Origin of the sequence: Pelagicoccus albus, from assembly GCF_014230145.1 — a bacterium.
Lineage (GTDB): Bacteria > Verrucomicrobiota > Verrucomicrobiia > Opitutales > Opitutaceae > Pelagicoccus > Pelagicoccus albus.
Genome location: NZ_JACHVC010000013.1, coordinates 230,687 through 288,357, shown reverse-complemented (window position 1 = coordinate 288,357; position 57,671 = coordinate 230,687). Strand labels below are relative to the sequence as shown.

Here is a 57,671-nt window from a genome sequence, read left to right as displayed (position 1 = left end):
AAACTCATGGCGTTGCGGATGCCTATCTTATCTTGGACAAGGCAAGCTGTGGAGGGAAAAGGCATGTCGGGGGTCATGGTGCCGACGATAACCAAATCGATTTCTTCCGGGGTAAGTCCCGCATCTTCGATTGCTCGTTTCCCTGCTTCTGCGCCCATCGAGGAAGATGTCTCTCCCTCTCCCGCAATCCTTCGTTCGCGGATGCCGGTTCTCGTAAAAATCCACTCGTCGGAAGTATCTACGAATTTTGACAGATCGTTGTTGGTAAGCGCTTTTTGCGGTGTGTAGGAACCGGTTCCTTTAATAATTACGGATCTAGGCGCAGTACTCATGCGATTGTCTGAATGGGGGAGCCTCTAGGGTCATGCAACCTGCAAATGCAGGCTCGCCTATTCGGCGTTGTAAATGAGGTTGTTGGCTTTCTCGATGTCCTCGAGAATGTGGCGGTTCAGCTCGTTGCTAACGATTTCGTTGGCGATGCGAATTGCATTCATGATCGCCTCCTTGTTGCTTGAGCCGTGGGCTTTTAGGACATTGCCTTTCAGTCCTAGGAGAGGAGCTCCGCCATACCGTTCGGGGTTGAGTTGGGTTTTTATCGCGTCAAAGGCCCCCTTTGACAGCAAGTAGCCCATCTTGCGAAGTATGTTGGCCTGAATCTCTTCCGTTACGAAGCCTTTCAGTAGCATGAACAGCGACTCGCACGCCTTGAGGAGTATGTTTCCTGTGAAGCCGTCGCAAACGACAACATCCACGCCCTCTTCAAAGGTCTGAAATCCCTCTATCAGTCCAGCGTAGTTAATCTGGTGGCCATCGACCCTTTTCAGGAGGGTGTGGGCTTGGTTTACTAGGTCCGTGCCTTTGCCTTCCTCAGTTCCAATGGTCATCAATCCTACCTTGGGGTCCTTTTTCCCAAGAACCAAACGGCAGTAATCGCTGCCTAGGACTGCATTGTGAACCAGATGCTCCGCCTTGGCGGTTGGGTTTGCCCCCGCGTCAATGAGTACGAAGTGTCCGCGCTTTCGTGGCATTACGGTTGCCAGGGCAGGGCGGTCGACACCGTCGAGGGTGCGAAGTTTGATTGTGCCTGCAGCCATGAGGCTACCGGTGTTACCACAGCTAACTACGCAACTGGCGTCACCGTTTTTAACGAGCTCGATAGCTCGCAGCATACTGGCATCCTTCTTTTTCTTCAGCGCTACCAAGGGCTTGTCATCCATCGTGATGACCTCTGAAGCGTGGAAGACGGATATGTCCGGATGCGAAGAAAGCCCTTCTTTTTCAAGTAAGGGCTTTAAGATTGATTCGTCGCCGACGAGGATAACCCGTCTTAGGTCAGGAACTTTTTCGACCGCCAATTTGGTGGCGGCTACAATTTCTGCCGGCCCCTTGTCGGAGCCCATAGCGTCGATCGCGATGCATGAGCTCTTGGGTTCGAGCATTTTTTGTCTGAAGCCTTAAACGGGCTGTTTGCCTAATTGTTCGGCTTCCCTTAAACGGAAGCGTCGAGAATCTGACGGCCGCGGTACATGCCGTTGTTTGGATTCACGCGGTGTGGGCGGAAAGCTGATCCGTCGATTGGATCCTTTGCGAGCTCGGGAGCCTCGAAACGGTTGGCGCCTCTGCGGAGGCGGCTGCGGCGCTTGGATTGCTTGCGTTTTGGATTAGCCATTGTGGTAAATTGTTAGTCGGTGATTCTTCTGGTTTAAAGAAAAGCTGCGCTTGATACCGCTTGGCTATACCCTCGTCAAGATATTGTTTCAAAATAAAGGCAAAGCGGTCTTTGTTGGAAGATATGCTGGTGAATGCGTAGCTTTTCGGGCCAAGTTTGCGAGGCATTTTGCATTGTTTTACAGCAGCGGGGCGCGTAGATCTTCGTGCTATGGAATTGAAGGAGCTCAGCTCACAGTTGGCGGGAGGGCAGGATTTGTCCATGGACCAAGCTTCCGCGTCTGCGGATTTACTCGCTTCGAGCGAAGTTTCGGCGGAGGACAAGGCCAGCTTCTTGACGGAATTATCCCGCAAAGGGGAATCCGCTGTGGAAGTAGCGGGCATCGCGAGACGTTTTCGCGAGTTGGCTCGCGACCCCGGGCTGCAGAAGTGGGCTCCGGATGGAATCGATGTCTGTGGAACTGGCGGGGACAAAATGGGTAGCTTCAACATCAGTACCACTGTCGTTTTCGCTTTGGCGGCTGCAGGAGTTCCCGTTCTCAAACACGGCAACAAATCGATCACTTCCAAATGTGGCAGCGCCAATTTGCTGGAGGCTCTTGGGGTAAACTTGATGGCTGACGACGAGACCTTGAGTAAATCAATGGAGCAACTCGGCTTTTGCTTCATGTTCGCGCCCGCGTTTCATCCTGCATTCAAGGAGATAATGCCCGTGCGGCAGCAGCTTGCTGCCAAGGGGCAGAGATCGGTTTTCAACATATTGGGACCTCTCATAAACCCAGCGAGACCAGCCTTTCAATTGCTCGGGGTTTATTCTTCCTCAGTTGTGGCAATGTTGGCTGACACGCTTCACGCCTTGGAGTTGAAGGGAGGCTTGGTTGCTCATACTGCCTTGGCTGACGGTCGGGGTATGGACGAGTTGAGCGTGGTTGGGGGCAATGTTGTCAGAGGTTTTGGAGCGCTTAGGGATATCGACGACACCTGGACTGCGGAAGCTCTCGGTCTGGAGCAAGCTCCAGCCGATGACTTGCTAGGTGGTGAACTAGAGGACAATCTCCGGATCTTGGACGATTTGCTTGAGGGCAAGGCGCCGAAGGGGCTGGAAGATACCGTCGCTCTCAATGTAGGAGCAGCCTTACACATCGTGGGAAAGTGCGACTCCATCCAGGAAGGAATTACCTCAGCGAGAGATATAATCCTCGGCGGCGCCCTGAAACGAAAACTAGCCGATACTAAAGCATTTTACGCCTCCGCATGAAGCTACGCTATTTCGGAACCGACGGGATACGTGGGCAGTACGGCAGCGAGAGTCTAAACGACGAAATTGCCTTTCGCGCTGGTAAGGCGGCGATCCGACTGGCTCGAGAGATTTCTGGATGCCAAGAACCTAAAATCGCTGTCGGTCGCGACACGCGCGAATCGGGTGTTAAACTTCTCGAGTCCTTCGCCAGCGGAGTCGAGCAGGCGGGGGGCAAAGTTATGGACCTTGGGGTAGCTCCAACTCCCTGCGTGGCCTATTGCACGAAAACGAGCGATGCCTCACTTGGATGCTCAATTACCGCTTCTCACAATCCGGCGAGTGACAACGGGATCAAATTCTTTGCGGAGACTGGCGTAAAGCCGTCCCAAAAGTTGGAAGAAACGTTGGATCGATATTTGGGAGAGGAGGATTGCGGCGGTTTTCCCGAGAGAATTGAGCCTATTCTCGAAGACGCTTCCTCGCTTAGGCAAAGGTACTGTGAGGCCGTTGTAGCTCATTTCAGCTCTGTCTCGTTGAAAGGACGAGCGGTGGCACTGGATTGCGCGAATGGAGCTATGTTTGAAATAGCTCCCAAGGTCTTCAAGGAATTAGGCGCAGACGTAACTGTAATTGGAAACGTTCCGGACGGGAAAAATATCAATGCCGGCGTCGGTAGTGAACATCCTGAATCCTTGAAGTCGCTCTACCGAAAGGGAAATTTCGACCTTGGGTTCGCATTCGATGGTGATGGAGACCGTCTGCTGATGTTGGACGAAAGCGGCAAGAAAGTGCCGGGAGAAGGGATTCTAGCTGTTTTAGCGACTGCCCAGAAAAAGGCTTCCCAGCTGAAGGGAGGGACTTTGGTAACCACAATTCAGAGTAACCTAGGGCTTGATGCTGCCATGAGTGCCCAGCAAATTGCCGTGGCTCGCACGGATGTTGGTGATAAGCACGTTATCCGACTCATGGAGCAGGAGGGGTATCTCCTGGGCGGGGAGGAGTCGGGACATGTTGTTTGGGGGCGTTTTGCGGTAACTGGCGATGGTCTGGTCGCCGCCTTGGCCCTCTGCTCAGTTTTGTCCGAGGAGGCTAAGCCTATTTCGCAGTTGTCCAGTATCTATCAGCCTTTTCCACAGATCTCGATCGCGTTGCGAGTCGCCTCTAAACCGGAGCTTGGCGACTGTCCGGCGATTAGCGCCTGCATGAAGAGTCTGACTCAAGAATTGGGGGCGGATGGCCGCATTTTGGTGCGCTATTCTGGTACGGAACCTAAAATTCGATTGCTTGTTGAGGCGCGCAGCCAGACCGTGGTGGAGAAGTCTATGGATAGGTTGAGAGAGGCGGTCGGTAACGATCTGGAAGTATTGTAGAAAAGTAGGAGATGCCTGAAATCCCGCTCAAGTCGCTAGATACCCGCATCAAAAAACGGGTTGATAATGCTCGTACTGCATTGGATCGAGGCAACTACGAGTACGCCATCGAGATCTGCTCTTCAATTCTTCTAGATACCCCGGGGTGTCTAGAAATTCGCGAGCTTTTGCGTCAAGCGCAGTCCAGCGTGTTCGCGAAAAACGGTCAGTCCATTTGGAGCAAGTCCAAGGGGTTGTTGACCGCTCAAACCCTAGTTGCCTACGGAAAGCCTTACATCAAAAAGAATCCCAGTTTAGCGATGGGATATGGAGAGCGCGCTTTGCGTTATGACCCGCTTCACAAGGGAGCATTGTCATTAGTCGCTGCGGGTGCGGAGAAGTTGGATTTGCCAGAGACCGCGGTTTTTTGCCTCGAGAAAATTTGCACCAAGGAAACCAAAGACTTCAATCTCCTCCATCGATATTGCGAAGCGTTGATCAGCCTTGGAGATACCAATCGGGCAGTCGCTGTTGCAGAGCGTTTGAAAGCCTTGAAGCCTGAGAGCTCCATTATTCAGGAGCTCGTCAAATCCGCTTCCGTTGCCCACTCCATCAACCGTGGAAATTGGGCGGAAGAAGAGCACGATTTTAGGTCCAAGCTAAAGGAGGAACCATCTTCCGAGGAATCGGAGCAAGGATCCCGTTTTCTGGACCTGCAAGCTGATGGAGCGGTGGGAACCGTTGATTTGATTGATGCAATCCACCGTGATCCTCAAAACTTGGACCTATATAAGAGACTCGTGCGTGCATCCTTGAAAAGCGATGAATACCGGACGGCCCTAAGTTGGTTGGACAAGGCGGCACAGTTACCTCAAGCAGCGTCCGATGTCTCCCTTAAGCAGCTCAGAAACGAGATCATGATTCGAGCCACGGAGCTCGAGCTGCAAAACCTGCAGCGTGATCCTTCGGCCGCCCAAAAGGATCCCAAAGATCGTATCCAGAAGTTGGAGCACGATCTGGAATCCCTTAAGATTGAGGAATCTCGAAAAATCGTAGAGCAGTTTCCAAACGATTACGCCCAAAGGCTTAACCTCGGCGAACTGTTGCTGGGCGCTGGTAAAGTAGACGAGGCGATTCGCGAGTTTCAGATTTCGCAGCGAAGCACAAGTCTCAAGCGGCGTTCCTGTGTTATGTTGGGACGGTGCTTTTTCAGGAAGCGATTGTATGACCTCGCTCTGGAGCAATTTAGCGTGGTAGAGCATGAGAGTCCCTTGATGGACGACTTCAAAAAGGACGTTCTTTACTCAGCTGCAGAGTGTTCGGAAGCCTTGGGCGATGTCGATAGCGCGATCAGGAGATACAAGCTCATTTACTCAAACGACATTGGCTTTCGGGATGTCGCGGCCAAGATCGATAGCTTCTATTCCGAAACAGACTGAGTTGATTCAATCTGTTGTAGCGCTTTTTCGAATATGTATTCGTCATCGACCGTTTGCTCTAACGTCAGCTCGAGGTCGGGAGGAAATCCTTCTGCTTCCAGGCGAAGGCCTTTGGGGGTTAACATTTCCGAGATTGGCACATAGAGCCTAAATCCGTAGGGCAGAGGGAGATGGCGGGCGAGCTGAAGGGCTCCGCTAGTGCGTTGTCCGATCACGGTACCCCTACCACTTTCGGATACAAACGCCGGAAAGATGTCCGCCGCGCTGGCGGAGGTGGAGTCGACCAACACGACGACCTTGCCCTTGTAAGGTCGTGAAAAGGGAAGTGGATGGGTCGACTTCCCGGACTTCGAGCGTTTCGAGCGGTCGTTATAGATCCGAGCGAAGGTTTCTTTTTGCCGACTGATTTTGGAGGCGAGATGCCGTGAGTTTATGGAGAGTCCGCCCCGGTTGTTTCGTAGGTCGATGATGATGGCTTTTGCTTTGCGTGCCTGCCTAAAAAATCGATTCACGCGGTTCGCTTTGTAGAACTTGTAGTGGAAACTCTGTATTTTGATTATGGCTACATCTTCGTTTAGCCAAGTCATTGAAGATTCCTCGAAAAGTGGAAAGGGAGCATAGGTTACTTCGCCGGACATTTTCCTGCTGCCTCTTTTCCAGCCAAGAATTCGTTTTTGTCCGTTCACTCCAGCGAGTTGCCCCAAATCTTTCAGAGCTTCTCCATCTATGGTTTCGATGATGTCACCCTTTTCCAGTCCTGTTCTTTTAGCCGGACTCAAGGGCAGTACGTAGCTAACGAATCCTCCTTCATCGAGGGGATGTATTGTGATTCCTATTCCTGTGCGTAAACCAGCCCGCCGTTCGCGTACGGCGCTAGGGGCGGAAATGCCCAGATGGGAGATCTCGAATTTTCGCAGAGAATGATTCAGGGCTTTGGCCAAGTCCTTCTTGGTTTTGGCTTCGGAAATAAGAGCCTGGTCCTCGGTGGTGAAATCTCTCCAGCGGCTGAAATCAGTATCGAAAGCGAATGCTTTCGAATCGAGCTTTGCTCCGATTTTTTCGATTAATCGTTCCTTCTGACTCGAATCGAGCTCGTCCGCTCCTCGACTCGGGAGGACCACAAGCAAGAAGATGAACAAAATCGGAATTTTAGGCATCGCTTTGCTCGCTGACTCGCTCGGATTTCGGGGTATTGTCGATTGGAGCGAGATTTGAGGCATCTATGGAGCTCATATAGTACTTCAGTTCTGCGATCGATTCGCGTATGTCGTCCAGTGCTCGGTGCGTGTTTTCCTTTTTGAATTCTCTCCCGAGCATTTCTCGGAAGACGATTTTGAAGCTCGAAACGTCGAGCATGCGGTAATGGAGGCGCTGCGAAAATTTCGGAAGGTACGCGTCTATGAATTTGCGATCCTGAGAGATCGAGTTGCCGGCAATGACGCAGGGGTTGGTTTTCTTAAAGTACTTTAGGGTAATTTCGGCGAGCTTGTCATCGAGCTCTCCCTCGGTAATTCCGTCCTGGATACGGTCGAGTAAGCCACTTGCGGCGTGGTGGTGCTTACACCAGTCGTTCATACCATCAAGCACTTCCTGCGGCTGCTTTACGGGAGTCTCCCACTCGAAAACTGGCTCCAGCTGCTTGTTTGTGATGATTACCGCCGCCTCAACGATGCGGTCATGGGCCGGATCAAGTCCGGTCATTTCTAGGTCGATCCAGCAGTAGCGGCGTTTTGACATGATAATATCGGATAAGCTTTGGGGCGAATTATACTGGGAGCGGTGTTGTTTTTGGTTGGCGAAGTCAATCAAACAGGGAAGAACCGAGGAATGTCTAAAGTGATTGAGATCGGATCCATCAAGTGCGGCAACGATTTGCCTTTTACCCTGCTTGCGGGAATGAACGTCCTCGAATCTCGCGACCTCGCTCTTGAGATCGCGGCTGAATACAAGCGAGTGACCGACAAACTTGGCATTCCCTACGTGTTCAAAGCCTCTTTCGACAAGGCCAACCGTTCCTCGGTGACAAGCTATCGCGGCCCGGGAATGGAGAAGGGGTTAGAGATTCTCGCTGAAATTAAGGAAACCTTTGGCGTGCCGGTAATCACTGACGTGCACGAACCTTACCAAGCCGCTCCTGTGGCCGAAGTATGCGATATCATCCAACTTCCCGCGTTCCTATGCCGCCAGACTGATCTAGTCGTCGCCATGGCCAAGACAGGAGCAATCATCAACGTCAAAAAAGCCCAGTTCCTGTCTCCTCGCGAGATGGGTCATATCATCAAGAAGCTAAACGAAGCGGGTAACGACAAGGTGATGTTGTGCGAGCGTGGTTCGAGTTTTGGTTACAACAATCTTGTCGTCGATATGCTTGGCTTTGGCATCATGAAAGACTTCGGATATCCGGTTATTTTCGACGTCACTCACTCATTGCAAATTCCGGGCGGAACGGCGACGGCTGCTGGAGGGCGCAGGCGCCAGGTTTTTGATTTGGCCAAGGCAGGAATGTCGGTTGGTATCGCCGGCCTCTTCCTCGAGGCTCATCCGGATCCGGAAAATGCGAAGTGCGACGGACCTTGCGCTTTGCCATTGAATCGCCTGGAAGGGTTCCTCGAACAAATGAAACAGCTGGACGATTTGGTCAAAAACCAGCCGAGGATCGAAGTAGACTAGCGGGATGTGCAGCCGAGTGGAATCTAAACTCGGCTCAGCAGTCTGCCTCAGCCCTTGTTCTTATCTGAATCAAGGGTTTCCGAATCCACCCAAACAACCGTCCATCCGGATTCTTCGTCCGGAATGATGTAGGTGGTCGCGTTGGGAATGTCGGTCGAAACGAATTCGACTACGTTTGGTTCGAAAGAGGCTTGGGCTTCAGTGTGCAAGCCGAGCCAAGTGGCTGCGCCTAGTGTGACCACAGCTGCTGCGGCTGCCAAGGGGCGAAAGAGTCGGGGGAAATGGAGCAGCTTTGCATTACGTTTGCTTTGCTCGCCTCCGATTGCCTCATGAATGGCGGCGATGGAGGTATCGCGATGAATTGGGACAACGCGTTCTTGGGTGGCGAGATCAAGTGTATCCAGACTTTCAATCCAATCGATTGCTTCTGGATTTCGCTCCAAGTAGCTCTGCAGGATGATCGCATCATTTGGAGATAGCTCGCCATCGTGCAACTGGCTCATCAGCAGTTGGGCTTCGTTGGGAGTTAGCTCTTTTGACGGGATCATTTTTGGTGAGTTATGAGTTGAATTGGTCGAAAAGTGAAGAGTGGAATTTTCGGTTGGTACAGGGAAGGGCAACCTAGAGTCTGGTCTAGGCTGCCCGGATTGGCTAAATCTTAGAATCTGCTGACGACTTGGCCGTTATTCTGGTAGGAGCTTTTTCTGCGCGTGTCGCGATTGTCGTCGCGACGGTCATTGTTGCGACGGTTGTCGTCTCTTCCTCTGTCGTCGTAGCGGCGTTCATCTCTGTAATGTCCATCACCTCGTCTATCGTTCCGGCTATAGTGGTCGTTGTGGCGATAGTTGCTGCCATGGCGGCTGTTTACCCAGACTTTTTTCTTGGTGTAGCTGTAATAGCCAGAGATCCAAATTCTTCTGGAATGGCCGTAACGGTCGCATTCGCGGCGATAGTAGCCGGGGTTCCAATGTTTGACAGTGACCCACTCCCAGTAGCCTCCATGGTCATGTCGGCCACTTCCGATTGAGACTGTGGTGTGATGACTGACGTCGTCGTCAGACAAGGCGGCTCCGATTATGATGCCTCCGATAAGGCCGCCGATGATGGCTTTTTCCTTGTCTCCTGCCATGGCTTGATTGGTTGGGATGGCAATGGCGGCGGCAAGGGCGAGAAACGATAGGGCGCTTAATACTTTCATGTTATTTCCTTTTTTGGGTTAAATTCGTGTGTTCGCGGGTTAGGACGCGAGCGCAGCCGACCTTATTCATCTCTTTCTTCAAAAAAATTTTGGATGCAAAAAAAGCCCCGGACTTGCGTCCGGGGCTTGTCGAAATTTTAGACAGTCGCCTTGGAGGTGACTCTCTGTCTGGCGTCAGGCCTTCTTAGAAAGAGAAGGTGTTGGTGACGTTCCAGGTCATGCCTTCTTGGATGCTGTAGGCGGCGTAAGAACCGTCTGGCTGCACGCTGAGAGGCTTGAGTTCCGGATCTTCCCCGACGTTGCGCAGGTTGACTTGGATGCGCCAGTCAACCTTGTCGTTGAGGGCGATGTCCTTGCCGAGCCAGATATCGAAGTGCTCTTCCGAGTCGCTCCAGTAAGGCTTTTCAACGTCGAGGTTGTCCTGGGCTTCGTTAAGAGCATAGCCGAGGATCTTTCCGTCTTTCCAACGAAAACCTCCTCCGATATTCAGTCCAGAGAACTTGCCGTCTGTGAAGTTGTAGTTTGTGATTATGTTCACGCTCCAAGGCGAGAGCTCTGGAGTTGTTTTCCCGAGCGTTTCGAGCTGGAACTGGTAGGCGGTCCAAATGTTGTTTTGGAAGTACTCGCGGAGCGTCACGTCGCCCCCCCACCACAGACGAAGGTCGCCTGCTGCGGTTTGGTATTTTGTGTAGGTTGATTCCAGGTAGCCTACGAACTCCTCACCCAATGCTGTTTGATAGGCGTCGGTTTTTGAGGCGTTGATGGAAACGCTCCAGTTTTCAGTGAGGTTGCCGACAAGTTCGTATTCCCAGCCTTCTGAGACGTAGTCAACCAATGCTGTTGGATAGTAGCCATTGATCGTGCCGCCGCCGGCAGGCTGGATAAAGCCGATGCCCGTCGTTACGTCCCAACCTTCTACAGCGTTTTGCCAGTCGCCTGCCTTTGCTGCCTCTACGTCAACTGCGAATCCGTAAGCGTCGTACCAAGATTGGTCTTCGATTTGCGATAGCCACGAGTTAATCGCTTCGGTCTGAGCGATGGTGGATGGGTGAGTAAGGTAAGCGTCACTGGTTACATCATTATAATCTTCACTCCAAGCTCCTGGGAGTCCTTCTGCCCCTTCGACGCTATTGCCGTCGACGAGTGCCCAATTCCAGTACCATGACCAACCTTGCACTGCTTTTTCGCTGTCGGTATAGGCATCCGGATTGGCGGAGACTTCGCGCCCTGCTAGGTCGAGAAGAGCTGATCCAGTGCCCCAGGCTTCGAGCATGCGGAGATAGTAGGTGTTGTTGCCCAGCGAGGTGGTTTCCGTCGTGACGGTGGAGATATTAGCGTCCTCTACTATCGTTTCGTAGTGAGTCGCTTTGAAGCGAAGGCGTTCGTTGAACATCGAAGCAGTGAAGCCGTATTCTTCGGTGGTACCGTGCTGGTTTGGTAGAGACCCACCGTCAAAATTATAGCGCGTTTCAACTGCCCAGTTTTCGCCCTCGTTATAAAACGCGGAGAAACTTGAGTCCCAAGGAAGCTTGTCGTTCAAGAATTCTGGCGAGTGGACTACCACGCCCCAGCTGGTGCTGCTTTCCGTTGCGGGATCCGAATAGTCTCCTAGAGTCGGATTGACCTTCGGGATGCCGTCGCTCTCGCTGGCGATCGTAGAGGTGCCGGATCGGCTTTTAAGCGAGTCCTCGCGATAGCCCCAAGTTGGAATGATCAGACCACCGAGAAGTTTACCTTGCCAAGTGATTGCCTTCGATTCAGTCGTCTCGCGCACTCGACCAATTGAAGTGTAGAGCTGATCGATATCGCCTTCGTCTGCGTTGAGGATGGTGAAGTCGGCTGTTGTCCACCCCACGTAGTTCAGAGGATTTTCTGATTGGGTACTATCGGAGCTTCCTGCCGGATCTACGACGGTTGGATTTGTCCAGGCAGCACCGGGATCGACGGAGGAGTTCCATGTTGGATCGAAGTAGGAAATACTGTAAGTTCCTGAAAGCGACTGAGTCGCGGAGATTCCGGACAAGTTCAGGCCGCTGGCGGACGATAGGCCGCGAAGATCGTCGCTGATGTAGGTGATCCAATCTAGGCTGCGATCGCCCGATGTGAGGGTTAGGTCTGTTCCGCCATACGCTTCGACCCAAGAGGAATCGAGAGCGTAACGTACCCAGCTACGGTTCTCGAACTCAAATGTGGTGTCGCTGTACACGCCGTTGAACATGTGTTTTCCAAGAAATTTGGTCAGCTGGCTCTCTCCGAAGATTTCTTGGAGATCGATGTCCGCATAAGCGGTAGCTCGGCGGGTTTCGCGGTCCCTGAAGCTTGCGTTGCTAGTGCCCCGAGTGCTCGAACCGACAAAGGCTCGTCCTGCATTTGGATTCGCCACCACATCGTCTTCGTACGCCCACGGGTATTGCATGATGTTTTCCCGGATATCGACGGAGATGTAAGTCTGGTTAAGGTTGCGAGTTTGCCCGTCATCGTAGCTCTGCTTGTCGAGGACTAGTTCGTATCCGAGGTTGTTGTTCCAGAAGGTTTGCTCAAAGGAGACCTTCGTTGAGTTCCAGTTTTGCCATTCGCGCTTGTTGGGGCCGTCGATCAAATTGTTGTAGAAATCGAAGACTGACGTGTCTGTTAGCGAGGTGTTCTTCCAGAAACCGGCGGCTGAGCCTGGATAGCTGCCGTCTTGTCTGTATGCGTTATAGGCGTATTCGGTGAAACCGCCGATGCCGATGTTGGATCCGAATGGGAAGCCGTCGATACCTCCGTCAATACCACCCTCCGAGTTGATGCCACCGCTGGTGGTGGGAGTCGCTTGAGACCAGCTGCTTGGACTGCTTGCTCCGCTTCCGTCGAAGTTGAACACTGCATTCGATGTCATTTGCAGACCGGGACCGGGATATTGCACAATCCAAGGGTTTTTCGTGGCACCGTCGAAAACCGATCCTGGATATCCGATGATGCCGGCTTCCCACGCGTAGTACGGATCGTAGGTTTCTTGGTTTAGGGCGTCTTCGTCGAAGAAGGCTGAGATGCGATCCTCGGGCGGGAGGATACGCGGGCGATTGGCATCAATCTCGCCGGTTTCATAGCTTGCTTTGATAGTAGAAGAAACAGCGTCCGTGTTGAGGAATTTAGGTGTCCAGCGAATTGCCGCGTAGAGTCGTTGATCGTCCTCGTGTGCTGGCTTTTGGCGGTATTTTTGGTTCTCCTTGAGAACGTTTACGCGTATTGCCAATTCGTCTTCGATCAAAGTCTTGTTGAAGTCGGCGGTGGCGCGGATGGTTCCGAAGCTACCGAAGCCGAGCTCGATTTGGCTTTCGTTGCCGAAGAAGGCTTGGTTGGTGCTCGTATTGATGATTCCTGATGGAGAGCCAAAACCAAATAGGATTGAGTTAGGCCCGCGTTGAAGTTCCACTCGCTCAACGTTGTAGGAGTCCCAAGGGATGTCGGACTTAAAATAGTCTCTCGTGTTGTCGGCAGAAGAAAGTCCGCGGACACGTGTATTGTTATTGGGGCGAAGAAGATTACCCGAGTCGTCGGCGTTTGCTGCGAAGGTAGATCCTACGCCGGCGAAGTTACCGCCTACACCACTTACTTCCGTATTGGTCGTGTAGGTGAGGAGTGATTGGTTGTCAGTGGCCCCGGTATCCTTGAGGAAGTCCTTGGTCACGACACTGATGGAGGACGCGATGTCCTTTAGGTCTGTTTTGATACGGGTACCTGCCAAGGATGAAGTCGCGTTGTATCCAGTGGAGTCATCTGCGGTGACTTCAAATGGAGACAGCACGAAGATATCCTCATCGTCATCCATCTCGGCGTCCTGCGCGGAGCTGATGCCGAATCCTGCCGACAGGGAGCAAGTCAGCAGAAAAAGCCCGGTCAGCCTCTTTCTAGGGTAGTTTGTATATCTATTCATGTGCGATTTGATTGGGTTTGATCGTATTGGGGTGTTCTTGAAAAAGAGTTGGATCGGAAAATGTCAGGTCATTCAGGAATTTGGATTCCTCAATTAAGACCACTAATTTTAAGGGTTAATAAAACGTTAAATCTTTTGTCGGTTAATCTGCTGCTGGGGGAATTCTGTAGCCGACGATTTACCGTAAAGAGGCATCTCACGAGAGGGGGATATCTGCTAAGGGTAGAATCGGGGAGCCACGCCTAATATAGCGTTAAACTAAAGGATTTCGAAACGACCCGACTGTCAACAAATTTGTAGAAGATGAAAATGTGGAAAATTCGCCCCTAAACTGCCCAATTGGCACTTTTCAGGGCTTTCCCAGAGGGAGAAATCTTCCAGATCGGAGTTTAAAGCTCTCGATCCAAGATTCATTGATTCTACTCATACAAAAGAGTAGACTGGCAAGTTAACGTCGGAACTTGAGTTAAGTCGCTCTAAAGTATCCCAAGCCGATGCAGTTTGGCTTCGAGACGATCTCCGCGCAGGTTTTTGGCGACAATCTTACCGTCTGGATCGAGGAGGAAACTTGCAGGCAGAGCAGCTACGCCAAATCGTTTAGCCAACTCCGAATTCCATGCATCTGTCTCTGATATTTGTGGCCAGTTAATCGAATCCTGCTTGATGGCCCGGTCCATCAGACGCTCGCTGATGTCTAGATTAATGCCGAGAATGACGAACTCCTCCGGATCGGCTTTGGAGAGCAGTTCGGCATAACTTCTGTTTTCTACACGGCAAGGAGGGCACCAGCTCGCCCAAAAATCGATCAGCACATACTGGCCTGAGAAGTCATTTGTTGAGATAGTTTCACCCGCGAGGTTCTTTCCGCTAACATTGGGGGCCGAAGCTCCCAGCCGGGTGTTATTTTGAATCTCGATGCGTTTTTGAAGGCTACGGGTCGGCTCGATGTCTCCGTGCGTTTTTGCAAATTGTTCAACGAGCGATGCGAGTTGGTCGGCCTGGTAGTCAGGGCTCCACCTCAGAGAGGTCCCGTACAAGGCCATGGTGGTACCCGCTTTTTGGATAACGAAATCGTTTAGCTCTGCCAAATGCCTTTGGTAGGATTCTACTTCGTTTTCTGTAAGCTCTTCGATTTTTTCCGTGGATTCCCCATTTTGTTTAGCAGCCTTTATGGACTCTCGAACTGGATAAACCAGGCGAGCTAAAGATTCTCTCCGGAATTTTTCGTATTCTTTCAAAATGCTGGTGCCCGGTGACCCATCGGTCTGGTAGGTATCCCCATCGCTTGTGATTCTCAATATTTCACCAGCCGACGGTGCCAGAACGATCTCGGAGTCGCTCGAGTCCTTCAGTGTGTACAGACCCGCCGGTAGATCGATGTCGACGGACGCAGCACCATTTTCCGTTGCCGAGATTGAGAGGACCCTTCTGCTTGATCGAGAATCTACGTCGTTTGCCAGCAAGTGTAGCTCTTCGGCTGCCTTGAAGGTCCCAGCTGGCGCCTCGATTTGAAAAGAGGCCCTAGCCAAGTTTTGCGTAGCCAACAGGGAGGCGATCACGGCGAGAGCCGATAGGATGCGGGGAATCTTCGTCACGCAGGGCTTACGTTTCTTGGAGTTCGCCGCTTGCGCTTATTTGGTCTGAATCAGCGATCTCTCAGGTTGCCGAGTGTTTGGCTCGGTATCGGCCTGGAGTTATTCCGATCCGTTTTTTGAATACGAAACCGAGATACTCTTGGTGCCGGAAGCCGCATCTTTCGGCCACGTCGGGCAAAGGTAGACTTGTTGTGGCGAGCATCTCTTTTGCTCTGTTTATTCTCACCGCCAATATGGATTCGAGAATCGTTTGGTTCAGGGAGGTTTTAAATCTCCTTTGCAGTACGCTTCGGGAAACGCCAGCGGCTTTGGCTATTTCCTCGACGCTGATCGGCTCGCAAGCGTTGTTCCGGATAAAAAGCAGAGCTTTAGCCAAGGCTGGGTCCTCAATCGCAGTGGCATCGCTCGATTGACGAACATGCAGAATGGTGGGAGGCACTTCGGTGACGCGCTGCTCTGGCTGCTTTCCCTCCAGCATCGCGTCCAACAGGGCTGCCGCCTCGTAGCCAACGAGTTCGTGGTTCGGCTCGACGCTACTGAGTTGAGGTTGGCAAATTTCGCAAAAAGGTTGGTCGTTGTCGACGCCTACCAGACTTATTTGGTCCGGAACGCTGAGCCCAGATGCATGGCAGGCGGCCAAGATGTCTGGTCCGAATTGATCGCTGGCAACCATTATGCCTACCGGTTTTGGCAGGGATTCGATCCAATTCTGGATTTTGATGATGTAAGAATTCCAGTTCTGAGAGCTACGCTCGCTATGTTCAAATTCGAGGGCGTCCAGCTCGGTTCCGAGTAATTCCCTGCAATAGCTAGAGAGCTCCTGGCGCCTCGAAAGGGACCAAAGCTCGTCGGCAAGCCCGAAAAAGGCGACGTGTTTGAAGCCACGGTTATGGAAATGATTGCCGACTAAAGTGGAGATCGCGTTCTCGTCGCATCGAACGACCGGATAACTAGAATCCGGCACGTTTCCGAGCACGTCCACGGTTGGGACATCGCAGGTTTGCACATTGCGGTATAGTTCCGTGTTTGCGATGCGAGCTATGATCCCATCCCCTTGCCATTCTTCCAACGGGTCGAAAGCCATGGCCCCAAGCTGTCCAGTCAGGTAAAAGATGGACCAGTCGTTTCTTTCGCGTGCGAATCTGGAGATGCCTCGCACGATTTGACGCCCGGAATTTAGGGAGGTCTCAACGAGGATCGCTATACGTTTGTTCTTCATAAGGGGTAGGACCGGATTTCTACAAAAATTGACCTCTGGAATCGTTGTTCAAGTCCAAACTCGATGCTAATCTATGTTTTCCAACCCAACACTAATCATCGAAAATGAGTACTGCAACCCCTGCCCAGCAAGAGATCGCTCTAGAAGAGCTTAAGTCGCTTTTTAGCGATGCCGATTTCGGCCAACCCGAAATCTTCGGAGCGGCTCCCGGTCGCGTTAATGTGATAGGGGAGCACATCGACTACAATGGTGGGCTTGTTCTGCCGGCAGCCATCGACAAATGGGTGCATGTAGCGCTCGCTCGTCGGGAGGACAAAAAGGTTCGATTAGTCTCTGCTCAGGCTCCTGGTCAGCTGGTAGAGTTCGAAATCACCGACTCTCTGGCTCCGGAGGGCAAAAGCTGGGGAAACTACGTGAAGGGCGTTATCGCCGGGCTCTTGAAAGCGGGCTTCGAAGTTCCTGGATTCGACGCTGCGGTCACTTCAACGGTCCCTGTCGGTGGTGGACTCAGCAGTAGCGCCGCTTTGGAAGCGGTCTTCGGTAGCGTTCTTCTCTCTGTGACGGGGCAAGAAATGACGAAGCTCGATCTGGCGCGCCTTTGCCAGAAGGCGGAACACGATTTTGCTGGCGTGCCCTGTGGCCTGATGGACCAAGCTGCTGTTATTCTTTGCGAGGAGGGGAAATTGCTCTTGCTGGACTGCGTTGACGACAGTTTTCAGCAAGCGAAGTTCGAGGATCCCAATTGGAGTCTATTGATCATCAATTCTTGCGTGAGCCATGAGCTTTCAGACGGTGGGTATGCGGTCCGCAGAGATGGCTGCCATGACGCGGCACGCCTGTTGGGCGTGGGAACTTTGCGCGAAGTGGATCCCGCTAAGCTCGAAGCTACTCTTGCTGATCCGCGGCTCACTCCTGACATGGTGAGGTACGTTCGTCATGCAGTGACTGAAATAGAGAGAACCAAACTCGCCGTGGCAGCTTTGGACCGAAAAGACTACTTGGAAGCTGGAAAGCTCCTTAATGAAAGCCATGCATCCCTGCGCGATGACTACAAAGTAAGTTGTCCGGAACTCGATTTTATAGCCGACCTAGCCCAGGGGCAGGAGGGAGTCGCGGGTTGTCGAATGACAGGCGGCGGATTTGGAGGCTCGGCCATTGCGCTTGTTCGCAGGGAGTCGGTCGAGGCACTCACCGCTTTGATTGAGGGGCAATACAAGGCTGAGTTCGGTATCGAGGCGAAGATTTTTGAAACGAGACCGATGGGCGGCACGCACTGCTGGATGGCTTAGTTCTTGGAAGTTTTTTGTAGGCCCTTCGGTTATCCCGAAGGGCTTTTTTGTGCTCATATTCCACCCCGTGCTCGTGATGCGTCCATGAGAGCTAATACCTGAATAAGCAAAGCGAATAGCTGAGCGGCAAATTTGCAAAACTCCTTGTAGGTCGATAACTTATGACAAATGCGAGAGCCGTCATTCTTTCGGTTTTCGCCTAAATATTCGTCAAGAAGGGAGAACCAAAGCCATGTTACGGAGTATCAAAGATATATTTGGATATCCGGTCAAAGCCGTCGATGGAAAGGCCGGTAAGGTTAAAGACATTTTGTTCGGAGACCGGAATTGGAGAGTGCGGTACGTCGACGTCGAAACGCGTCACGGCTTGCGCCTGAATTTGCGTTATTTGAGCGAAGAGGAACCCATGGACTCTGTTACTCGCAGGCTCGTGAAAGCAGAGGATTTGCAGCCTCTGGGATTAGGGGACGACCGCAAAGGAGTTCCCACCCGCTTGACCTGCGATGAGGTTTCCAAATGCGATGGTTTCGGGTCGCATTTAACCGCTGAACAACAGTACGAAATGGAGTTTCGCCGTTTCTACCGGCACGCCATTTACGACGAACGTCCACTATTTGGCAGCTTCGGCTACGCGGGATACATTCCCTCCGTCTCCGCCTACGACCATACAGAAAAGGAAGTAAGAGAACACCTGGACCGCATGAGCGAATTGGCAGGGGAGCACCTGCATTCGGCCAGAGGAGTGATAGGCTACCATGTCGTCGGCACCGACGAAAATCTCGGTGTAGTAGGAGATCTAATAGTCGACACTGATACTTGGCAGATCAAATACATGGTGCTCGACACTCGGCATGGACTTCCGTCCCGCAAGTATCTCTTCGAAATGGCGGGTGCGATGACCATCGATTGGCCAAGTTCCAGCGTTCAGGTCGATTCCACGGTTGCTGACCTTGTTTCGCTGCGGAGGTACTGGGTGCACGACCCAGTCAATCATGACGATTCAGAAATGGAGTACGACTACAGCGGGAACCCCTGCTTCAAGAATCTTTTGGACGAAGTTTTTTAGCGAATAGTCGGACCTGAAGGGGAGCCTTAGACTTTCCTGAAAGTCCTTCTGCTAGCTCCATCTCCGTTAACCCGGGTTCTCTCCAGTCAGCCCGTCCCTTGGGGCGGGCTTTTTTGGCGGTGGATAGGTCGATTTGAAGTATTGCAGGGGCGAGGTTTAGTTGTTTTCGTCCGGTCCAAATGAATCTGACTGGCAAAAACGCGATGGTCATGGGGGAAATTCCCGCTTAGTTCGGCGGGTTTGCTTATGGCGCTACAACCGACCTTTAGGCGCAGCGTACTGGCTGTGGTCGTATTTGTTACTCTTTGTTTTGGCTGGTGGCCGTTTAACTTCTTCACGAGCAACGATGTTCGCTACGATCAAGCTGAAGACGCCCTAGTATTCAACGAAGGGGTCGGGGCGGGCGATCGTTCCGCGCGTGGCATAGCCTTTTGCGCCGAGACTTTGGATACGACGAGCTGGCATGGAATTACACTTGAAATAGAGCTAAAAGCCAAGTCCCACGCTCGGAGCGGACTCGCGGTATTTCTGGAGTTTTTCGACGGCGAGGACGAACTGCCGGCACTGCTTGTATCCCAATGGCAAGACCACTTGGCCATAAGGAGTCGCCGGGACAGGTCAGCCGTTTCTAGAGGGTATTCAGAAATTGGACATCGGGACCTGTTTGATGGTCAAAGTTTCAAACGCCTTTTCCTTTCCTCGGAGCTAAACCGGACAGACCTATACGTGGACGGCAAATTGGTCGAATCGCGTCGCGATTTTCCCCTTTTGGGCAAAGACAACAAGTTCATCGGGCGGCTTCTCATCGGAAATAGTGCGGATGGCACAAACCCTTTCATTGGGGAGATTCGCCGAGTCGCTGTATATGACTCATTTTATGCGGATGGGACCGATTCCTTTGCCGCTGCGAAACCGGTGTTAGATTTTGATATGTCACGAGGATTGCTTCCTTTGAGCCTGTCGATTCCGGATCAGTTTGAATTGGTTAAGCGAGAATTTTTCAACTCCAAGCGAATGGAGCAACTCACTACCGAGGAGTACACGCGCGACATAGTGATCAATACCCTTGGTTTCATTCCGGTAGGAATCTGTTTCGCTTCTATGGGGCGCCGTCGCTTCAGATCCTCGCTTCGGGTTTTTCTTTTTGTCGGAATCGCATCGTTCTCTCTGAGTATGATGATCGAGTGGGGGCAAGGATACCTCGCCCACCGTGATTCCAGCCAGCTAGACGTTTTGCTCAATACCGTGAGCGGTACGATTGCGGTACTAGTACCAAGAAGGTGGATACTCTTTCTCTAGACAGTCCCCTCGGGCGTGTTGCCGTTGATTAACTATGGTCTTTTCACCACGCGTAAAACTGGTAGCGTTGCGTCGTGCAATTTGTTCTAGCGATTGATCAAGGTACTACCAGCTCGCGTGCGATCCTATTCGACAAGAACGCTCGCGTGGTAGCGTCAGAGCAATACGAGTTTCCCCAGTATTTTCCGAAAGCGGGCTGGGTGGAACATGATGCTGAAGAAATTTAGGCCTCTCAAAAAAGGGCCATCGAGGGAGTGCTCACGCGAGTCGGTTGTGGATGGGATGCGGTGGCGACTATTGGAATCACTAATCAACGCGAGACTGTCGTCGCTTGGAATTCTACAAACGGGAAGCCAGTTGGGAATGCCATTGTCTGGCAGGATCGCAGGTCCGCTGCGTTTTGCGAGGAGCTAAAGAAGCAAGGTAAGGAAACTTGGATACAAGAGAAAACCGGCCTTGTTTTGGATCCTTATTTCTCTGCCAGCAAAATGAAGTGGATTCTCGAAAACAGGGAAGAAGCGGAAGTCCTCGCTGAGGAGGGGGCCTTGAGATTCGGAACGATCGACTCTTGGCTGATCTGGAAACTGAGCGGAGGTCGATGTTATGTAACCGACGTCTCGAATGCCAGCAGGACCCAACTCATGGATTTGCGATCCTGCCAATGGGACGAGGAATTAATGGAGCTCTTCTCAATTCCCAAACCATCTTTGCCGCGTATCGTGGAATCGAGTGGAGAATTCGCCACTACTGATCCCGAACTCACGGGGGGAAGAAGTGTCACGATCTCAGGAATAGCGGGCGACCAGCAAGCCGCTTTGTTTGGTCAGCTTTGCTTCAAGTCCGGCATGGTGAAGTGCACCTACGGAACTGGCTGTTTCATCTTAATGAATGTCGGTGACGAACCCTCTTCCTCGAAGAACAAATTGCTCAGCACTGTGGCGTGGAAGGTTGATGGAAAGGTTGAGTACGCTTTGGAAGGGAGTGTGTTTGTGGGAGGTTCTGCAGTACAGTGGCTAAGGGACCAACTTGGGGTTATAAAATCAGCCGAGGAGGTCGAAGCCTTGGCTCGGTCTGTGGAGAGCTCCGACGGAGTCGTTGTGGTGCCGGCTTTCACCGGTTTAGGAGCTCCCTATTGGGATCCTTATGCTCGTGGAACGATTATGGGTCTCACGCGTGGGAGTGGCGTCGCGCACATTGCCCGAGCCGTTTTGGACGGGATTGCGAACCAAGTTAGCGATGTGACGGAAGCAATGGCGACCGATGCCGGGCATCGTCTTCGTGAGCTGAGGGCGGACGGTGGAGCTTCCGCGAATTCCTTGCTTATGCAGACGCAAGCTGATGTCTCAGGCGTAAGCGTGAAATGTCCGAGGATTTTGGAGACCACGGCACAAGGGGCAGCATTCCTTGCGGGTTTAGCGACCGGTTATTGGGGGTCTCGAGAAGAGTTGGTGAGACTCGTGGAGGCCGACCGCAGCTATGAACCCGCGATGTCGGAGACAGATCGCCGATTGCGCTTGGGCAAATGGAAGAAGGCGATCGACCGTTGTCAGGAGTGGGAGGACGAAGAGTAGTACGAAGACGGAAACACTCCATAAAAAGGGGCTTAAGCACGCGATTTGGGACCGAATCGACTTTTTTTAGGGTTTGCCAAGCTTTGACGCTAGGTTTTGCGTGGGGGCCATGTCGACACAGCAAGTCATTAGTTTCAGCTACACACTGCGGAACAAGGCGGGAGAAGTCTTGGATCAGTCCCCAGAAGGACGTCCGCTCGAGTTCCTATCGGGAGCGGGTCAGATTATCGAGGGCCTCGAGGAAAGCCTGGTAAGCATGGAGATTGGCAAGAGCGATGAAGTGATTGTCCGCCCAGAGAAGGGTTACGGATTTCGCGACGAATCTCAGATCGATACCGTTTCGATCTCTCAGCTTCCGGTAGACGAAGTCAAAGTAGGCGACTACTTTCAGGCGGGACAAGATCGTCACGCCCCAATCGTACGCGTCATCAAGGTCGAGGGAGATCAAGTCACTTTGGATGCTAATCACCCTCTAGCCGGCGAGGACCTCGTTTTCTCGGTCGATTTATTGGCGAAACGTGATGCGACTGAAGAAGAGTTGGCTCACGGGCACGCTCACAGTTCTGGTGGATGCTGCGGTGGCCACGGCGAAAGCGAAGGCGGCTGCTGCGGTGGAGGCGAACACCATCATGAGCATGAGGATAGCGAGGGTGGTTGCTGCGGAGGCGGCGGTCACGACCACGAGCATGGTAAGGGCGGTTGCGGTTGCAGCCACTAGTTCCGCAACAAGTTTTTCAGAAGTCCGTTTCGCTAGCCGAGACGGACTTTTTTGTATGAGTCGATCCGGGACTACGTCTACTTGAAGTCGACCAATTCGACCTCAAATACCAGAATCGCGTTTCTTGGGATGGCGGGCGGGCTACCTCGAGGTCCGTAGGCTAAGGCGGACGGGATTATCAAGGTTCGCTTTTCCCCTTTCTTCATACCTAAAAATGCCTCATCCCAGCCTTTGATAACGCGACCAACTCCGACGGGAAAAGATATGGGATGACCTCGATCAATCGAGCTGTCGAAGACCGAACCGTCAATAAAGGTTCCGTGATAGTGAGCGGTTACCACTTGCCCGCTTTGGGGAAATTCTCCCGTGCCTTCTTCCTGCACAACGTAATGCAAGCCACTTGGTGTGGATTGTGATGCTGGGTAGAGTCCTTCGATCTGCTCGATTTGGGAGTTGAGAAGCTCGAGCGCTTCCGGTCCGTTCGGCTCTTCCTTATTGGTGCAAGCGGCGAGTAGAAACAATACTGCAAGAGAGCAGACGAGGGCGGACTTTAGCTCGGTCTTCATTTGATTATCAGCTGCATATGATTTGAATCCGGAAAGTAGCTTCAAATCCGAAGCACGCTCAAGAACTATGTCCGATCAAAGCATAAGCGATTCATTTCAGCCTTTGGCTCCTTTGCGGAGGGCGGATGTCGTTTTTAAGTCCCATCCTAGAGCCAAGAGATATTTGGCAAAAGTGGACAAAGAGGGGCATATTCTGCTGACAGTGCCGCGAGCTGGAACGCAGCGGGATGCTTTGGCTTTTGCGAACAAGCATCGAGCCTGGCTGGAGGAGGAGAGGGAAAAGGCCTTGAGGTCGCTTGCCGCAGGCGAGAGCGTGACTTGCTTGGGAGCGGGCGACTTCATTTGGTTTCGGGGTGAAAAGGTAGAGCTGAAGATCGAAAAAGATTTTGGGCGACCTGTTCTGAGATTTGGTAGCGAACGCTTGTTTATAGCGGACGAGAATATGAATTTGGCCCGACCACTCAAGGAACGCATCCGACAAATCGCTCAAGCCGAGTTTCCCCATGCGGTTCATCGCCTTGCCGCCCAATTCGGAGAAAAGGTGAAGAAAGTAGTGGTGAGGGACCAGAAGACGCGTTGGGGGTCTTGCTCGACCAGTGGCACCATTTCATTGAATTGGCGTCTTGCTTTAACGGCGGAGGCAACTCGCGACTACGTGATCATTCACGAGTTGATGCATATGCGACGCTTTGATCATTCGCCGGCGTTCTGGGCTCTGGTCGAAAAAGCCTGTCCCGACTATCGGACGCACGAAAATTGGCTCAAGTCCCATCAGGACGAACTCAATTGGTAAGCAATAAAAAAGCCCCGCAGCCAAGCCGGTTTAGGGCGATTGGCGTTACGGAGCTGGAAGCAACCTGAAGAAGTGTCAGTCTTCTATACTCAGAGAGCGCACGGTTCACAGTCCGCGCAAAGCATGAGGTACTCGTCCAGGCTTACCATCGATTCGGAAACGACTCGAGGCATGTAGTCGCCCCTGAGCAATCGATTCTTGGCGTGCAAGATGATGTCTAGCACTGGATCCATGCTGATGTGAGCGTAGCGAGAGTCATCCAACTGGACCTTGATGTAAGTTTCCAGGTCTCTCAGCGTTAATTGAGTGTCGATGCAAAGTGTCATGGTTTATTCCTCTTGTCCTTGGTTGCTTTATGAATCGGGATTCCGATTGTTTCCCAATGTATCGTCCAGCAACGTGAGCTGGTTAAGCGATCGAACGGTGAAAGAAGCGTGAAGTTGGCTCTGTATCCGGACTCCCAAACAATCCTTACGCTCTATTTACGAATTAGGATTCACCCTGGGACCCCGGGGCAGTTTCGCGAAAAAGCCGTAACAAGAGATCAGGGAAGCTAGCTGAATATGCGCGGTTCTGACAATCTAGAGAAATCTAGACCGGATAGGCTTATACACGGCCTTTTCCAGTCGATTAAAAGTCGAACCGCAAAGTCACGTATCCGCATGATCGACAACATTTACCATATCTCGCCGCTAGAAATGAAAGCTGCGATCCTCAAAATACCCGCTTCGCCCGAGATTTTCGTTAAACTAGGGCGGATGCTGAAGGACAAGGATACGGAGATGATAGACGTGATTCGCTTGGTGGAAAAGGATCCCTCGCTAGTCGCCAGAGTCTTTCGGCTTTGCAATACGCCTTTCTTTAACACGGGAGAACCCATCGACTCGCTGGAGGTGGGGATCAATCGAATTGGTTTCCAAGAGCTACACCGGATTGTAGGCGTCGCCTCGGTTGCGGGTGTATTCAAGTATTGGAACCTGGCTTATCGAGTTTCGGGAGATGCGATTTGGCACAATGCTTTAGCGACTGGTATCGCAATGGAGCAATTGGCTGGCGTGTCAGGTGAAAATCGCTCTGACGCCTACACGGCGGGATTACTCAAGTCTCTCGGCAAGCTCGTTATCGACAATTGCGCAAAGGGCCACAGCGAGCCTCCCATGTATGATCCCGAGTCCGAAGAGCCGCTTTTGGAGTGGGAAGAAGAAGTCTTTGGTTCAACGAATTCCCAGATCGTGGAGAAAATCATGGAATCATGGGGATTTCCCGAATTGCTGAGTTCGGGGATTCGTTACCACTACTTGCCGGAACGAGCTCCCGAAGAAAACCGTTACGCGCATTATCTCAATTTGGCTGGCGGCATTGCGGAAAAGATTGGCAAAGCCTTGCCGGGAGAAAGCTGCTATTGGCAGGATCAACCAGCAGCTCTAGAAGGAGCGAATGTCAGCCGTGAGCAATACGCATCCGCTTTGGCGGCGACTTCCGACAAGCTGAAGCAATTGCTTAAAGCGATGGGCGAGTAGGAGGCGGACTTTAAAAAAATCCGTCCCGCTAGCTGAAAATCAAAGTTCGGTATTGAAGAATGGCCGAGCTGTTTTGATCGCATATTTGGTCAGGACATTTCCTTTGCTGCCCCGTCCTTTCACGGTGAGCTCGCCGAGATCGAAATCAAACTCTTTGACTCGAGCGCTGCAAGATGGGGTGAGTCGGACCTTAATCGGTCGCGTTTTACCATCTGGATTCGCTTTCAAGTAGTGAACCTTCGACCCCTTGGCTCCGCGAGTAAGATCATAAACTTTGTCGCGGGTTACGGCGTTTACGATGAACCGCTTGACGTAAGACGCTCCACGGGCTCCGTCGCGGTAGACCATGTCGTAAATCGTTTCCTCATCGCCCTTTTTCCAAAGGTCGATGTGGATAATGTCTTTGCCCATAAAAACTTTGTCTGCTGCTCTGGATACGCGGAAAGTTCCGTCTGAACAGAAGGCGATTAGCTCATCGAACTGAGATGCCTCGCAAAGGAGTTCGTCCTTTTTGAGGGAGAAGCCCATAAATCCGTCTTCTCGATTGACGTAGAGCTTTTGCGTCGGAAGGGCCACTTCAGCGGCTTTAATTGTCTCGAAACTATCGATACGAGTGCGTCTCTCGCGACCTTTTCCGTATTTTTCCTTGAGAGACTCGAAGTAGGCGGTGGCAAATTTCGTGAGGGACTTGAGGTTCCGCTTGGTGGCCCGCATCTCCTTCTCGGTCTTTTTAATCTCCTCATCTGCTTTGAAGGAATTGAACTTGGAGATGCGCTTGATGCGGATTTCGGTAAGCCGTGTAACGTCCTCGTCTGTAACTTCTCGCTTCAGCTGTGGCTTGAATGGGTCCAAACCGGCGTGGATTTCCGATATGACCGCGTCCCAAGTTTCGCACTCTTCGATGCGTCTGTAGATACGTTCCTCGATGAAGATTCGTTCTAGCGAATCGAAATGCCATTTCTCTTCGAGCTCCGCCAACTTGATTTCAAGCTCTCGTTTGAGAAGGGCTTTAACGCTGTCAGCACTGCGTCGTAGAATTTCGCTAACTCCGATAAAGTGCGGTGTATCATCTTGGATAATACAAGCGTTTGGAGCTACGGAAACTTGGCAATCAGTGAAGAGGTAGAGGGCGTCGATGGTGGCGTCGATCTCCGACCCTGGTGGCAAGGTGATGATGATCTCGGCCTTGTCGGAGGTGTTATCCTCGATCTTCTTTATCTTGATCTTGCCCTTAGAGTTGGCAGAGAGAATCGAATCGATAAGGGAACCAGTGGTGCAGCCGAAGGGGATTTCCCGAATGGCGATCTGGTATTTGCTAAGCTTTTCGAAAACGGCTCTTACTAGGACGCGGCCTCCACGCAGTCCATCGTTGTAGTTTGAAAAATCGGCTATGCCGCCTGTTTCAAAGTCTGGATACAGTTCGAAATCGTCGCCGTTTAGATAGTAGACAGCGGCATCGATAATCTCATTGAAATTGTGAGGTAGAATCTTGCAGGCCAGTCCGACGGCGATGCCCTCGCAGCCCTCTGCGAGAAGGAGCGGGAATTTGACCGGGAGATTGATCGGCTCCTTGTTGCGGCCGTCGTAGGATTGCTGCCATTTGGTCGTCTTTGGGTTGAAGACAACTTCGCGGGCGAATGGCGAAAGGCGGGCTTCGATGTAACGGGCTGCGGCCGCGCCGTCTCCAGTGAGCGTATTTCCCCAGTTTCCTTGGGTGTCGATGAGGAGATTTCTTTGTCCCATCCCGACCATAGCGGAGTAGATGGATGCATCTCCGTGCGGGTGGTAGCGCATGGAGTGACCTACGACGTTTGCGACCTTGTTGTAACGTCCGTCGTCAAGCTCCCGCAAAGAGTGCATGATGCGTCGCTGGACAGGCTTTAGCCCGTCGAGCAGGGCCGGAACCGCACGATCTAGAATGACGTAGGAAGCGTATTCGAGAAACCAATTCTGGTAGGAAGTGGCCAAAGGGGCCTTGGCGTTTCCCGCCTTTTCTTCCGCTTCTGCTGATACGAGTTCGGTGGAGTTTTCCTCTGGTTCTTCGTCGAAATCTAGTTGGTCTTGGGAGTCGTCTGACATTCTGTGGGAAAATAGTGGTAGGTCTTGAGTGCTTGGTTCGCGACGGAGGCCGCTCCTACCTGAGATTAGCTGGCCGCTTCTTCAACGAGGTCTTTTTCGATGTGGAGGTTGTCGATGATGAACTCTTGCCGCTTCGGCGTGTTCTTGCCCATGTAGAAGCTCAACAGTTCGTCGATGTTGTGTAGGTGTGCCATGGTGACAGGATCGAGCTTCATGTCCTTGCCGATGAAAGTCGCAAATTCGTCTGGCGACGCTTCGCCAAGGCCCTTGAAGCGAGTGATCTCGGCGGTCTTTCCCAGGTTCTTGAGAGCCTGATCCTTCTCTGCCTCATTGTAGCAATAGACAGTGTTCTTCTTGTTCCGGACACGAAAGAGCGGTGTTTGCAGAATGTAGAGGTGTCCTGATCTGACGAGATCCGGAAAAAACTGCAGGAAGAAGGTCAGTAGCAGCATGCGAATGTGCATACCGTCGACATCCGCATCGGTCGCGATGACGACCTTGTTGTAGCGAAGCGTATCTAGTCCGTCCTCGATATCCAAAGCGGACTGAAGGCAATTGAACTCATCGTTTTGATAGACGATTTTCTTGCTCAGACCAAATGCGTTTAGGGGCTTACCTTTTAGGGAAAAGACGGCTTGTGTGTTAACGTCTCGCGTCTTGGTGATCGAGCCGCCCGCGGAATCACCTTCCACTATGAAGAGTGTCGCATCGTCCCCTTGCTTGTGCTTGGTGTTGAAGTGGGCGCGGCAGTCGCGGAGCTTTTTGTTGTGAAGATTGACCTTTTTCGCCTTTTCCCGAGCTAGCTTGCGAATGCCAGAAAGTTCCTTCCGCTCCTTTTCGGAGGCTACGATCTTTTGCTGGATCGCCTTGGCGGTTTCCGGATATTTGTGCAGGTGGTCGTCGAGCTCCTTCTTGATGAAGGTATTGACGAAATTTCGAATGGACTGGCCCTTGGGAGATACGTTTTGGGATCCGAGTTTGGTCTTGGTTTGGGATTCGAAGACTGGCTCCTGGATCCGTATGGAGATCGCGGATACGATTGAGGTTCGGATATCCGCAGGGTCGTAATTCTTGTTGAAGAACTCCCGCACAGTTTTGACGACTGCTTCGCGAAACGCGGCCAAGTGCGTCCCTCCCATGGTGGTGTGCTGGCCGTTTACGAATGAGAAGTAGTCCTCGCCGTAATGTGTGCCGTGCGTAAGGGCCACCTCGATGTCATCACCCTTGAGGTGGATGATAGGGTAGAGGATGTCGCCTGATAGATTGTCCTCGAGTAGGTCCTTGAGTCCGTTTTCGGATTTGTAGGTTTCTCCGTTTAGGCTGAGGACAAGGCCCGTGTTAAGGTATGCGTAGTTCCAAAGCATCGCCTCCACGTACTCGAGGCGAAACTTGTAGTTTTTGAAAATGGTTCGATCCGGGACGAATTCGACGTAGGTGCCGTTGTTTTCCTCGGTCTTTACCTGACGGCTTTCCTTTGTGAGCTCACCAGTTTCAAAGGTAGCCCGCTTGGTCTTTCCTTCGCGGAATGCGGCTGCGATGAAGGACTCGGATAGGAAATTGACCGCTTTGGTGCCAACTCCATTTAGGCCAACTGACTTCTGGAAGGTCTCCGAGTCGTACTTTGCTCCGGTGTTGATCTCGGACACGCAGGCGACGACTTTTCCGAGCGGTATGCCTCGTCCGTAGTCTCGAACAGTGACGGTGTCTCCCTGTATGGTCACGTCGATACGCTTGCCGTGGCCGGATGTATGTTCATCGATCGAGTTGTCGATGATCTCTTTTATGAGTACGTAAATGCCGTCGTCTGGAGAAGAGCCGTCTCCCAGTTTTCCGATGTACATGCCCGGTCTGAGGCGAATGTGTTCACGGGGACTTAGGGATTTGATGCTCGACTCGGTGTAGTTCGATTCTGCCATCGCGGCAGATAGGAACGGGTGGATTTGGCGAGTTCAAGCGAGAATTCGGAGATTTTTCTCCGAATTGGGGAGTGGATGGCGGGAGGGCCCCTAGTTTTTCAAACGTTTTACCATCGGGATCTCGTGCTCTTCGTTTTGGTCAAGCGAGCAGCTTGAGCCAGCGTCGAACTGGAAACCTTGGCTTTGGTAGAAGCCGACCGCCGACCCGGTGGGCGTGGTGGAAACGATCAGTTTTTTAGCCCCAGAGGCCTTTGCCGAATCTTCAAGTTCGAAGTAGAGGGAGCGTGCGATGCCGCTTAGGCGGTATTCGGCGCTCACATACATAGCGATGATCTGGTCCGTGTCCTCGCGAACTTGGTGTTTGATAATGGCGATGCCGGTCAATGTGTCTCCATCGAAAGCTCCGAAGGCCTCCGCTCCCTCCGCTAGCTCATCGCGCCACCAGCCGAGCAAGGTTTCCCAGAAGGAAGGATCGGCTGAAACTTCGACTTGGTCGTCGTATGCTTCGAGCTCGTCTCCCGAGCGACGGTACATCTTTTCGACGTTTTCTGAGCGGTCGATGTGATAGACTTTCTCCAGCTCGTCGCCGGAGAGTTTTTTGAATTCGATATCGAACATCTGGAGGGATCGGCACAGGAGATGCGTGCTCAACAGTGCTTGCAAGAAGATTAACCCAACAGTAACGCAAGCTCATGATTCTTCCCGTAGAAGACGAGTTTAGCGACATATTGAGCAAAGCCCAGAAGGGCCAAGGGATTAGCACAGCAGCTCTGGCGGAGCAGTGCGGAGTGGACGAAAACGAGATCCGGGCCGCGAGGCGTGGCGTGTTCGACGAGGCAGTGATCAAAACCTTGGGGAAGGCTCTGCATCTTAATGTTCCGGCTCTGGTAGAGATCGGAAAGGGAAGTTGGCGGCCTCGGGAACAGGGGCAGATTAAGGGTTTTGCCCTCGTGACTAGCCCGTTTCACCAGTGGCTAGTGAATTCTTTCCTCGTTTGGGACTCGGAGACCAAACGGGCTATCGCTTTCGACACGGGCTCAGTATCGCTTCCCATGATCGAGTTCATGGAGAGCAAAGGATTGAGCCTGGACGCCCTGATTTTGACCCATGCCCACTGGGACCACTACGAAGGCGCTCCCGATCTAAAAAAGCGCTGGCCGGAAGCTCGTGTTTTCATGGGTCGGAAAGACCAAGATATTCCGTTCAAAACTGAAGCCATGGACGAAGGGTTTAGCTACAATTGTGACTCCATAAAGGTTACGGCCTTCGACACCCCTGGTCACACAGTGGGCGGAATGTCTTTCCGAGTGGAAGGATTAGAGCAACCGTTGGCTATTGTGGGGGACGCGCTTTTCGCAGGATCTATGGGTGGAGCAAATACCTCCTATGAAGATGCGATTAGGTCTTTAGAACGGATCCTGTCATTGGACGAGACTACCGTTTTGGCCCCAGGGCATGGGCCACTAACAAGTGTCGCTGAGGAACGTCAGATGAATTGTTTCGCCGCTTCGTCCTTGCCTTGGAATTCCAGCGAAATCTAGATGTCGAACATGTCAGAAACGCAGCGGACACCCCTTTACGATTTTAATGTCGCTCACGGCGGCCGCATGGTGGATTTCGCCGGCTGGGAAATGCCGGTGCAGTACGAGAGCATCGTCGAAGAGCACAAATCTACCCGAGCAGCGGCAGGGCTTTTTGATGTTTCCCATATGGGAGAGGCGACAGTGGAAGGTCCAGAGGCGGAAGCGTTTTTGAATTACGTTCTGACCAACGACGTTTCTACCATGGATGACGGCAAGGCTCTCTACAGCCTGATGTGTTATCCGAGCGGTGGAGTGGTGGATGACCTCCTCGTTTACCGAAAAGGGTTGAATCGTTATCTTCTCTGTCTCAATGCGGCGAATGTGGCAAAAGACGTTGCCTGGCTGCAATCTGAGGCGGCCAAATTCGATGTTGCCGTGACTAATGTTTCCTCGGAATACGGCTTGATCGCATTGCAGGGGCCAAAAGCTTTTTCCATCTTGTCCGAACTCGCGTCGGTCGATTTGAGCTCCTTGGGCTACTACCGCTTTGTAGAGGGTAAAGTAGCCGGTTTCGACTGTCTCATCAGCAGAACAGGCTACACCGGAGAGGTTGGCGTCGAGCTATTTGTGTCGACTTCTGACACGGCCGCTTTGGCGGAAGCCCTGCTTGAGAAGGGGAAGCCGCAGGGGCTCGTCCTCGCCGGGCTTGGCGCTCGCGACAGTTTGAGGCTGGAAGCTGGCTACTCGCTCTACGGGCATGAGATCGATGACGAAATTGGACCGGTCGAGGCCAACTTGATGTGGACGGTGAGTCTCAAGAAGGCTGGCGACTTCATCGGAAAAGAAGCCATCAAAACGAAACGGTCGGATGGTCCGGCCAAGAAGGTGGTTTTCTTCAAAACAGGTGGGAGGCGTATTGCTCGTCCGGGCACGGACATCGTCTTGGACGGCGCTAAGGTCGGGACGGTCGTCTCCGGCACTTTTTCGCCGATTCTCAATGAAGCGATCGGATCGGCATTGGTGGATGCATCTGTGGCGAAATCCGATTCGCTGGCAGTCGATTTACGAGGGAAGAGTTTTCCGATCGAGCGGACCAAGCCGCCATTTTTGCCGCTAAATCCGCAAGCTTGAATCGCAACCGGGTACATTCCTCGAAGCTTGCTTCGTTGGTAATTCTTGCGATTCATCAAGCCCCGAAGCGCGAAGCGTTTGTTTGCCGTGATGCCCCGTCGCGGTCTCTCCGCGATCGACGGAGTCGACAGCTTGCTGCGGGGTGGCAAACAAAGGGCACAGATATTCACTTTTCCGGATTTCGAACTTGTGAGACCAGTCCGCTAACGGAATATTCCACTCAATCTTTACAATACACCGCCAGAGCAACCTAACGTTTCCGAAATGAGCATTCCTTCCGACCTTAAGTACACCAAAGACCATGAATGGCTAAAGCTTCTCGACGGAGACGAAGCCATCATTGGGATTACTGAGTTCGCCCAAAATAGCTTGGGTGACATCACTTTCGTGGAGGTTCCGGAGGTGGAGGATACTTTCTCTGCAGGAGACAGTTTCGGTGTGGTTGAATCGGTCAAAGCCGCTTCCGATCTGTATATGCCAGTCGATGCGGAGGTACTTGAAGTGAATGAGGCTCTCGAATCCGCCCCAGAGAGTGTCAACACTTCGCCCTACGAAGATGGCTGGATCCTTAAAATCAAGATCACTGATCCATCTGCTTTGAGCGAACTTCTGGATGCCAAGGCATACGCGGAAATCGCCAAAGATTAGTCTGCCGCTCCCTCGGCTTGCTCCCGGGCGAAGCGAAACGGCTGAGCTGCTAGGGTGGCCACCGGCTTGCCGTTTTTGAGAGGTGGTTCGAACTCCCACTGCAGCAAGGCCTCTTGAGCTAAGACGAGAAGTGTCTCGTCTATTTCCTCGGCCGACTCGCGGAGGGTTGGGATTCTGACTCGGCCGGCTTCATCGATATAGAATTCGAAGACGGCCGTGACCACTTCTTTGCCCTCCAACAATTGGGAATGGAAGCTCGGCTCCACGATTTTGCGAGGAATGGGTATCGAATCTAGCTCCTTAAGCGGATAGATTTGGTACGACTCGGATCCGCTTCTTTTACCGATCCGATTTCCGAGGCTATTGGACCCTCCTGACTCATAGAGAAAGCCCCGGCCGCGTTCGAAAATCACTTTGATCTTGCTGGCGATACTGGATGGCTCTCCGTCTATGATTGGTGGGGTGAAGGACCACAAAGGCAGAACTTTGCTTACCTCTTCGGCAAATTCCAAGTGGCTGGCTTCGATGAGGAAAGAGTCCTGCAGTTTTCCATTTTGGTCGACCACGACTGCGAAGGTAACGTCGCCTTCTGGGTAACCGAAATCTTTCAAGCGGGCCGGGAACGCAGGGTCGACGGTATCCAGGATCGTCAAAAGGCTGGATTTGTCCGGGATTTGCATACCCTCGGATAGCTCCTCGTCGCCTTTTGCTCGAGGCGGGAGCAGGCTGCAGACGCAGAGGGAAGTTAACAGCAGTGATCGGATTGGATTCATCGTAGAGTCGAGATCTTCTTCGTCTAGGCGAAGCGCGATCTATGCGAGATGGACGACATGATTTACTCCGACGCAAGCCGCATCCCTTCGCAGGGGCGTTTTTTGAAGGGCCGGGAGGTTTGCTCGCGTATGTAATAGCGGAGCCGATTCTTGTCCTATTTCAGTCAGCCTTTCATAAGAGTCCTTTCCCTTTATGCCTCAACACGACCCCCTCGACCGAATGCTAGACCGATGGAAGAACGACTTTCATCCAGACGCGGATCTTGCGGCCAAGGTTCGCCGCGGAGCTAGTCTTAAGCATCTCGACGGAGAAAGCGGAGCGTCCCTGTCCGCCTGGGTTTTGGGCATGGTTTCCAGACCGCTCCTTGCAACTGGATTTGCGGCGGTTTTCGTCCTAGTGGGGATGGGCATTTCGCGTCTGATGTCCGGCGACTTGGAGAGCGGAAATCAAGAGCTCACCGTAACCTACCGGCTTTCGGTCGACCCGCTTTATCGCCTGCAGACAATTGCAGGAGCCAATGAGTTCGGGACTGACAGAGAACCAGAGGATGCCGATCTCCGGCCTGAAGATCCCGTTTTGCTGGCGGGCATGGGTTGGCTTCAGGGCGAGTTGAACTTATCCAAACCTCAATTTGAGCGAGTTTCCGCTCTGCACGGCGACTACAAGATCGAATTCGAATCCTTGTTCGGTGAGCTACTTGCAAGTCACGAAGCCTATAAAGCATTCGACGAAGAGAGAATGCGCAGTGATGTCATCGACTACTTGCAGCTCTACGAATTACTGGAGAACCAGAAGCGCTTGAGCGAACGGAGCGCTAGATTGACAGACGAGCTTTTGAGCCGAGTTGAGAGGGTCATAGAGCCGAAACAGCGGGATCGCTACCGTGAGATTGTTAATTCAATCTACTCCAGCCACACAACCTTGAGGGCAAGCTCGGATGCCTAGCGAATCGAATCAGGATGGCGAGCTCATGCGGGGCCTCATTGCAGGCACGCCAGGAGCTCTTGAGAAAATTATTGAGTACTGGGAGCGTCCGCTCTTTTCGTTCGTTTTTCGCTACACGCAAAACGAATTCGCCGCGCGGGAAATTGTGCAGGAAACGTTCATTCGCATTTACCAGAAGCGGGAGCGTTTCGATTTCAGTTATCCCATGTCTTCGTGGGTGTTTACCATAGCTGCCAACCTGTGTAAAAACCGGGCTCGCTGGCGAAGGCGTCATCCTGAAGTCTCGCTCGAGGGAGAAAAGAGAGGAGGCGAAAACGAATCGGGTCTGATAGAGTTTTTGCCCGCGGATGCAGAGACACCGCATCACATTCTCGAAAGACAGGAAGATTTGAAGGCTTTGAAAGACGCGGTTATGAGTCTTCCGCACGATTTGAGAACAGCGGTCCTCCTGCATCATTATCAAGAAATGAGCTACAAGGAGATCGCGGAGGTCGTAGGCTGCTCGCCGCGAGGCGTTGAGACTAGATTGTATCGTGCACGAAAGCAGCTACGTAAAAGTCTATCAAAGGGTCTGGAGGCTCTTACTCCCGATTCCGATATATTGAGCGCAGGGGCTGTGTTACCAGATTTCGCGCGGGCTAGCGTCTAGCGAGTCCTTTAAAAAACGGGACTGAATCCAAGGCGGACCTTTTTTCGCAAAGCGATGCACTCGGCCTCGATTTTTCCTTCCGAGGCGAAAACACGTTTCCGTAGGCAGTTATTCCGTACTCCTTCGTTAAGCAGAGCATGTATGCTTGCAGCTTCGATTATTTCTCTAGGTTCCGACTTGGTGCTACCGTAGAAAGCAAATCTGAATTCCAATCCGTGCGAGTGGGGATTCCCTTCTATTTTCAGCTCTGTGATTTCTCTGCAGTAGCAAGCGATTAGGCTCAAATCCTCTGCAAATTCGACTAGGCAAAGAGGAGCCTGCTCGTCCAAATTCGCTTCTATCTCCTTCTGATTAATGCGGTTCGAGATCCCGTATGAGATCCCTATGCTGGGCAGACGCTCTGCTGCCCACGCTTTCAGAGCATGCGGACATGACAGCGACGCGACGCGCGATGCATTCGCGAAACGCGTGTTCTCATCCAGAAAGAGCTCCAGCGAGTCATCGACTAGGGCTGGGTCTTCTATCGATAAGCGATCGGATAAGCCACGTAGTACCTTTCCAAGTGGAACTGAATCCAGCTTGGGAGTAGTTGTTGTTAGCGAGGCGAAGCCTCCCGGTTTGGGAAAGTCCACTATCATTCGGAATCTAGGATTTTCGGCGTACCTTAGGAGAGTCTCTCTTTTGGCCAAATTAGGCCTCTCCAAAAGTTTCCGCCGCGTTACCTTATAATATCGGCAATACTTAATGCCGCAGGTATCAGCGGATATCGGAAAAATCGCTGATGCAGGTAAAAGCGCTAAGGTTTTGGCCAATATTCCCGACCGGAAGCGGGCGATTTCGCTCCGGTTTCTGGAATGCCTCCTAAGATTGCAGAGGGCAGCGCCTAGAGGAAACCGCACTCAACCCTAAGACCGATATTAAGGGTCATCTGAAAATCCGTGGCCCGCGCTCCGTAAAGTAAAATGGCCGCAACCTAAGGTTGCGGCCACGTTTCGATAAACTCTAAAAGAGCTCAGTGCAGATCGAGCGCTGTGGCGATATCGGCCAAAGACCAGGCCGATATTCCGGAATCGTCGTGGATGGCGTAAAAGACTCCTTCCGGATAGCGTTCTGTTGGAGTTAGGTCGATTGCGACTCCGTCCGTATTGAGCGTGCGTTCACCTGAGAAGGTGCCAACGTATTCGAGGGATTCGCGGTCGTAGAGCAGGTATAGATTTTCCTGTTTTCCTTGATCGGTGAAAATCCAGTATCCTGATTTTTCGCCCGTAGACCAGAGAGCAATTCCTTCCGGCTGATACTGGAATCTTCCTTTGCCAAGGGTCTGGCCAAGGTCCTTTCCGTCCAGATCAAAAAGGTGAACTTCCATTCCATTTACCTCATCCTCATCCGCGATCATCAGGCGATCGAAGACATCGTCACCCATAAGGGATTCGACAACGTCCAAGGCACCTTCTCCTTCATGAGAGCCGAATGCTTTTACGAATTTTGGTTCCGAAGCACTCGTAGCTGTCGAAAGCTCGAAAACCTTAACCCGCTTTCGTAGCCCGTCAGGGTTTGGTTCCGGCTTAGGATTCGAGGCGGAGTTGTTGTAGTCATCACTCACATACACAAGGACCTTGTTCTTCTCGTGCCTTGCGTATATTCCATATGGCTTGATGAGTTGCTCTTCTCCAAATGAAAACAGGGGAGAGAGATCCGGCAAGCTCAAGGCTTGGATGCGATGGTTGTCTCTCTCGACGACCAAAAGCATATCTCCTATGACGGCGATACCATTGGGTCGTTGAAACTGGCCTAGTTGATCGCCTGCATTTCCGTATTCGGATAACGGATATCCATTTTGAGCGTCGTAGACAAACAGTTTGTGCATCGCCTTGGATGTAGCGACGAGCCAGCGATCTGAGGTTTCTGACGAATGCCATATGGCTATCGAATCGACATTGCTATCCGCGTCGATCGTCGTGAAAAAGCGTTCCTTGACGACTTTAACCTCAGCGAAGCCGGTTTGGGCCAAAGCGCAAAGGCCCAAACCTATAAGTAATCTCTTTGCTAACATCGGTTCTTAGAGCTTCCAGCTGTAACCAAGCTTAGCCGAAAAGGAATAAGCCTCGTACTGCCTCATACGCGAAGGCGACCCATAGTATGCCTTCAATGGCTCCTCGGTAAGATTTATAGCTTCGAGGAAAATTGTGCTCTTTTCGTCAAGTTTGTAAACGAATTTGGCGTCTAATTGAAGATGCGAGTCGATGTATTCATCTTCTGATGCATCGCCTCCGACTCCATCCAGATATTCACTCCGGTAAGTTCCGGCCAGGCGGAACATCACCTTTTCGTTCTCGTAGGCAAGTCCGAGATTTATGATTTCATCGGATTGTTTGAGGAACGGGATTTCACGACCATCTGCAATGACAGACTCGCTATCGGAGAAAGTCGCGTTGGCGTCGATTGTGAACCCTGTGAGAGATTCGGAGAACAGGCTGAGGTCCTGATTCCAAACCAGCTCTAGACCCAAAATGGAAGCGCTTTCTCCGTTTGTTGGGCTATGTACTTCGTATACAACCCCATCGATAGTGGGGTTCGTTTCCTGAACGTAAATAAAAGAGTCAATGTCCTTGTAGAACAGGTTCGCAGAGAAAAGTCCTAGGGTTTCATTGTATTTCTCAAATGAGATATCGAAGTTAGTCGAAGCGTACGGGTCTAGATCCGGATTGCCTGTTTCAATGACTTGATCGATACGGTTTGTCTCTCTTTGAAATGAAGATTGACCGAACTTTGGACGAGAAATCGTGTTGGATGCGGATGCTCGTACAATTGTATTATGATCCAATGCGTATCTAGAATTTAAAGACAGTAGTACGTCTGTGTATTCGTTGGAAGCGTTTAGCTCGTTGAATCCATAAACCTCTTCACCGTCGACTTCCTCCCAATAGAGCTCATAGCCAGTCGTTTCGAAGTCAGTTTGTTCAACGCGTAGTCCGCTGGTAAATGTCCATTTACCCTTTTCGACTTCTGCCATGGCATAGGCTGCGAGAACATCCTCGTTAGTCGTGTAGTCGGCGAGGGTTGAATCGATCTCCGAATCTTCTGTTTCGTATTCTAGGGAGTCCGCTTCACTTAGTAGAAGAGCCCTCATTGCAGCGGAATTAAACTGCATGTAATCCGAATCGCCGAAGTAGGAGTATCTGCTTCCCGATATGAGTAGACCTGCGAGTGTAGCGTCCGAGCTATCGTTGCTGTAGATATCCACATTTACATCGTTCGATTTCTCCTTACTGCGATATTTCGCACCGAATTTGACGAAAGCAGGAGTTTCGCCGAAGCTTAGGTAGCGAGTCGCATCGAACTTGAGAGCGGTTTCATCCTCCTTCGCCAAGTTGTTTTCCACTACGAATTCGTCGAGCTCGTAGTTTGCTGGATCGAAAATGTCGGAGCCACCTGTAGCGAGGACCACGGGTTGGTAGGCATCGGAGAAATCATAGCTATAGTCGGTATCGTCCCCGTTTCGAAAAGCGGTATCCAAACGATTGGGCTCTTTCTCTTCGCCTTTGCTGTACGAGGCCTTGTATTCAAAACGCCAATCGTCAACACGAGTGTCTCCCCCCAAAGCCAAGGCGAGGATTTCTTGTTCCTCGAAGCGATCCTTCAAATCTCGGTCGGCTCTATTCGCTCCTGAGATTGTAGCTGTAGTATCTGTAATCGTTTCGATGACACCTCGCTCTGGCTTGATCTCGGTGCGGTAGCGATATTCTTGGTCGCTGAAATAATTATAGGTCGCCCGGGCGTACAAGCGGGTTGTTTCGCTAGCCAAGTGCTCGAAGCTAAGACTTGCTGATTTCCTTACGCGGGTCACGTCGTATTGACGGAATTCAATTTCTGGAGCGAAGTAAGCAGAGGTTCCATCTTCTGCAGTTTCTTCGCTCCAAGGTCCGTCTACCTCGATGTTGTCGGATCCAAATTCCCTTTCCTGGTAGCTCGCTGAAAAGACGTATCCACTGTTGTCCTCGGGGCCGAACGTGTCGCCGTAAGTTCCGGCGAACATGTAGGAAGATTTGGATACGAGATCGTTGTAGAGTAGCTGCGTTTTAACAGATGCAATTTTTTCTAGACTGTCGAAAGGACTGATTGTCTTAATATTGACGCTGCCGCCGATGGCGTCTCCATCCATATCTGGAAGAAACGTCTTCTTAACCTCAAGCTGATCGAGAAGGTCGGTTGGAATGACGTCGAGTGCCACTTTGCGGGTGTCCGCTTCTGGAGCCGCCAGCGTTACACCGTCTAATGAAACATTATTCAAGTCCGGGTCGATGCCGCGAATTACCACGTAGCGACCTTCGCCTTGGTCACGCTCGATAGAAACGCCAGACACGCGTTGTAGGGCTTCGGCTGCGTTCTCATCTGGGAATTGCCCCATCGCATCCGCTGCGACCGCGTTAACCAAATTGGAGGAATTTCTTTGTAGATTGATTGCTCTCGCTGAACTGGATTTCGAGCCGCTCACTACGTACGGATCGAGGTCCACGATGTCGGAACCAAGCTCCGAATCGACAGTCGCGATATCGCCCTCTGCTACGGACACCTTTACGGTTTCCTCTCCCAAACCAATATAGGATACGAGAAGCGTATATTCTCCCGGACGTATATTTTGGATCACGAAATTGCCGCTCTTGTCAGTAGAGGTCCGTAGTCCGGATTCCATTACGACGATGCTGGCACCTTCGATCGGGCCGTAGTTATTTGAGGCGGACACTTTGCCGGTGATTGTTTCACCGTGAGCGGCTGAGAGAGCTAGCCCTGCAGTCAGGGCTGCAATTGTTTTGGTTGAGAAAAGATTCATATCTTTCGGCATTAGTAGTTTGAAGCGGGACTTATGCCCCGACCCACGATGCAGAAAAGATGCTTGGACTTCTGTCAACTTGCTGTGAGCGTCGTCACTAGCTTGTTTCTTGTCTGCCGCAGTTTCGTAACAAAACCACGCGGCAATGCGGCTTCTCTTAGGGTTTTACCTTTACTTGAGAGAAGTTTCGTAACCGAATGGAAACGTCCTCTTAGACCGTTGGGTTTACTCCATTTGGTCACGTTTATCCCCCGCTCTCATCCCCACCATAGCTATGTCAATTGCCCGATCTGATAAGGCATGTAACGACACTTCTTTGCGTTTCTACCGAGACGTCCTAGGACTGGAGAGATTGCACTATGGTATCTGGAACGAGGGTGAAGAACTTAGTTTTGAATCCTTGAAGAGAGCTCAAGAGAGGTACGAAACCTATCTGTTAGACAACATTCCGGAAGGCTGTCGGAGGATATTGGATGTTGGATGTGGAACGGGAGAGATGTGTTTAAGTCTCGTAAAACGTGGATACGAGGTTGAGGGCCTTTCGCCTGACAGGAATCAGAAAGCGTACTTCTCGGACAAACTATATGTACCGTTTCACCACAGCCGTTTTGAGGATTTCGAGGCTGGAGCACGTCGCTACGACTGCATCATCATGAGCGAGTCTTGTCAGTATATGCCGATACGGCAGGTTTTTGAGACGTCCAGTTCCGCCCTTGTGTCAGGTGGCTATTTGATGGTTTGCGACTATTTTGTGGTAGATAAAGACGCGGGTATTTTATCTGAGAGCGGCCACGATCGCTCTCGTTTCCTGGAGCTGGCAAGAGAACTTGGATACAAGGTCGTGAAGACCCGGGATATGACTCTCGAAACGGCGAGGACTCTTGATATGGGTAAGCTAATCGCTGACCGAATTCTGTTGGCGGCAGAGATCTTTTCAGAGCGTTTCAGACAGCGTAACAAGTTTTGTTACCGCTTTGTCCGCTGGTTGTTTAGGAAAAGAATGAAGAAGCTGCAGGACCAGTTGCCGCTATTGGATGCTAAGCGATTTTGCGAGGTGAAACGTTACGAATTCTACTTGTTCCAAAAGGCGTAATTCCGATTTGAGCTAATGGAAAATTGGCCTATGCTTTTATCATGATAATCCCAAAAAATCCCAAGCTCACCGACGCTCAACTCAAGGAAGTCCTATCTGTGGTGGAGGATTTCGGCTGCTCTGTGCAGGTTATCGAAGGGGCGGGGCAAAATGTGTATGCGATCCTCGGGGACGAGCGTCACGAGTTGATGATAAATCGCATCGAGGGCTTATCTTACATCAACCGTGTGGATACAATTCAATCGCCGCACAAGCTATTGGACGTCAAGTCCGAGCTCAAGAACCACAGGGTCGTATTCGGTGGAGTGGAACTAGGAAAGGAACTTTTGTTCATCGGCGGTCATTGTACCGTAGATCCGAAGGAACCGAGCTTGTTCTACGAAACTGCCGATGCCCTGAAGGAGGTTGGAGTTCAAGCTTTGCGGGGAGGCGTATGGAAGCCACGCACAAATCCGTATTCCTATCAGGGAGACGTGAAGGCTCTGGATATTTTAATGGAGGCTTCAAGGAGAACAGGGCTGCCTGTGAACGCGGAAGTGATGGACGAGGAACAGCTCGATATCGCTCTAGATGCGGGTGTGCACATGCTACAGGTTGGTACTCGTAACTCTCTTAACTACTCTTTGCTTCGCCAAATCGGACAGAAAGTTGCGGGACGTGAAACAGTCGTTCTCCTGAAGAGAGGGCGCCACATGGGACCGGTTAATGAGTTCATTTCAGCGGCGGAATACATCGTCAATTTCGGCAATCCAAATGTCGTTCTATGTCCGCGTGGAACGCTCCCTGGACTTGAAGGATACCGAAACCATCCTGATGAGTGTATAACTCCGCTCTTAAAGGAAAGGACTTGGGCTCCGGTAGTGGTCGATCCTTCTCATTCAGTGGGCAAAGCCTTGTATGTTGAATCGTGCAGCATGGCTGCGGTGGCTTATGGGGCGGACGGGCTTTGCATTGAAGCTCATCTCAACCCCTCGATCGGTTTAGGCGACGATCCAAAACAAGCGATTACTCCGGAAGCGTTTGGCAAGCTTGTGGCGAAGTGCCGGACCATATGGGAGCTGAAACACGGAAATCAATAGCCTCCGGGGGGCTCCAACTCTGCGCCGAAGGTGCGCTAAGCCAGTTCTAGCTTGTGGAATCGGTCAGGGCTCTTTCAAGTAGGCAACCATGGAAAATTCGCTTGAAGCGAGAATCGCTTACGGACGTTCGGTTGTCTGTAACAGTGTGGAATATTTCGCCGCCCAGTTCGGAGACGTGGCAAGTCAATGGAAGTTTGACGGATCGCGGGTGACGGAGGCAGACCTTTATTTGTCGGGAGCTATTACAGATAGCCTCCGGGAGGCTTTTGGTGAGGACCAGTTCTTTAGCGAGGAGCTAGAGCATGGGGAAGAGGCCATTCCTGTCGAATCGGGATATTCCTGGTTGTTAGATCCAATCGATGGGACCAATAACTTTGCCCGATCCATTCCCAATTGTTCGATCTCGCTCGCTCTCCTAAAAGATGGTAATCCAATTTACGGATACATTTACGATCATGGCACCGGTAAGCTCTTTCACGGTGGGCCTGGCTACGGCCTTTGGATTGACGACGAGGAAGTGAAGCGCAGAGAGTGCGAGGTGAACAAGCAGAGTTTGATTGCGACTCAAGCCTTAGCTGATGAATCCGCAGTGCAAGACGATGACGCTCTACGCATGGCCTTCAAGCTTCGCGCCTTCGGGAGTAGCGCTATCCATATGGCGTATACGGCGCTTGGGTGGATCGACGGAGTGATTGGTCACCGCGTAAAAACTTGGGATATCGCGGGTGGAATGCCTTTGATTGCGGCAGTCGGCGGCAGTACCCGTTTCTTTGATCAAGAGGTCTTTCCGATGAAGGACTTTTCGTCCAAGGCGAAAGGTTTCTTTCACATTTCAGGAAGCGGCGAACTTTGTGACTTGATGGAAGAGACGATTTCCAAGAAGTCCAAGGTCAGTTGGTGACAGCACGCTGAGTTGTCTACCCAATTGCCGGCCGCGGCGGCTCTAGAACATCCAGATCGTGGGTATCACGATAATGGATATGATGAAACAGATCAGGTTCAGAGGTCCCCCGATCTTTACGAAGTCGGAGAATCGATAGCCGCCTGCACCGTAGACGTAAGTGTTTGTCTGATACCCGATTGGGGTCGAAAAACTCGCGGATGCGGCTACGGCGACGGTCATCAGGAACGGTTTCATGTCGACCCCAAGCGTTTCCGCTATTCCGACTGCGAGGGTAGCCATCAGGACTGCTGCCGCGTTGTTGGAAAGCACTTCGGTCAATATGTTGGTAAGCAAGTATAGGCATGCCAGCATGACGTACGGGCGAGTTCCTTCGCTTGTGAAAAGAGTGACACCTGAGATCAGCTGATCCGCGAGCCAGGCGGAAGCACCTGTTTCGGACATGGCCATGCCTAGGCTGAGCATGCCGAAAATGATGAATAGAATGTTCCATTGTACCGCTGCGTATCCGTCTTTTGGTCGGAGGCAGTTGGTCAGAAACAGGACTGCACAGGCCACGATAGCTGCGACTTCGATGGGAGCGAAACCAGTCGAGGCGCACGTCACGACTCCTGCCAAGGCGGCGAGCACGGTGAAGCTCTTGCGCTTTTCGCTCTTAGACGGTACCGCGCGATTCTCCATCAGGATGATGTCCTCGCTACCGCTCATGTTTTGGATCGCTTCGTCGGTACCGAGTAGGAGGAGTGTGTCACCAAAGGCTAAGCGCAGGGTGCCTAATTGGTCTCGGAGGTTTTTCCCGTTTCGATGGATTGCCAATACCACTAGGCGGTAACGCTGGCGAAAATTCACCTCCTCAAGCGTCTTGCCTAGGATTTCCGAATTGGGCCCGAGTATGCCCTCAACGATGAGTCCCTCGTGGGCGTTGATGTGTTCGAGTCCCAACTCGCGTTCCGTGGCTAGGTCGATACCTTCGATGCTACGGGCTTGAGCGAGGCCAGAGGCACGGCATGCCAAAAAGAGACGGTCTCCATCCCGGAGTTTTATTTCCTGCATCCTGCCTTGGAGGGAGACGCCAGAACGTACTAAGTCGATAACTCGCACTCCGCTCGTCCTTTTGAAGCCAGCTTCTTTGAGCGTCTTGCCGATGGCAGGTGACCCGGTGTCGACGAAAGCTTCAGCGATGTACTCGCGACGCTCTTCTTCTGACAAAATGGAGGTCAGCGTCTCACGCCAGGGCAAGAGCTTGTTTCCGAAAAGGGTCAGGTAGATGAGGCCGGCTAGAAATACGGGAATGCCGATAAACGCGAATTCGAACATGCCGAGCGGGGATCCGCTGTATTTTTCGGATACGCCGCTCACGATGATGTTGGTGCTGGTACCAAGAAGGGTGCAGGTCCCTCCCAGAATGGATGCGTAGGAGAGTGGAATAAGCACCTTAGAGCCTGCTACGCCAATCTTGCTAGATAGCGACAGTACGATTGGTAGCATGACAACGACCACCGGCGTGTTGTTAATGAAGCCAGAAAGGATGCCGACCAGCAGCATGATTATTATCAGAAAAGGTCGGTAGGTCAACCGGCTCAACCGTTGCAGTTTGTGCGTCAAGGATCGGATTAAGCCTGTCTTTTCCAACGCCGCGCTTAGCATGAACATGGCCCCAACGGTGATGGGCGCAGGATTCGAGAAAACTCGAAAGGCGTCGTCGGAGCTAAGTATTCCCGTAGCTATCAAAATAGCGAATACGGAAAGAGCTGTTACGTCGGCGGGGACCTTCTCCCAAACAAAACTGATCAAGGTCAGTATTAGGAGAGCGAATACAAAGGCGATGTCCCAAGTCATTGGAGGGAGGGGGTGTCAGGAAGCTCGTTAAATGAGCTTAGCTAGGAGACGCTGGGAGTCTGGAACCAGACGTATAAAAAGAAGTAGACGAGAACTCCTGTTACTGAGACATACAGCCATATCGGGTAGGTGAAACGTGCCCACTTAACATGCAAGGCCCGGCGATCTTTGATACCGAGGTAGGCAGTCCTCAGAACGAGTACGGGTATCGATGCTGCCAGAATGATGTGGGAGATAAGCATCGCGTAATAGACATAAGCGATGAAGCCCTCTCCTCCAAAAGGCGTATGCACTCCTTGCACCTTGTATTTATGGTAAACGTATCCTATCAGAAACAGGGCGGACACGATAAGGGATGCACCCATGAAAAATCGGTGGAGCGATTCCTTTCCCATCTTGATGGAGGTGACTCCTGCAAGGATCAGAACGGTCGCTACCGCATTGAGCGCGGCGTTGAGGGCGGGAATATCGCTAATTTCCATGGATTAGACTAAAATAGCATCCAGCGATCGATTACCAACGTGAATAGGACCGCTGGAAGATAGAGAATCGAGTTGAAGAATAGTTTCCTCGCCACGCCATCCTTGTCGCTCGCGGCAGCGAAAGCGATGGATCGGAGCAGCATCCATACTCCGAACAGCGTTGCGACCGAGGCGTAGAACCAAGTGCAAAGACCGAGGAAAATCGGCAAGACGCTGACAACGAGCAAGGCGACCGCATTGATCGTGGCCCATATGCCAGCTTTGCGGCCGCTGGGATCTACAACCGTCAGCATAGGAAATCCAGCTGAGCCGTAGTCTTTTCTGAATGTCCAAGCGATGGCCATGAAGTGCGGAATTTGCCAAAATGAAAGGACTCCGAAGAGGATCCAGCCCAGCGGGCTGATCGTTCCTTCAGCCGCAGCCCATCCGATGAGAGGAGGCAGAGCCCCTGGTATTGCCCCTACTTCTGTCGCCCAGCGAGTTTTCAGCTTCAAAGGCGTGTAGATGGCGATGTAGGTCAGGATAGTGCCTAATCCTAGAGCTCCGGCGAGGTAGTTGGCTCCAAAGGTCAAAAATGCGACTCCGATGACCGAAAGAGCCACTCCCAGCCACAAGGCATTGGACGGAGAAACCAAGCCTGCTGGCAGCGGCCTGGTTTTTGTACGCTTCATAAGCGCGTCAGTTCTTCGTTCGATATATTGATTCAAGGTCGCGGCTCCGGCGGCGCAGATGGCGGTACCAGTCAGAAAGAAGAAGAGCGTGCCAACGTCGCGCTCGGGCAAAGCGGCCAAGTAGCCCACCAAAGCTGTGACTACGGATAACAAGCTGAGCCGCGGCTTGGTCAACTCATAGTATGCGGACCAGGGGATCGTTTTGGATTCTGAACTCTCGGACAAAGTAGCAGCGGGAGTCAGATCGACTCTTTTTGAAGGTTCTAGGCTCACGCTTTGGCAGTTTGGCCGAGGGACGAAGTATCGCTTTTCTCGGGCTTGTCCGAGTTGCGCAACGAGAGTTCGGCTTGGTTGGAATTTGGCTTTAGGCTTCTGTACGTCATTGACCAGCAAAGGGCTAAAGTGAACGCGCCATTGAGCATATGCAAGGTCGTGACGTGTTCATTTCGCACTTTCCATATCACCAGAGCGCCTAAGAGCACTTGCACGATTAGCAGAGCTAAAAGTCCGGCTGCGGATTTTGCCAATCCACTTCTAGCCGCAGGGTCCCGCCAGATCTTGAAACAATAGGCGAGAATGGCGATAGTCACGATTACCGCTCCGACGCGATGAGCAAAGTGGATGCCGATGGCGAAATTGAAAACCGGGGGGACTAGGGTGTCTTGCGGAGTGAGCGGAAAGGTCGGAATGGCCAGACCTGCATGAGCATGGCGCATAATTGCTCCGACGATGAGCTGCATGACAATTGTTCCGCAAGCGACCAGCCCGTAGGTCCGAAGATTGGAGGAAGGCGCTTTCGTGAAACCTGCATTTCGCTCGATCCAGGAGCGACTATTGCTCACCACAAATGCTACAAGTAGACACAAGAATAGCTGGGCGAGTGTCGCGTGGGCGACCGCAAAGCTTTGGGCATAGAGGTTGTGGTCGATTTCCAAGTTCAAGGCGTCGAGCTTAACGCGAAGACCACCCAATAGTCCTTGAAGGACAACAACTACTACTAACCAATTACCCATTTTGCGGACTGGGAGAGCTGCTTTGCTCATGTGGCTCGTAACACAAAGTCCGATGGAGAGCAGCCCCATGACCATACCAAGCAGGCGGTGCGAATGTTCCGCCGCCATGTCCCTGTCTTCTAGCCAGCCGTCTGGATTTATGGATCCATTTGAAAGCGGCCAATCTAGGAACGCCATTCCTGCTCTTATTGTGGTAGTAAATCCACCGGCGTAGAGCAGGAAAGTGATCCACACCAAGGCGGCGAAGCCAAACCAGAATAGGGCTGGCTGGTATCGATTTGTTTCAGAATATACGGCTTTTGCTGGCATCTCTATTAGACGTGGCTTAATTAAAACGGAGTACTATGATTCAGGTAAAATTCATACCCTCGCTTTTTTGTTTCAAACAGCTTACGAGTAGCTCTCTCGGACGAATGCTACTCGTGGCCGTCGCCACGGCTGGGCTTCTGGGATGCGCTCAAAAAAACGAAAGTCAAGAAGATGAAAATGAGGAAGGCCACGCTCTATTAGGAGTAATTCAGGCTGTCGATGAAGAGGGGTTAACACTTACGGTCGCCCACGAAGAGATTCCTGATTTCATGCCACCAATGACTATGGTGTTCAGGGTCGGCCCCGGAGATGTGCAGGTCTTCAAGGAAGGCGACCAGATACGGGCCCGCATGATCCGAGATGAAGACGGTGGATTCCGACTCATCAAAATCTGGAAAATCGATGACAAAGCGGCCTCCGAAATGCGTAAGGTGAACGAGCGACTTGCTAAGGAGGCAGAGAAGCTCGCCAGCGGCTACTATCTTGCGGAGGGGGATACGTTTCCTGAATTCGCCTTGCTGGACCAGTACGGGAATACAGTGACTCCTGCTCAGTACGAAGGTAAGCCCTTTATGCTTAATTTCATTTTTACTAGATGCACGGACGGAGAAATGTGCCCGCTCTCTACTTCCAAAATGGCTTCTCTGCAGAAGATGGCAGCGGATGCGGGACTCGAAAAGCTGGAATTCATCTCCGTTTCCCTGGATCCGCAATACGATAGCCCGGGTGTTCTTAGAGCCTACGCTGACGCCTATGGCATCGACGGAAAAAACTTCAAATTCGTCACAGGCGAAAGAGAGGCGGTACGTCAGCTCATCAAGACCATGGCCCTCACGCGTATTGAAGCAGACGACGATATTATACATAGTCTCGCGACCGTTTTAGTAGATGGAGATCGCAAGATCGTCATGCGTTCCACGAAGAAGACTTGGGAACCGGCTGCCTTCCTTGAAGCTGCGAAGGCTCTCTAGAAACAACAGGCTACTCGTGGCGGAGCGCTTCGACTGGGTGTAGATTGGAAGCTCGCAGAGCCGGCAGGAATCCGAATCCGATGCCGATCAGCGAACAAATCCCGACCGCGGCCCCGATCCAAAACCACGGGATGATCATGGTGGCGTTGAATTGAGTCGCTATGATGTTACCGACCGTGATCCCAATAAAGATCCCGATCGCGGCACCCACTTCGGATAGGAAAATCGCTTCCAGCAAAAACTGGGAGAGGATGCTCCGCTTGCGAGCTCCCAAGGCTTTTCTTACTCCGATTTCTCGTGTCCGCTCGGTAACGCTCACCAGCATGATATTCATAATACCGATGCCTGCGCACACCAGGGCGATACCGCTAATTAAGAGCCCGCCAATTCCCACGATAACGGCAATTTCCGCGAAGGCGGCCTGAAGGGCTTCATTGGAAGTTATTTCAAAATCGTTTTCGTCCTCGGGTTGAAGCTCGCGTGCTCTGCGCATGCCGCCAATGACGATGTCCTCCACATCCTCCAGTGAACCGACCGAGTCCGCCTGTACCGCGATTTCCATCGAACGGCGGCGGTGCCAGTTATTTTCGACGAATTTGGAATGCGGGATAAGGGCGATGTTGTCCATGGACTGCCCAAAAATTTCTCCGCGTTCCTGAAGCACACCAACTACGATGTACTTTTGCCCATCCATGTTGATCTGCTTTTCGATGGGGTCCTCGTTGACAAAAAGCTCCTCCAGCATCTCACGACCTATGACGACCACAGGGCGGTTAAACTCGATGTCGGCGGGAGTTAGGTTACGTCCGAAATCGAGTTCGTACTTGTTGGTGATGAGATAGTTTTCATTAGTGCCAACAATCCGGATACGCGGTTGCGTTTTGTTTGTGCCGTAACTTGCCCGCTCGTTGCTGTCGCTCGCGGTCAATGTAGTCGGGATGCCGAGGGCGTCCATCTCCTGCTTGAAGGTTTCTGCCTGGCGAGGAGAAATGGGCTGGCGGCCACGATTACGGTGACGAGGGCCCGGAGTTAGCTGGATGGCTGGATCTCTGGTAACCTGAAGAACGTCGGCTCCAAAAACGTTTAGGCTCGTATCGATGCTATGCCTGACCGCGGAAAGCGCAGTCATAACCCCGACTACCGAAAAGACGCCAATGGACACGCCGAGGATGGTCAGGAAAGAGCGTAGGAAATTGGCCCCGAGAGAGGAAAAAGACTGCTCGATTAGGTCCGAGAGCAGCATGGTTTTTGGCTTCGACTTCCTACTCATGGCGGAGAGCGTTGGCAGGTTCGAGCTTCGAAGCCATCAAGGCTGGGATAAAACCAGAAAGGATCCCAGTCGTCACGGAAAGTGAAACCGCCAAGATCATTAGGTTGATAGAGAAGCTGGCCGGAAAATTGGGAGCGAAGTTGTCTAACACCTGCTTGGATACGAAGGCGAGGAAGAGCCCTATCATCCCGCCCAACAAGCAGATCGAAACAGCCTCGAATAGGAATTGAGTAAGAATGGAGCTGCGCCGGGCGCCGATAGCTCTTCTCGTTCCTATTTCCTTGGTTCGCTCCTTAACGCTCACGAAAGTGATGTTCATGATCCCGATGGCTCCGACGAAGAGGGCGAGTCCCGTGATTACGAAACCTGCCACCGCGATCCCGGCTTTGACGGGGCCGATGGTATTTTCTACCGCATCCGAGGCGTTTACTTCAAAGTCGTTATCTTCTCCCGGCAAAAGCCCGCGTACACGCCGCATGGCTCCGATGATTTCATCGCGAGCTACCTCGCGTTCAGTTTCTGGATACTTCACCACGCGGATAGAGGTACCATTCCATCGACGTCCGCCTACGAAGAATTTACGAGCGGTTCCCAGCGGAATGATGGCCTGGTTATCGAAGCTCTGCAGTCCAAGGAAGGCCCCTTGTTTTTCCAAAACACCGATCACGGTGAAATTGATGCGGGCGATTTTTACCCGCTTACCGAGAACACCCGCTGCGTCCTCTCCCGGAAAGAGGGCGTCCAAAACCCCAGATCCCAGGATTACGACGTTTTGACCGCTTGAAGCTTCGGTTGCGGTGAAAAAACGTCCTTCCGCTATATCTGCAGTATTGACCAAGCCAAAATCCGCGGTTGTAGCAGTGAATTGAATACTGTTGGTCGAAAAATCGCCTTGGGAAATGCCTCGCCTGAAATTGACTGTAGGGACCGCAAGCATGAGTCCGCTGTCAGGTGTTTCGTTAATGATTTCGTTAAGTTCGTCTGCGTAGCGGGACTCGAAATTGGGGCGACGAATATAGGTTCGCCAATCATCGCCAACATCTCTCCAGGGGAATTTCTCGATGTAGAAATGATCGTCCCCCAGCATGCTCAGGCTGTTCTTAAAACCGGTATCCAGGCCATTGATACCCACGCCGATTAGTATGACAGCCCAGACTCCGATGATTACGCCCAGCGCGGTCAGAAGGGAGCGAACTTTGTGCTCCCGAAGTTGTTCGCCCGCGATGCGAGCGGATTCCTCGAGGTCGTTGGTAAGGCGTCTGATGGGGGAACGTGCCACAGGGTCTCGGGGGTTAACGTGGGGTGACGACGTCGCTTTCGACCACACCATCTCGCAAGCGAACGAGTCGGCGAGCGTGTTGAGCGATGTCTTCTTCGTGAGTTACGAGAATGATGGTATTGCCCTTCGAGTAGAGACCTTCAAAGAGATCCATGATCTCGTTGCCGGTTTTCGAATCGAGATTTCCGGTCGGTTCGTCGGCAAGGATGATGGAAGGTTCCGTAACGAGCGCTCTAGCGATAGCGACACGCTGACGTTGGCCTCCCGAAAGTTCGTTTGGACGGTGACTCACGCGATTGCCGAGGCCAACTTGCTCCAAGGCTGCTTGAGCGCGCTCGGCTCGGATCCGTTTGGGGATCCCAGCGTAGACAAGCGGTAGCTCGACGTTTCGCAGAATGGTAGCGCGCGGCAGTAGGTTGAAGCTTTGGAATACGAATCCGATTCGGCGATTTCGAATGTCTGCCAAGGCGTTGTCGTTCATCTTAGCCACGTCCTCACCGCCAAAGAAGTATTGCCCCTCCGAGGGTGTATCCAAACAACCGAGCATGTTCATCAAGGTCGACTTGCCGCTTCCGGATGGACCCATGATCGCCACGTAATCGTTTTCGTGGATCCTCAGGTCCACTCCGTCGAGAGCGTGAACCTTGGCCTTGCCGAGGTCATAGATTTTCTTGACCCCAGTGATCTGGATTATGGTTTCGCTCACTTGTTCGGGCGCTGGAAATTGCCGCCGGCTTTGTTTTCTGCGATTTTGACGGTCTTGCCGTGTTCGAGCTCACGGGTGAGCACACGGTAGCCGCCGGTCACGATTTGCTGTCCTTCTTCCAGTCCCGATTGGATTTCAATCGACCGGTTGTCAGCCAATCCAGTCTTTACGCGGACGAGACTGACTTTGTCGTTTTCGAATACGAATACGATTCGTTCCAGATTGTCTTTCTTGCCAAATCCTCCAGCTCCGGACGGTGGACCACCAGGTCCGCCTCCGGAACCGCTTCCATTTGGATGACCTTGTCCTGATGGTCTTTCGCCTTCCTCCTCAGATCCGCCTTCTCCCAATTGTTTGGCAACTTCCGCCTTTGATCGCACTGTAACTGCCTGTAAGGGGATTTTGAGTACGTCGGTAACCGTTTCGGTTTTTATGTCTGCGGTGGCAGTCATGCCCGGACGGATCTGATCGGTTGGATCAATCAGGCGGACTTTGACCTGAAAGGTAGTCAGCTGGTCGCTTGAATTTTCACCGCCGGTTGCGGAATTCGCAATGGCCGAAACCTCGCCCTTGAATTCCTGATCGGGGAGAGCGTCAATTTCGATGGTGGCGGTGTCGCCAATCTTGACCTGAACGATGTCAGACTCGGAAACATCCACTTGAATTTCCATCTGGGAGAGGTCGGCCACCGTCATGATCTCGGTTCCTTCAAACTGGCCAGTTCCAACCACGCGGTCGCCAAGTTCGGAACTCAGGGAGGTGATCGTGCCACTAATCGGAGAGTAGCTGGTCGCTTTGGCGAGAGAGTCGTTTGCTTCCTTGAGCTGCATCTCCTGCTGTTCGATGCGCGAGAGGGTGGCCTGGTAGGATGCCCGAGCGATTTCTAGATTGGTCTCGCCCTCGTCGACTTGCTCTTGGGTGGCGAAGCCTTTCTCGAAAAGGCTTTTCAAACGCTTCAGGTCGAGCTCGGTTTGCAGGAGCCGAGCTTTTGCTTCGGAAGCGTTGGACTTACTGGCCCGTAAGGCGGCCTCCTGCTGGAGCACTTGCGCTTCAAGACGGTCCGGGTTGACGCTTACTAGCAGATCCCCCTTCTCGACCTTTTGTCCGTCTTTGACTCCAAGTTCGATGATCTCACCGGCGACTTCTGAGGAGATGCTAACTTCGACTTCGGGATAAACTTTGCCGGTCGCGGTGACGATGCTGGTGATGTCGCCCTTGGAGACTTTGCCAACGGTTACCTCCGTGATTTCTTCGCCTTTGTTCATGCGGCTGACGAACGCAAGTCCGCCGACGACAATTAGAATGCCAGTTATCCAGTAGCGTTTTTTCATTTAAGGGATGGGTGTGGAACTTGGAGAGTGGGGGTGGATGGGAGGGAAATCAGGGGCGTGGAAGTGTATCGTTCCATTCGATACCGTGTCTTTCCAAAAGGGTACCTTCGACGCGGGATAGGTTGATTTCAGATTCGATCATAGAAAGCTGAGCGTCTAGCAGGCTCTGTTTCGCCACATCCAAATCGCGTTGGCTCTCCAGCAAGGTGCGGAAAGTGGAGAGGCCTTCTTCGTATTTGGAGCGCTCTTGCTCGTAGGTAGCCTCTTGCAGGGCGACGACCAGTTTCGCAGCGTTCAACTGTTGGCGAGCTGTATCCAGGTTTCTCCACGCGGCACGGACCGAGCGTAGCAGGTCCTGTTTAATTTCAGCCAAGCGCAGCTCGGCTTGATCGATTTGGTAGAGTGTTTGGCGGAGTGAGGACTTTGCGCTCCGTCTTCCCCATGGAAGGCTGAAACTGAGTCCAAGACCCCAGTCGTCACCCCTCCGGTCGAAGGCTTCGTCGAATGCGTCCGTCCCGCTGATGGGCGACAATCCATTGTAGGAGCTAGAGAGGCTCAAGTCGACTTGAGGGCGTTGCTCGTTCTTCGCCAAGATCTTCGATTGTTCCAACTGTTCGAGGACTTCCTCTTGAATATCGCTAGCGAAGTTTCTCTCAAAGGCGGTATCTAGGACTGCGGAAAATTCCGGGATATCCGTTGTGGATTCGGGCAGTCCGTTCACGACAAAGTTGGGTTCTAGGGCCACTTGATCGTCGAGTGAGCCCATCGCAGATAGAAGATCGTCGCTGGCTCCCCGAATCGATTGCTCTGCTCGAATAATCTGCTCCTGGCGTTGAGCCAGGTTGGCTTCCGCCTGCAGTCGTTCCAAACTGGTGGACAAGCCCAGTTTTTCGCGTTCTTCGGCTTCTTCTAACTGCTTTTGGGAGAGCTCTAAGTTGGACTTGCTCAGTTCGAGTCTTTGATAGGCATCGGATAGGCGCCAGTAGTAGACCTCGATTTCCTGAAGTAGGTCGAATACGGCGTTGCGGGTCTGCAGGTCGGCGACACGAGCTTGCGATTCCGCCCTTCGTAGCGGGGCAAGGTTAACCTTTCTGCCAAAATCTCTGAGTAAGGGTTGGGTAAACTCCAGTGAGAGGGAAGCTCGCTCGCTGAGCGCTCCTCCTACGAGCTGTCCAAGTTCTGAGTTAAAGCTCGAGCCGTCGCTGCGGGATTGGCTAGCACTCGCCGTTAATTGGCCGCCGGTGGTCACGCGCTTCGTGACGCCGAGAGAATAGGAGCGAGAGTCGGATGTCGTTTGACGCTGATTTCCGTCCGAGTCCTGCCAATCCAGGTCGCTCTGGCTTAAATTAGCTCGAGAGTAGATGGTGGGGTCGAAAGCAGCCTCTTGGCCAATGACCGCCTCATCGGCAATTTCCGGATCCAATGATTGGATACGCAGGCCCAAGTTCTGGGCGAGAGCCTTGTCGATAGCCGATCGCAGCGAAAGGTTCGAGACGTTCGCATCGTTTTCTCTCTGAGCCGATAAAGGTGAGAGCAATGCAAGCGAATACAAGGTAACGATAAGGGAGAGAAATCGGGTATTCACAAGGGAAGGGGAGGAATTAGCAGTCCAATGTCAGAATTACGAACTAGCTTACCCAACGAATTCCTATGGGTTACACATAATTTCGCGATTCCGTCGAACTAGGCAGATAATTTCTGCCCCTTCTCTGCAAGGTCAATTTGCCAAAACTGGCTTACATAACAAAAATGTAATCTGGCGATTTATGGACGCCAGAAACACAATTTATATTTCCGGCTTTACCGCTACCACTGTTCTCCCGGGTCACCTGGCACATGATATAGCTCGAAAGACTTGTAGTGCTCCAGATCATACTCTGGGGCTTCGACCCCTTCTGGGTAGGGTCGTTGTGCAAAGGTGTGGAAGTAGGCGAGGCAGGCGTCCTTGTAGAATTTCGCATCCTGGAGTTGGCGGTGGAGCAAGGCGCTGACGCGAGCGTAACGTTGCTCATCGATACGGCCTTCGAGACTTTCCCACTGTCCAATCATTTCCGATACGCCATCGACTCCCTCCTGATAGGTCAGACAAATCTCTTGCCACAGGGTATTGCCACTTTTCATTTCGAAATCCCAATCTACATGGTGGAACCACAGCAGGAACTTTTCGGGTATCGTTTTTGGCGAGCCCCATTGTTCGATAATTTCGGGAGCATATTGGGAAAGCGCGTCGGATCCAGTCTCGGTACGATCGAAGCCGATTCCGTCTTCGTTTGCCTGGTGATAATATATAGAAGTCCAGTCAGGACGCCCCTCATCGTGCCATGGTCCAGGGCCGTAGTGATGTCCAGGATACATGATATGATGAAGTCCCAAAGGCATGGAGTAGCTGACCATGTTTTCATAGGAGGCTAGCAACATCGATTCAATGGTTTCGACTGTGCTACTTTCGTTGCCGAAAGTCATTCGCGTCCACTCGTCCGCTATCTGTTCAGAGCTTAGATCGTAATCCCAGGCCAGTCGTCCGAAGGCGTACCAGTTAGCCGCTGCCATTGGGTGCCCGGTCCAGTTCCTAGCGTTTCCAATATTTGCCACTCCGGCGATGGCGGAGGTTTCATGCCCATAGACTGAACCATCTATCACTTTTGCAACAGTGGATCCGACCCCCTCAACATAGGTATCAGCCGATAAAGCTTCTTTCCACATGGGAGCGAGATAAACCATATGTATATCGCCGCCGGTGTATTCTTGAGCGATTTGCAACTCAAGCGCCAGCGGGGTTTCGGGGGTCGAGCCAAAGAGTGGATGGAAAGGCTCGCGAGGCATAAAGTCTATGGCCCCATTTTTAGTTTGTATCAAAACATTGGGTTCAAACTTGCCATCCAATCCGGTGAACTCGGTGTAGGCTTGCTTGTGGCGATCTTCTTGAGTTTCGAACTCATAGACGAAGGCACGCCACATTACGATACCCTGATGCGGAGCCAAGGCACGGGCTAGAAGGTTAGCTCCATCGGCATGGTCGCGGTGGTAGGATTGCGGGCCCGGCTGGCCTTCCGAGTTGGCCTTAACGAGGAATCCACCGAAGTCCGGTACATATTCGTAGATTTCGTTAATCTTGTCGGTCCACCATTTTATAACTTCTGGTTCGAGGGGATCCGCCGTTTCTAGGCCGCCGATTTCGATCGGGGCTGAAAAGCGTGCGGTCAGGTAAACTTTGATACCGTAAGGACGGAAGGTGTCGGCGAGAGCGGCTACTTTCTCCAAGTACTGTGGGCGGAGAATTGTTGCGTTGGAGTTAACATTCGTAAGCACCGTCCCGTTGATTCCAATTGAGGCGCAGGCTCGAGCATAGTCGTGGTAATAGGGCTCTACATAGTAGGGCAGGTCGAACCAATTGAATATGGAAGCCCCCGCCATGGTGCGTTCAACAGTCCGCGTGAGGTTGTCCCAGTGATTCAGCAAACGATGCTCGATTCGTGGTGTGCTCTTGAGGTTTAGACCGTCAAGGTCTTGCTCGGTTTGAAGGTGTCTTAAAAAAGCGAATACGCCATACAGCACGCCTTGATCGGTGTTGGCGGTTATGACGATCTGCTTTTTCTTTTTCGTTCCGGCGGCCGCGACCCAGAAGCCTTCCTCGCCTAGATCAGACAGGTCAAGGTCGAGCTTAGCGATGGCTTTGTTGCTTTCGGGGGTGCCGAGTAAGATTTTAGGAGCCTTGGAGGATCGGCTCGTCCCCAGTAATCCGTCTAGGCCGAGCTTTAGCTCTTCTACGGCAAGTGCCGATGTTTCATTTGTTTCGCCGGCTTCGGTGTCACCAATCTGGCGGAGGTAATCAGCCGCATCTTCGAGGGGTTCGTATCTTAGCCAAAGTCGGTAGCCATCTTCGGCGGTCGCGTAGGAATATAGGGCCAAAACGGCTGTCAGAAGGATTAGTCGTATTCTTTTGGTCATTATCTATTTTGTAAGCCAATCGGGCTGGGGGTACGCTCTGGGCACAGCTGAGCCCGGCTCAACTATGTAGAGGTTACCGCTGGGGAAACGGATTGAAGGCAAATATCGCGTAAGTTAGTCGATACGCGAGTTATAATCCTTAATCGGATGCGTTTTCGCGGCGAATCTTTAGCTGTTCTACCATTTGCGCGTTCAAATTCTTACCGATCGGGTAAACGAGAAGCAATAGAACCGCGATTCCCAGTGGAACTGCCGAATAGATAGTGGCAGAAATGCGAATAGCGAATTGGGCAGCGTCGGTGTTGGCGGCCCCTGATTCGTAGCCGTGCCATTGCATTATCTTGGCGCTGAAGGCTCCACCTAGAGCAAGCCCAGCCTTCAAGGCGAAAACGATGCCGGCAAAAACAAATCCGGTTGCCCGACGACCTGTTTTCCATTCTGAGAAATCTGCGGTATCCGCGATCATTACCCAAAGGACGGGGATCGTTGGACCGTAGGTGGCTGGCCAGAGAAGCGACAAAATGAAAAGGGTAGTAACATCGTAGGGACCAACCACAAAAATCGAGGCGGTCACGATGGTCGTGCCGGCGAGACATACGACAAACATGTTCTTCTTTCCGAAGGCGTGTACGATCTTTTTGGAGAAGGCGACTCCGATGAGCGTGACGATATTTCCGGCCATGCCAAAGACCCCGATCGCCACTGAGGAGCCATTTGATCGGTCTGGCTGAACGAGAAGTCCGATCGTATCCAATATTTTTTGACCGAAAGAAATATTACCATCCGGAGAGGCGACGAACCCGAATTTGGCTACGAAATTCACCAAAGTATCAGAATCCATATATTGGGCCATGAAGTAGTACATGGGGCCCCCTCGGAATGACAGGGTAATGAATATGAAGAGGGTTACTCCGAATAGAATCAGCCATGGGCGATTTTGGCGGAGGTCCCGCATGTCGTCTTTTACAGGGGCGGATTTCCCCACGGGGACACGTTCTCGTGTGGTCGCGAAGGTGCCTAAGAAGAAGAGAAACGAGATTGCCGCGAATATGCCGATGGTGATGGACCAACCCTTAGCATCGTCGCCTTGACCAAACTTCGCCACCCAGGGGATTGTGAAGGTTTGCACCACGAAGGATGCCGCCATGGCGGTAAAAAACCGGTACT

At 52.1% G+C, this 57,671-nt stretch carries 49 protein-coding genes and 1 pseudogene (2 of these 50 running past the window's edge); 20 read left to right on the top strand and 30 right to left on the bottom strand.

Annotated features, from left to right (window positions below; genetic code table 11):
* The 3 genes in view from H5P27_RS16535 to rpmF are tightly spaced (at most 57 nt apart) and all read right to left on the bottom strand, a layout consistent with a single transcriptional unit that may run on beyond the window.
* Positions 1 to 332 carry the start of a beta-ketoacyl-ACP synthase III gene (locus H5P27_RS16535; RefSeq protein ID WP_185661533.1) on the bottom strand. The gene continues 667 nt to the left of window position 1, outside the view, so only the first 332 of its 999 coding nucleotides appear in the window; the start codon lies at positions 330 to 332; its stop codon lies beyond the left edge, outside the window.
* A 57-nt stretch (positions 333 to 389) separates the two neighbouring features.
* Entirely contained in the window at positions 390 to 1,439 is a 1,050-nt protein-coding gene (gene plsX / locus H5P27_RS16530) for a phosphate acyltransferase PlsX (RefSeq protein WP_185661532.1), read from the bottom strand.
* A 50-nt stretch (positions 1,440 to 1,489) separates the two neighbouring features.
* Complete coding sequence (gene rpmF, locus H5P27_RS16525; RefSeq protein ID WP_185661531.1) at positions 1,490 to 1,669, bottom strand: 50S ribosomal protein L32; 180 nt, start codon at positions 1,667 to 1,669, stop codon at positions 1,490 to 1,492.
* A gap of 210 nt (positions 1,670 to 1,879) precedes the next feature.
* Between rpmF and trpD the strand changes: the two genes are divergently transcribed.
* From trpD to H5P27_RS16510, 3 genes are read left to right on the top strand one after another with little or no spacing between them, the layout of a single operon-like run.
* Positions 1,880 to 2,926, top strand: coding sequence for an anthranilate phosphoribosyltransferase (trpD, locus tag H5P27_RS16520; RefSeq protein WP_185661530.1), 1,047 nt, complete (start codon positions 1,880 to 1,882; stop codon positions 2,924 to 2,926).
* Positions 2,923 to 4,278 carry a phosphohexomutase domain-containing protein gene (locus H5P27_RS16515; RefSeq protein WP_185661529.1) on the top strand — a complete coding sequence of 452 codons (1,356 nt, stop codon included), beginning with the start codon at positions 2,923 to 2,925 and terminating at the stop codon, positions 4,276 to 4,278. The genes trpD and H5P27_RS16515 overlap by 4 nt, the downstream gene beginning before the upstream one ends.
* Positions 4,279 to 4,289: 11 nt before the next feature.
* Positions 4,290 to 5,696, top strand: coding sequence for a tetratricopeptide repeat protein (locus tag H5P27_RS16510; RefSeq protein WP_185661528.1), 1,407 nt, complete (start codon positions 4,290 to 4,292; stop codon positions 5,694 to 5,696).
* Here the strand turns inward: H5P27_RS16510 and H5P27_RS16505 are convergent.
* The gene (locus H5P27_RS16505) at positions 5,678 to 6,853 is read right to left on the bottom strand and encodes a S41 family peptidase (RefSeq protein WP_185661527.1); all 1,176 of its coding nucleotides are present in this window, start codon (positions 6,851 to 6,853) and stop codon (positions 5,678 to 5,680) included. The genes H5P27_RS16510 and H5P27_RS16505 overlap by 19 nt on opposite strands.
* Positions 6,846 to 7,433 carry an oligoribonuclease gene (orn, locus tag H5P27_RS16500; protein ID WP_185661526.1) on the bottom strand — a complete coding sequence of 196 codons (588 nt, stop codon included), beginning with the start codon at positions 7,431 to 7,433 and terminating at the stop codon, positions 6,846 to 6,848. Before orn ends, H5P27_RS16505 begins: the two co-directional genes overlap by 8 nt.
* 90 nt (positions 7,434 to 7,523) lie before the next feature.
* Between orn and kdsA the strand changes: the two genes are divergently transcribed.
* A complete protein-coding gene (gene kdsA / locus H5P27_RS16495) occupies positions 7,524 to 8,366 on the top strand; it encodes a 3-deoxy-8-phosphooctulonate synthase (RefSeq protein WP_185661525.1) in 843 nt (280 codons plus the stop codon).
* A gap of 47 nt (positions 8,367 to 8,413) precedes the next feature.
* Here kdsA and H5P27_RS16490 read toward each other — a convergent pair whose 3' ends face one another.
* The 5 genes from H5P27_RS16490 to H5P27_RS16470 all read right to left on the bottom strand — a co-directional run bounded on the left by H5P27_RS16490 (position 8,414) and on the right by H5P27_RS16470 (position 16,294).
* Positions 8,414 to 8,914, bottom strand: a complete 501-nt coding sequence (locus tag H5P27_RS16490) for a hypothetical protein (RefSeq protein WP_185661524.1) — start codon at positions 8,912 to 8,914, stop codon at positions 8,414 to 8,416.
* 110 nt (positions 8,915 to 9,024) lie between these two features.
* Entirely contained in the window at positions 9,025 to 9,564 is a 540-nt protein-coding gene (locus tag H5P27_RS16485; protein ID WP_185661523.1) for a hypothetical protein, read from the bottom strand.
* Between the two features lie 184 nt (positions 9,565 to 9,748).
* Positions 9,749 to 13,480, bottom strand: coding sequence for a TonB-dependent receptor plug domain-containing protein (locus H5P27_RS16480; protein WP_185661522.1), 3,732 nt, complete (start codon positions 13,478 to 13,480; stop codon positions 9,749 to 9,751).
* A 476-nt stretch (positions 13,481 to 13,956) separates the two neighbouring features.
* A complete protein-coding gene (locus tag H5P27_RS20135; protein ID WP_185661521.1) occupies positions 13,957 to 15,075 on the bottom strand; it encodes a redoxin domain-containing protein in 1,119 nt (372 codons plus the stop codon).
* A gap of 61 nt (positions 15,076 to 15,136) precedes the next feature.
* The gene (locus tag H5P27_RS16470) at positions 15,137 to 16,294 is read right to left on the bottom strand and encodes an AraC family transcriptional regulator (protein WP_185661520.1); all 1,158 of its coding nucleotides are present in this window, start codon (positions 16,292 to 16,294) and stop codon (positions 15,137 to 15,139) included.
* A gap of 104 nt (positions 16,295 to 16,398) precedes the next feature.
* Here H5P27_RS16470 and galK point away from each other — a divergent pair, with 104 nt between their 5' ends.
* The 5 genes and pseudogenes from galK (at position 16,399) to H5P27_RS16440 (ending at position 22,237) form a co-directional block, all read left to right on the top strand.
* Positions 16,399 to 17,583 (top strand): galactokinase, encoded by a 1,185-nt coding sequence (galK, locus tag H5P27_RS16465; protein WP_185661519.1) that lies wholly within the window; start codon positions 16,399 to 16,401, stop codon positions 17,581 to 17,583.
* Between the two features lie 232 nt (positions 17,584 to 17,815).
* Entirely contained in the window at positions 17,816 to 18,649 is an 834-nt protein-coding gene (locus H5P27_RS16460) for a PRC-barrel domain-containing protein (RefSeq protein WP_185661518.1), read from the top strand.
* Positions 18,650 to 18,895: 246 nt separating this feature from the next.
* Positions 18,896 to 19,948 (top strand): VanZ family protein, encoded by a 1,053-nt coding sequence (locus tag H5P27_RS16455; protein WP_185661517.1) that lies wholly within the window; start codon positions 18,896 to 18,898, stop codon positions 19,946 to 19,948.
* 74 nt (positions 19,949 to 20,022) lie between these two features.
* Positions 20,023 to 21,519, top strand: a pseudogene (glpK, locus tag H5P27_RS16445) (glycerol kinase GlpK).
* Between the two features lie 109 nt (positions 21,520 to 21,628).
* Complete coding sequence (locus tag H5P27_RS16440; RefSeq protein WP_185661515.1) at positions 21,629 to 22,237, top strand: FKBP-type peptidyl-prolyl cis-trans isomerase; 609 nt, start codon at positions 21,629 to 21,631, stop codon at positions 22,235 to 22,237.
* Between the two features lie 77 nt (positions 22,238 to 22,314).
* Here the strand turns inward: H5P27_RS16440 and H5P27_RS16435 are convergent, their stop codons facing one another.
* Entirely contained in the window at positions 22,315 to 22,803 is a 489-nt protein-coding gene (locus tag H5P27_RS16435) for an FKBP-type peptidyl-prolyl cis-trans isomerase (RefSeq protein WP_185661514.1), read from the bottom strand.
* Between the two features lie 67 nt (positions 22,804 to 22,870).
* Here H5P27_RS16435 and H5P27_RS16430 point away from each other — a divergent pair, with 67 nt between their 5' ends.
* On the top strand, positions 22,871 to 23,596 hold the full coding sequence (locus H5P27_RS16430; RefSeq protein WP_185661513.1) for a M48 family metallopeptidase: 726 nt from the start codon (positions 22,871 to 22,873) through the stop codon (positions 23,594 to 23,596).
* 89 nt (positions 23,597 to 23,685) lie between these two features.
* On the opposite strand, the gene H5P27_RS16425 is transcribed toward H5P27_RS16430, so the two are convergent.
* Positions 23,686 to 23,922 carry a hypothetical protein gene (locus tag H5P27_RS16425; protein WP_185661512.1) on the bottom strand — a complete coding sequence of 79 codons (237 nt, stop codon included), beginning with the start codon at positions 23,920 to 23,922 and terminating at the stop codon, positions 23,686 to 23,688.
* A 336-nt stretch (positions 23,923 to 24,258) separates the two neighbouring features.
* On the opposite strand from H5P27_RS16425, the gene H5P27_RS16420 reads away from it, so the two are divergent.
* On the top strand, positions 24,259 to 25,116 hold the full coding sequence (locus tag H5P27_RS16420; protein WP_185661511.1) for an HDOD domain-containing protein: 858 nt from the start codon (positions 24,259 to 24,261) through the stop codon (positions 25,114 to 25,116).
* A 39-nt stretch (positions 25,117 to 25,155) separates the two neighbouring features.
* Here the strand turns inward: H5P27_RS16420 and H5P27_RS16415 are convergent, their stop codons facing one another.
* From H5P27_RS16415 to H5P27_RS16405, 3 genes are all read right to left on the bottom strand, one after another.
* Entirely contained in the window at positions 25,156 to 27,195 is a 2,040-nt protein-coding gene (locus H5P27_RS16415; protein ID WP_185661510.1) for a DNA gyrase/topoisomerase IV subunit A, read from the bottom strand.
* A gap of 65 nt (positions 27,196 to 27,260) precedes the next feature.
* Positions 27,261 to 29,111: a DNA topoisomerase IV subunit B gene (locus tag H5P27_RS16410; RefSeq protein WP_185661509.1), complete on the bottom strand. Its 1,851-nt coding sequence runs from the start codon at positions 29,109 to 29,111 to the stop codon at positions 27,261 to 27,263.
* A 90-nt stretch (positions 29,112 to 29,201) separates the two neighbouring features.
* On the bottom strand, positions 29,202 to 29,729 hold the full coding sequence (locus tag H5P27_RS16405) for a GNAT family N-acetyltransferase (RefSeq protein ID WP_185661508.1): 528 nt from the start codon (positions 29,727 to 29,729) through the stop codon (positions 29,202 to 29,204).
* Between the two features lie 74 nt (positions 29,730 to 29,803).
* On the opposite strand from H5P27_RS16405, the gene H5P27_RS16400 reads away from it, so the two are divergent.
* The 3 genes from H5P27_RS16400 (at position 29,804) to gcvH (ending at position 32,413) form a co-directional block, all read left to right on the top strand.
* Positions 29,804 to 30,652, top strand: a complete 849-nt coding sequence (locus H5P27_RS16400) for an MBL fold metallo-hydrolase (protein WP_185661507.1) — start codon at positions 29,804 to 29,806, stop codon at positions 30,650 to 30,652.
* Complete coding sequence (gene gcvT / locus H5P27_RS16395) at positions 30,653 to 31,765, top strand: glycine cleavage system aminomethyltransferase GcvT (protein ID WP_246462771.1); 1,113 nt, start codon at positions 30,653 to 30,655, stop codon at positions 31,763 to 31,765.
* Positions 31,766 to 32,029: 264 nt separating this feature from the next.
* Positions 32,030 to 32,413, top strand: a complete 384-nt coding sequence (gene gcvH, locus H5P27_RS16390) for a glycine cleavage system protein GcvH (protein ID WP_185661506.1) — start codon at positions 32,030 to 32,032, stop codon at positions 32,411 to 32,413.
* On the opposite strand, the gene H5P27_RS16385 is transcribed toward gcvH, so the two are convergent.
* Positions 32,410 to 33,186 (bottom strand): energy transducer TonB, encoded by a 777-nt coding sequence (locus H5P27_RS16385; RefSeq protein WP_185661505.1) that lies wholly within the window; start codon positions 33,184 to 33,186, stop codon positions 32,410 to 32,412. The genes gcvH and H5P27_RS16385 overlap by 4 nt on opposite strands.
* A gap of 220 nt (positions 33,187 to 33,406) precedes the next feature.
* Between H5P27_RS16385 and H5P27_RS16380 the strand changes: the two genes are divergently transcribed.
* Entirely contained in the window at positions 33,407 to 34,132 is a 726-nt protein-coding gene (locus tag H5P27_RS16380) for a hypothetical protein (protein ID WP_221774763.1), read from the top strand.
* The gene (locus tag H5P27_RS16375; RefSeq protein ID WP_185661503.1) at positions 34,125 to 34,781 is read left to right on the top strand and encodes an RNA polymerase sigma factor; all 657 of its coding nucleotides are present in this window, start codon (positions 34,125 to 34,127) and stop codon (positions 34,779 to 34,781) included. Before H5P27_RS16380 ends, H5P27_RS16375 begins: the two co-directional genes overlap by 8 nt.
* An 8-nt stretch (positions 34,782 to 34,789) precedes the next feature.
* On the opposite strand, the gene H5P27_RS16370 is transcribed toward H5P27_RS16375, so the two are convergent.
* From H5P27_RS16370 to H5P27_RS16360, 3 genes are all read right to left on the bottom strand, one after another.
* The gene (locus tag H5P27_RS16370; RefSeq protein ID WP_185661502.1) at positions 34,790 to 35,419 is read right to left on the bottom strand and encodes a hypothetical protein; all 630 of its coding nucleotides are present in this window, start codon (positions 35,417 to 35,419) and stop codon (positions 34,790 to 34,792) included.
* A 374-nt stretch (positions 35,420 to 35,793) separates the two neighbouring features.
* Positions 35,794 to 36,834 (bottom strand): phytase, encoded by a 1,041-nt coding sequence (locus H5P27_RS16365; protein WP_185661501.1) that lies wholly within the window; start codon positions 36,832 to 36,834, stop codon positions 35,794 to 35,796.
* 6 nt (positions 36,835 to 36,840) lie between these two features.
* Entirely contained in the window at positions 36,841 to 39,612 is a 2,772-nt protein-coding gene (locus tag H5P27_RS16360) for a TonB-dependent receptor (protein ID WP_185661500.1), read from the bottom strand.
* Positions 39,613 to 39,886: 274 nt separating this feature from the next.
* On the opposite strand from H5P27_RS16360, the gene H5P27_RS16355 reads away from it, so the two are divergent.
* The 3 genes from H5P27_RS16355 (at position 39,887) to H5P27_RS16345 (ending at position 42,685) form a co-directional block, all read left to right on the top strand.
* On the top strand, positions 39,887 to 40,705 hold the full coding sequence (locus H5P27_RS16355; protein ID WP_185661499.1) for a class I SAM-dependent methyltransferase: 819 nt from the start codon (positions 39,887 to 39,889) through the stop codon (positions 40,703 to 40,705).
* A gap of 41 nt (positions 40,706 to 40,746) precedes the next feature.
* A complete protein-coding gene (locus tag H5P27_RS16350; RefSeq protein ID WP_185661498.1) occupies positions 40,747 to 41,784 on the top strand; it encodes a 3-deoxy-D-arabino-heptulosonate 7-phosphate synthase in 1,038 nt (345 codons plus the stop codon).
* An 88-nt stretch (positions 41,785 to 41,872) separates the two neighbouring features.
* Positions 41,873 to 42,685 carry an inositol monophosphatase family protein gene (locus H5P27_RS16345; RefSeq protein ID WP_185661497.1) on the top strand — a complete coding sequence of 271 codons (813 nt, stop codon included), beginning with the start codon at positions 41,873 to 41,875 and terminating at the stop codon, positions 42,683 to 42,685.
* Positions 42,686 to 42,727: 42 nt separating this feature from the next.
* On the opposite strand, the gene H5P27_RS16340 is transcribed toward H5P27_RS16345, so the two are convergent.
* From H5P27_RS16340 to H5P27_RS16325, 4 genes are read right to left on the bottom strand one after another with little or no spacing between them, the layout of a single operon-like run.
* Positions 42,728 to 44,524: an SLC13 family permease gene (locus tag H5P27_RS16340; protein ID WP_185661496.1), complete on the bottom strand. Its 1,797-nt coding sequence runs from the start codon at positions 44,522 to 44,524 to the stop codon at positions 42,728 to 42,730.
* 41 nt (positions 44,525 to 44,565) lie between these two features.
* Positions 44,566 to 45,006, bottom strand: a complete 441-nt coding sequence (locus H5P27_RS16335; protein WP_185661495.1) for a DUF420 domain-containing protein — start codon at positions 45,004 to 45,006, stop codon at positions 44,566 to 44,568.
* An 8-nt stretch (positions 45,007 to 45,014) separates the two neighbouring features.
* A complete protein-coding gene (gene cyoE, locus H5P27_RS16330; RefSeq protein WP_221774762.1) occupies positions 45,015 to 45,950 on the bottom strand; it encodes a heme o synthase in 936 nt (311 codons plus the stop codon).
* Complete coding sequence (locus tag H5P27_RS16325; RefSeq protein ID WP_185661494.1) at positions 45,947 to 46,999, bottom strand: COX15/CtaA family protein; 1,053 nt, start codon at positions 46,997 to 46,999, stop codon at positions 45,947 to 45,949. The genes cyoE and H5P27_RS16325 overlap by 4 nt, the downstream gene beginning before the upstream one ends.
* Positions 47,000 to 47,103: 104 nt before the next feature.
* Here H5P27_RS16325 and H5P27_RS16320 point away from each other — a divergent pair, with 104 nt between their 5' ends.
* Complete coding sequence (locus tag H5P27_RS16320) at positions 47,104 to 47,970, top strand: SCO family protein (protein WP_185661493.1); 867 nt, start codon at positions 47,104 to 47,106, stop codon at positions 47,968 to 47,970.
* 10 nt (positions 47,971 to 47,980) lie between these two features.
* On the opposite strand, the gene H5P27_RS16315 is transcribed toward H5P27_RS16320, so the two are convergent.
* The 7 genes from H5P27_RS16315 to H5P27_RS16285 all read right to left on the bottom strand — a co-directional run.
* Entirely contained in the window at positions 47,981 to 49,240 is a 1,260-nt protein-coding gene (locus H5P27_RS16315) for an ABC transporter permease (protein ID WP_185661492.1), read from the bottom strand.
* Positions 49,233 to 50,519, bottom strand: coding sequence for an ABC transporter permease (locus H5P27_RS16310; RefSeq protein ID WP_221774761.1), 1,287 nt, complete (start codon positions 50,517 to 50,519; stop codon positions 49,233 to 49,235). Before H5P27_RS16310 ends, H5P27_RS16315 begins: the two co-directional genes overlap by 8 nt.
* Before the next feature lie 13 nt (positions 50,520 to 50,532).
* The gene (locus H5P27_RS16305; protein WP_339382606.1) at positions 50,533 to 51,225 is read right to left on the bottom strand and encodes an ABC transporter ATP-binding protein; all 693 of its coding nucleotides are present in this window, start codon (positions 51,223 to 51,225) and stop codon (positions 50,533 to 50,535) included.
* Complete coding sequence (locus H5P27_RS16300; protein ID WP_185661490.1) at positions 51,222 to 52,556, bottom strand: efflux RND transporter periplasmic adaptor subunit; 1,335 nt, start codon at positions 52,554 to 52,556, stop codon at positions 51,222 to 51,224. The genes H5P27_RS16305 and H5P27_RS16300 overlap by 4 nt, the downstream gene beginning before the upstream one ends.
* A gap of 49 nt (positions 52,557 to 52,605) precedes the next feature.
* On the bottom strand, positions 52,606 to 54,141 hold the full coding sequence (locus H5P27_RS16295; protein ID WP_185661489.1) for a TolC family protein: 1,536 nt from the start codon (positions 54,139 to 54,141) through the stop codon (positions 52,606 to 52,608).
* A gap of 221 nt (positions 54,142 to 54,362) precedes the next feature.
* Positions 54,363 to 56,504: an alpha-glucuronidase family glycosyl hydrolase gene (locus H5P27_RS16290; protein ID WP_185661488.1), complete on the bottom strand. Its 2,142-nt coding sequence runs from the start codon at positions 56,502 to 56,504 to the stop codon at positions 54,363 to 54,365.
* Between the two features lie 139 nt (positions 56,505 to 56,643).
* Positions 56,644 to 57,671: the 3' portion of an MFS transporter gene (locus tag H5P27_RS16285; RefSeq protein WP_185661487.1), read on the bottom strand. It continues 454 nt past the right edge of the window; 1,028 of the gene's 1,482 nt are visible here — the last part of the coding sequence; its start codon lies off the right edge, out of view; it ends in the stop codon at positions 56,644 to 56,646.

Coding starts and splice junctions, on each gene's coding strand:
- plsX (WP_185661532.1), bottom strand. CDS start 1,439: ATGCTCGAACCCAAGAGCTCATGCATCGCGATCGACGCTATGGGCTCC.
- rpmF (WP_185661531.1), bottom strand. CDS start 1,669: ATGGCTAATCCAAAACGCAAGCAATCCAAGCGCCGCAGCCGCCTCCGC.
- trpD (WP_185661530.1), top strand. CDS start 1,880: ATGGAATTGAAGGAGCTCAGCTCACAGTTGGCGGGAGGGCAGGATTTG.
- H5P27_RS16515 (WP_185661529.1), top strand. CDS start 2,923: ATGAAGCTACGCTATTTCGGAACCGACGGGATACGTGGGCAGTACGGC.
- H5P27_RS16510 (WP_185661528.1), top strand. CDS start 4,290: ATGCCTGAAATCCCGCTCAAGTCGCTAGATACCCGCATCAAAAAACGG.
- H5P27_RS16505 (WP_185661527.1), bottom strand. CDS start 6,853: ATGCCTAAAATTCCGATTTTGTTCATCTTCTTGCTTGTGGTCCTCCCG.
- orn (WP_185661526.1), bottom strand. CDS start 7,433: ATGTCAAAACGCCGCTACTGCTGGATCGACCTAGAAATGACCGGACTT.
- kdsA (WP_185661525.1), top strand. CDS start 7,524: ATGTCTAAAGTGATTGAGATCGGATCCATCAAGTGCGGCAACGATTTG.
- H5P27_RS16490 (WP_185661524.1), bottom strand. CDS start 8,914: ATGATCCCGTCAAAAGAGCTAACTCCCAACGAAGCCCAACTGCTGATG.
- H5P27_RS16485 (WP_185661523.1), bottom strand. CDS start 9,564: ATGAAAGTATTAAGCGCCCTATCGTTTCTCGCCCTTGCCGCCGCCATT.
- H5P27_RS16480 (WP_185661522.1), bottom strand. CDS start 13,480: ATGAATAGATATACAAACTACCCTAGAAAGAGGCTGACCGGGCTTTTT.
- H5P27_RS16470 (WP_185661520.1), bottom strand. CDS start 16,294: ATGAAGAACAAACGTATAGCGATCCTCGTTGAGACCTCCCTAAATTCC.
- galK (WP_185661519.1), top strand. CDS start 16,399: ATGAGTACTGCAACCCCTGCCCAGCAAGAGATCGCTCTAGAAGAGCTT.
- H5P27_RS16460 (WP_185661518.1), top strand. CDS start 17,816: ATGTTACGGAGTATCAAAGATATATTTGGATATCCGGTCAAAGCCGTC.
- H5P27_RS16455 (WP_185661517.1), top strand. CDS start 18,896: ATGGCGCTACAACCGACCTTTAGGCGCAGCGTACTGGCTGTGGTCGTA.
- H5P27_RS16440 (WP_185661515.1), top strand. CDS start 21,629: ATGTCGACACAGCAAGTCATTAGTTTCAGCTACACACTGCGGAACAAG.
- H5P27_RS16435 (WP_185661514.1), bottom strand. CDS start 22,803: ATGAAGACCGAGCTAAAGTCCGCCCTCGTCTGCTCTCTTGCAGTATTG.
- H5P27_RS16430 (WP_185661513.1), top strand. CDS start 22,871: ATGTCCGATCAAAGCATAAGCGATTCATTTCAGCCTTTGGCTCCTTTG.
- H5P27_RS16425 (WP_185661512.1), bottom strand. CDS start 23,922: ATGACACTTTGCATCGACACTCAATTAACGCTGAGAGACCTGGAAACT.
- H5P27_RS16420 (WP_185661511.1), top strand. CDS start 24,259: ATGATCGACAACATTTACCATATCTCGCCGCTAGAAATGAAAGCTGCG.
- H5P27_RS16415 (WP_185661510.1), bottom strand. CDS start 27,195: ATGTCAGACGACTCCCAAGACCAACTAGATTTCGACGAAGAACCAGAG.
- H5P27_RS16410 (WP_185661509.1), bottom strand. CDS start 29,111: ATGGCAGAATCGAACTACACCGAGTCGAGCATCAAATCCCTAAGTCCC.
- H5P27_RS16405 (WP_185661508.1), bottom strand. CDS start 29,729: ATGTTCGATATCGAATTCAAAAAACTCTCCGGCGACGAGCTGGAGAAA.
- H5P27_RS16400 (WP_185661507.1), top strand. CDS start 29,804: ATGATTCTTCCCGTAGAAGACGAGTTTAGCGACATATTGAGCAAAGCC.
- gcvT (WP_246462771.1), top strand. CDS start 30,653: ATGTCGAACATGTCAGAAACGCAGCGGACACCCCTTTACGATTTTAAT.
- gcvH (WP_185661506.1), top strand. CDS start 32,030: ATGAGCATTCCTTCCGACCTTAAGTACACCAAAGACCATGAATGGCTA.
- H5P27_RS16385 (WP_185661505.1), bottom strand. CDS start 33,186: ATGAATCCAATCCGATCACTGCTGTTAACTTCCCTCTGCGTCTGCAGC.
- H5P27_RS16380 (WP_221774763.1), top strand. CDS start 33,407: ATGCTAGACCGATGGAAGAACGACTTTCATCCAGACGCGGATCTTGCG.
- H5P27_RS16375 (WP_185661503.1), top strand. CDS start 34,125: ATGCCTAGCGAATCGAATCAGGATGGCGAGCTCATGCGGGGCCTCATT.
- H5P27_RS16370 (WP_185661502.1), bottom strand. CDS start 35,419: ATGATAGTGGACTTTCCCAAACCGGGAGGCTTCGCCTCGCTAACAACA.
- H5P27_RS16365 (WP_185661501.1), bottom strand. CDS start 36,834: ATGTTAGCAAAGAGATTACTTATAGGTTTGGGCCTTTGCGCTTTGGCC.
- H5P27_RS16360 (WP_185661500.1), bottom strand. CDS start 39,612: ATGAATCTTTTCTCAACCAAAACAATTGCAGCCCTGACTGCAGGGCTA.
- H5P27_RS16355 (WP_185661499.1), top strand. CDS start 39,887: ATGTCAATTGCCCGATCTGATAAGGCATGTAACGACACTTCTTTGCGT.
- H5P27_RS16350 (WP_185661498.1), top strand. CDS start 40,747: ATGATAATCCCAAAAAATCCCAAGCTCACCGACGCTCAACTCAAGGAA.
- H5P27_RS16345 (WP_185661497.1), top strand. CDS start 41,873: ATGGAAAATTCGCTTGAAGCGAGAATCGCTTACGGACGTTCGGTTGTC.
- H5P27_RS16340 (WP_185661496.1), bottom strand. CDS start 44,524: ATGACTTGGGACATCGCCTTTGTATTCGCTCTCCTAATACTGACCTTG.
- H5P27_RS16335 (WP_185661495.1), bottom strand. CDS start 45,006: ATGGAAATTAGCGATATTCCCGCCCTCAACGCCGCGCTCAATGCGGTA.
- H5P27_RS16325 (WP_185661494.1), bottom strand. CDS start 46,999: ATGCCAGCAAAAGCCGTATATTCTGAAACAAATCGATACCAGCCAGCC.
- H5P27_RS16320 (WP_185661493.1), top strand. CDS start 47,104: ATGCTACTCGTGGCCGTCGCCACGGCTGGGCTTCTGGGATGCGCTCAA.
- H5P27_RS16315 (WP_185661492.1), bottom strand. CDS start 49,240: ATGAGTAGGAAGTCGAAGCCAAAAACCATGCTGCTCTCGGACCTAATC.
- H5P27_RS16300 (WP_185661490.1), bottom strand. CDS start 52,556: ATGAAAAAACGCTACTGGATAACTGGCATTCTAATTGTCGTCGGCGGA.
- H5P27_RS16290 (WP_185661488.1), bottom strand. CDS start 56,504: ATGACCAAAAGAATACGACTAATCCTTCTGACAGCCGTTTTGGCCCTA.